General features: G+C 73.0%; 50 protein-coding genes (1 of these 50 running past the window's edge). 14 read left to right on the top strand and 36 right to left on the bottom strand.

What is annotated here, in order from left to right:
- The 9 genes from ACFYNX_RS09405 to hisD all read right to left on the bottom strand — a co-directional run.
- Positions 1-57 carry the beginning of a winged helix-turn-helix domain-containing protein gene (locus tag ACFYNX_RS09405; protein WP_388659331.1) on the bottom strand. 531 nt of this gene lie to the left of the window's left edge, so the window shows 57 of its 588 coding nt (coding positions 1-57); the start codon lies at positions 55-57; its stop codon lies off the left edge, out of view.
- A gap of 118 nt (positions 58-175) precedes the next feature.
- Positions 176-931 carry an imidazole glycerol phosphate synthase subunit HisF gene (gene hisF / locus ACFYNX_RS09400; protein ID WP_365540962.1) on the bottom strand — a complete coding sequence of 252 codons (756 nt, stop codon included), beginning with the start codon at positions 929-931 and terminating at the stop codon, positions 176-178.
- Complete coding sequence (locus ACFYNX_RS09395) at positions 928-1,326, bottom strand: RidA family protein (RefSeq protein WP_365540964.1); 399 nt, start codon at positions 1,324-1,326, stop codon at positions 928-930. Before ACFYNX_RS09395 ends, hisF begins: the two co-directional genes overlap by 4 nt.
- Positions 1,323-2,051, bottom strand: coding sequence for a bifunctional 1-(5-phosphoribosyl)-5-((5-phosphoribosylamino)methylideneamino)imidazole-4-carboxamide isomerase/phosphoribosylanthranilate isomerase PriA (priA, locus tag ACFYNX_RS09390; RefSeq protein WP_365540966.1), 729 nt, complete (start codon positions 2,049-2,051; stop codon positions 1,323-1,325). The genes ACFYNX_RS09395 and priA overlap by 4 nt, the downstream gene beginning before the upstream one ends.
- Positions 2,048-2,713, bottom strand: coding sequence for an imidazole glycerol phosphate synthase subunit HisH (gene hisH / locus ACFYNX_RS09385; protein ID WP_388659326.1), 666 nt, complete (start codon positions 2,711-2,713; stop codon positions 2,048-2,050). The genes priA and hisH overlap by 4 nt, the downstream gene beginning before the upstream one ends.
- Positions 2,710-2,874 (bottom strand): hypothetical protein, encoded by a 165-nt coding sequence (locus ACFYNX_RS09380; RefSeq protein WP_030205444.1) that lies wholly within the window; start codon positions 2,872-2,874, stop codon positions 2,710-2,712. Before ACFYNX_RS09380 ends, hisH begins: the two co-directional genes overlap by 4 nt.
- 2 nt (positions 2,875-2,876) lie before the next feature.
- Complete coding sequence (gene hisB, locus ACFYNX_RS09375; protein ID WP_365540969.1) at positions 2,877-3,470, bottom strand: imidazoleglycerol-phosphate dehydratase HisB; 594 nt, start codon at positions 3,468-3,470, stop codon at positions 2,877-2,879.
- Positions 3,467-4,573, bottom strand: coding sequence for a histidinol-phosphate transaminase (locus tag ACFYNX_RS09370; protein WP_388659323.1), 1,107 nt, complete (start codon positions 4,571-4,573; stop codon positions 3,467-3,469). The genes hisB and ACFYNX_RS09370 overlap by 4 nt, the downstream gene beginning before the upstream one ends.
- A gap of 41 nt (positions 4,574-4,614) precedes the next feature.
- The gene (gene hisD, locus ACFYNX_RS09365) at positions 4,615-5,985 is read right to left on the bottom strand and encodes a histidinol dehydrogenase (RefSeq protein WP_365540972.1); all 1,371 of its coding nucleotides are present in this window, start codon (positions 5,983-5,985) and stop codon (positions 4,615-4,617) included.
- 194 nt (positions 5,986-6,179) lie between these two features.
- Between hisD and ACFYNX_RS09360 the strand changes: the two genes are divergently transcribed.
- From ACFYNX_RS09360 to ybaK, 4 genes are all read left to right on the top strand, one after another.
- The gene (locus ACFYNX_RS09360) at positions 6,180-7,787 is read left to right on the top strand and encodes an oxidoreductase (protein ID WP_388659320.1); all 1,608 of its coding nucleotides are present in this window, start codon (positions 6,180-6,182) and stop codon (positions 7,785-7,787) included.
- A 179-nt stretch (positions 7,788-7,966) separates the two neighbouring features.
- Positions 7,967-9,046: a hypothetical protein gene (locus tag ACFYNX_RS09355; RefSeq protein WP_388659318.1), complete on the top strand. Its 1,080-nt coding sequence runs from the start codon at positions 7,967-7,969 to the stop codon at positions 9,044-9,046.
- A 10-nt stretch (positions 9,047-9,056) separates the two neighbouring features.
- Positions 9,057-9,791 carry an LON peptidase substrate-binding domain-containing protein gene (locus ACFYNX_RS09350; protein ID WP_388659315.1) on the top strand — a complete coding sequence of 245 codons (735 nt, stop codon included), beginning with the start codon at positions 9,057-9,059 and terminating at the stop codon, positions 9,789-9,791.
- A gap of 77 nt (positions 9,792-9,868) precedes the next feature.
- Positions 9,869-10,366 carry a Cys-tRNA(Pro) deacylase gene (gene ybaK / locus ACFYNX_RS09345; protein WP_388659312.1) on the top strand — a complete coding sequence of 166 codons (498 nt, stop codon included), beginning with the start codon at positions 9,869-9,871 and terminating at the stop codon, positions 10,364-10,366.
- A 13-nt stretch (positions 10,367-10,379) separates the two neighbouring features.
- Here ybaK and ACFYNX_RS09340 read toward each other — a convergent pair whose 3' ends face one another.
- The 4 genes from ACFYNX_RS09340 to ACFYNX_RS09325 form a co-directional block, all read right to left on the bottom strand.
- Positions 10,380-10,994, bottom strand: a complete 615-nt coding sequence (locus ACFYNX_RS09340) for a DUF2567 domain-containing protein (protein ID WP_388659310.1) — start codon at positions 10,992-10,994, stop codon at positions 10,380-10,382.
- A gap of 34 nt (positions 10,995-11,028) precedes the next feature.
- On the bottom strand, positions 11,029-11,856 hold the full coding sequence (locus ACFYNX_RS09335; protein WP_388659309.1) for an ABC transporter permease: 828 nt from the start codon (positions 11,854-11,856) through the stop codon (positions 11,029-11,031).
- Between the two features lie 238 nt (positions 11,857-12,094).
- On the bottom strand, positions 12,095-13,075 hold the full coding sequence (locus ACFYNX_RS09330) for an ABC transporter ATP-binding protein (protein ID WP_365541127.1): 981 nt from the start codon (positions 13,073-13,075) through the stop codon (positions 12,095-12,097).
- Positions 13,076-13,095: 20 nt separating this feature from the next.
- Complete coding sequence (locus tag ACFYNX_RS09325) at positions 13,096-14,442, bottom strand: NYN domain-containing protein (protein WP_388659306.1); 1,347 nt, start codon at positions 14,440-14,442, stop codon at positions 13,096-13,098.
- A 225-nt stretch (positions 14,443-14,667) separates the two neighbouring features.
- Between ACFYNX_RS09325 and ACFYNX_RS09320 the strand changes: the two genes are divergently transcribed.
- Complete coding sequence (locus tag ACFYNX_RS09320) at positions 14,668-14,838, top strand: hypothetical protein (protein ID WP_185893632.1); 171 nt, start codon at positions 14,668-14,670, stop codon at positions 14,836-14,838.
- Between the two features lie 70 nt (positions 14,839-14,908).
- Here ACFYNX_RS09320 and dnaE read toward each other — a convergent pair whose 3' ends face one another.
- A complete protein-coding gene (gene dnaE, locus ACFYNX_RS09315) occupies positions 14,909-18,448 on the bottom strand; it encodes a DNA polymerase III subunit alpha (RefSeq protein WP_388659303.1) in 3,540 nt (1,179 codons plus the stop codon).
- Positions 18,449-18,689: 241 nt separating this feature from the next.
- Here dnaE and ACFYNX_RS09310 point away from each other — a divergent pair, with 241 nt between their 5' ends.
- From ACFYNX_RS09310 to ACFYNX_RS09290, 5 genes are all read left to right on the top strand, one after another.
- Entirely contained in the window at positions 18,690-20,048 is a 1,359-nt protein-coding gene (locus ACFYNX_RS09310; protein WP_388659300.1) for a DUF2252 domain-containing protein, read from the top strand.
- Positions 20,049-20,085: 37 nt separating this feature from the next.
- Complete coding sequence (locus tag ACFYNX_RS09305; protein WP_388659297.1) at positions 20,086-20,772, top strand: hypothetical protein; 687 nt, start codon at positions 20,086-20,088, stop codon at positions 20,770-20,772.
- Between the two features lie 55 nt (positions 20,773-20,827).
- The gene (locus ACFYNX_RS09300; RefSeq protein ID WP_388659294.1) at positions 20,828-21,643 is read left to right on the top strand and encodes a DsbA family protein; all 816 of its coding nucleotides are present in this window, start codon (positions 20,828-20,830) and stop codon (positions 21,641-21,643) included.
- A gap of 174 nt (positions 21,644-21,817) precedes the next feature.
- On the top strand, positions 21,818-23,467 hold the full coding sequence (locus ACFYNX_RS09295; protein WP_388659291.1) for an alkaline phosphatase D family protein: 1,650 nt from the start codon (positions 21,818-21,820) through the stop codon (positions 23,465-23,467).
- 296 nt (positions 23,468-23,763) lie between these two features.
- On the top strand, positions 23,764-24,777 hold the full coding sequence (locus ACFYNX_RS09290; protein ID WP_365540994.1) for a zinc metalloprotease: 1,014 nt from the start codon (positions 23,764-23,766) through the stop codon (positions 24,775-24,777).
- A gap of 84 nt (positions 24,778-24,861) precedes the next feature.
- Here the strand turns inward: ACFYNX_RS09290 and ACFYNX_RS09285 are convergent, their stop codons facing one another.
- The 6 genes from ACFYNX_RS09285 to ACFYNX_RS09260 all read right to left on the bottom strand — a co-directional run bounded on the left by ACFYNX_RS09285 (position 24,862) and on the right by ACFYNX_RS09260 (position 30,410).
- The gene (locus ACFYNX_RS09285; RefSeq protein ID WP_365540996.1) at positions 24,862-25,443 is read right to left on the bottom strand and encodes a dienelactone hydrolase family protein; all 582 of its coding nucleotides are present in this window, start codon (positions 25,441-25,443) and stop codon (positions 24,862-24,864) included.
- Positions 25,444-25,519: 76 nt separating this feature from the next.
- Positions 25,520-27,106 carry a Na+/H+ antiporter gene (locus ACFYNX_RS09280; protein ID WP_388659288.1) on the bottom strand — a complete coding sequence of 529 codons (1,587 nt, stop codon included), beginning with the start codon at positions 27,104-27,106 and terminating at the stop codon, positions 25,520-25,522.
- 77 nt (positions 27,107-27,183) lie between these two features.
- Positions 27,184-27,651, bottom strand: coding sequence for a GNAT family N-acetyltransferase (locus ACFYNX_RS09275; RefSeq protein ID WP_388659285.1), 468 nt, complete (start codon positions 27,649-27,651; stop codon positions 27,184-27,186).
- Entirely contained in the window at positions 27,648-28,589 is a 942-nt protein-coding gene (locus tag ACFYNX_RS09270) for an RluA family pseudouridine synthase (protein ID WP_125667297.1), read from the bottom strand. Before ACFYNX_RS09270 ends, ACFYNX_RS09275 begins: the two co-directional genes overlap by 4 nt.
- 17 nt (positions 28,590-28,606) lie before the next feature.
- A complete protein-coding gene (gene lspA / locus ACFYNX_RS09265) occupies positions 28,607-29,191 on the bottom strand; it encodes a signal peptidase II (protein WP_388659282.1) in 585 nt (194 codons plus the stop codon).
- Positions 29,192-29,612: 421 nt separating this feature from the next.
- A complete protein-coding gene (locus ACFYNX_RS09260; RefSeq protein ID WP_365541004.1) occupies positions 29,613-30,410 on the bottom strand; it encodes a TraR/DksA C4-type zinc finger protein in 798 nt (265 codons plus the stop codon).
- Positions 30,411-30,959: 549 nt separating this feature from the next.
- Here ACFYNX_RS09260 and ileS point away from each other — a divergent pair.
- Positions 30,960-34,097, top strand: coding sequence for an isoleucine--tRNA ligase (gene ileS, locus ACFYNX_RS09255; protein WP_388659279.1), 3,138 nt, complete (start codon positions 30,960-30,962; stop codon positions 34,095-34,097).
- A 334-nt stretch (positions 34,098-34,431) separates the two neighbouring features.
- Here ileS and ACFYNX_RS09250 read toward each other — a convergent pair whose 3' ends face one another.
- From ACFYNX_RS09250 to rsmH, 16 genes are all read right to left on the bottom strand, one after another.
- The gene (locus tag ACFYNX_RS09250) at positions 34,432-35,529 is read right to left on the bottom strand and encodes a DivIVA domain-containing protein (protein ID WP_388659276.1); all 1,098 of its coding nucleotides are present in this window, start codon (positions 35,527-35,529) and stop codon (positions 34,432-34,434) included.
- 64 nt (positions 35,530-35,593) lie between these two features.
- Positions 35,594-35,884, bottom strand: a complete 291-nt coding sequence (locus tag ACFYNX_RS09245) for a YggT family protein (protein WP_125664559.1) — start codon at positions 35,882-35,884, stop codon at positions 35,594-35,596.
- Positions 35,885-35,965: 81 nt separating this feature from the next.
- Positions 35,966-36,586: a cell division protein SepF gene (locus tag ACFYNX_RS09240; RefSeq protein ID WP_030205527.1), complete on the bottom strand. Its 621-nt coding sequence runs from the start codon at positions 36,584-36,586 to the stop codon at positions 35,966-35,968.
- Between the two features lie 122 nt (positions 36,587-36,708).
- A complete protein-coding gene (locus ACFYNX_RS09235; RefSeq protein ID WP_388659272.1) occupies positions 36,709-37,428 on the bottom strand; it encodes a YggS family pyridoxal phosphate-dependent enzyme in 720 nt (239 codons plus the stop codon).
- Positions 37,425-38,204 (bottom strand): peptidoglycan editing factor PgeF, encoded by a 780-nt coding sequence (gene pgeF, locus ACFYNX_RS09230; RefSeq protein WP_388659269.1) that lies wholly within the window; start codon positions 38,202-38,204, stop codon positions 37,425-37,427. The genes ACFYNX_RS09235 and pgeF overlap by 4 nt, the downstream gene beginning before the upstream one ends.
- Positions 38,201-39,418, bottom strand: coding sequence for a cell division protein FtsZ (gene ftsZ / locus ACFYNX_RS09225; RefSeq protein WP_365541013.1), 1,218 nt, complete (start codon positions 39,416-39,418; stop codon positions 38,201-38,203). The genes pgeF and ftsZ overlap by 4 nt, the downstream gene beginning before the upstream one ends.
- Positions 39,419-39,696: 278 nt before the next feature.
- Positions 39,697-40,500: a cell division protein FtsQ/DivIB gene (locus tag ACFYNX_RS09220; protein ID WP_388659266.1), complete on the bottom strand. Its 804-nt coding sequence runs from the start codon at positions 40,498-40,500 to the stop codon at positions 39,697-39,699.
- 34 nt (positions 40,501-40,534) lie between these two features.
- Positions 40,535-41,629, bottom strand: a complete 1,095-nt coding sequence (gene murG / locus ACFYNX_RS09215; RefSeq protein ID WP_125664549.1) for an undecaprenyldiphospho-muramoylpentapeptide beta-N-acetylglucosaminyltransferase — start codon at positions 41,627-41,629, stop codon at positions 40,535-40,537.
- Positions 41,630-41,635: 6 nt separating this feature from the next.
- Positions 41,636-42,976: a putative lipid II flippase FtsW gene (ftsW, locus tag ACFYNX_RS09210; protein WP_365541017.1), complete on the bottom strand. Its 1,341-nt coding sequence runs from the start codon at positions 42,974-42,976 to the stop codon at positions 41,636-41,638.
- Between the two features lie 55 nt (positions 42,977-43,031).
- Complete coding sequence (gene murD / locus ACFYNX_RS09205) at positions 43,032-44,471, bottom strand: UDP-N-acetylmuramoyl-L-alanine--D-glutamate ligase (protein WP_388659262.1); 1,440 nt, start codon at positions 44,469-44,471, stop codon at positions 43,032-43,034.
- On the bottom strand, positions 44,453-45,523 hold the full coding sequence (gene mraY, locus ACFYNX_RS09200; protein ID WP_062756489.1) for a phospho-N-acetylmuramoyl-pentapeptide-transferase: 1,071 nt from the start codon (positions 45,521-45,523) through the stop codon (positions 44,453-44,455). The genes murD and mraY overlap by 19 nt, the downstream gene beginning before the upstream one ends.
- A complete protein-coding gene (gene murF / locus ACFYNX_RS09195) occupies positions 45,520-46,944 on the bottom strand; it encodes a UDP-N-acetylmuramoyl-tripeptide--D-alanyl-D-alanine ligase (RefSeq protein ID WP_125664543.1) in 1,425 nt (474 codons plus the stop codon). Before murF ends, mraY begins: the two co-directional genes overlap by 4 nt.
- A gap of 4 nt (positions 46,945-46,948) precedes the next feature.
- A complete protein-coding gene (locus ACFYNX_RS09190; protein ID WP_388659258.1) occupies positions 46,949-48,640 on the bottom strand; it encodes a UDP-N-acetylmuramoyl-L-alanyl-D-glutamate--2,6-diaminopimelate ligase in 1,692 nt (563 codons plus the stop codon).
- 16 nt (positions 48,641-48,656) lie between these two features.
- Positions 48,657-50,654: a peptidoglycan D,D-transpeptidase FtsI family protein gene (locus ACFYNX_RS09185; RefSeq protein WP_388659255.1), complete on the bottom strand. Its 1,998-nt coding sequence runs from the start codon at positions 50,652-50,654 to the stop codon at positions 48,657-48,659.
- A gap of 7 nt (positions 50,655-50,661) precedes the next feature.
- Positions 50,662-51,180, bottom strand: coding sequence for a septum formation initiator family protein (locus ACFYNX_RS09180; RefSeq protein ID WP_388659252.1), 519 nt, complete (start codon positions 51,178-51,180; stop codon positions 50,662-50,664).
- Positions 51,177-52,133 (bottom strand): 16S rRNA (cytosine(1402)-N(4))-methyltransferase RsmH, encoded by a 957-nt coding sequence (gene rsmH, locus ACFYNX_RS09175; protein WP_365541025.1) that lies wholly within the window; start codon positions 52,131-52,133, stop codon positions 51,177-51,179. Before rsmH ends, ACFYNX_RS09180 begins: the two co-directional genes overlap by 4 nt.
- Positions 52,134-52,674: 541 nt before the next feature.
- Between rsmH and ACFYNX_RS09170 the strand changes: the two genes are divergently transcribed.
- The 3 genes from ACFYNX_RS09170 to ACFYNX_RS09160 are packed head-to-tail and all read left to right on the top strand — an operon-like array spanning position 52,675 to position 57,526.
- Positions 52,675-53,691 carry an AAA family ATPase gene (locus ACFYNX_RS09170; protein ID WP_365541027.1) on the top strand — a complete coding sequence of 339 codons (1,017 nt, stop codon included), beginning with the start codon at positions 52,675-52,677 and terminating at the stop codon, positions 53,689-53,691.
- On the top strand, positions 53,691-55,043 hold the full coding sequence (locus ACFYNX_RS09165) for a DUF58 domain-containing protein (RefSeq protein WP_388659249.1): 1,353 nt from the start codon (positions 53,691-53,693) through the stop codon (positions 55,041-55,043). Before ACFYNX_RS09170 ends, ACFYNX_RS09165 begins: the two co-directional genes overlap by 1 nt.
- Complete coding sequence (locus ACFYNX_RS09160) at positions 55,040-57,526, top strand: transglutaminaseTgpA domain-containing protein (protein WP_388659246.1); 2,487 nt, start codon at positions 55,040-55,042, stop codon at positions 57,524-57,526. The genes ACFYNX_RS09165 and ACFYNX_RS09160 overlap by 4 nt, the downstream gene beginning before the upstream one ends.
- Positions 57,527-57,671 lie beyond the last annotated feature (145 nt).

The raw sequence follows: 57,671 nt of genomic DNA, 5'->3' as shown, positions 1-57,671 counted from the left end.
CGAGACGGCCTTGAGGGTGCCGAGGTCGGTGATCCGGCGGTTCTCCGGTGAGGTCATGACCATGACCCTAGATACGAAGGAAAAGTTGCGCAACAGAAATTGCGAAAGGAATGTTGCACGTACTGGTGCGAAGAAGGGCCCCCGGAGGGGCCCTTCCAGGAAGCGGAACCGGGTCTCAGCGGACCGGGTGGCCCGCCTCCCGCAGGGTCTCCTTGACCTGGCCGATCCGCAGGTCGCCGAAGTGGAAGACGGAGGCCGCGAGCACCGCGTCCGCGCCCGCCGCGACGGCCGGCGGGAAGTCGGAGAGCTTCCCCGCGCCGCCGGAGGCGATCACCGGCACGGTCACGTGCTTGCGCACGGCCGCGATCATCTCGGTGTCGTAGCCGTCCTTCGTGCCGTCCGCGTCCATCGAGTTGAGCAGGATCTCGCCCGCGCCGAGCTCGGCGGCGCGGTGCGCCCACTCGACGGCGTCGATGCCGGTGCCCTTGCGGCCGCCGTGCGTGGTGACCTCGAAGGAGCCGGTTTCCGTGCGGCGCGCGTCCACGGACAGGACGAGCACCTGGCGGCCGAAGCGCTCCGCGATCTCCCGGATCAGCTCGGGGCGCGCGATGGCCGCGGTGTTGACGCCGACCTTGTCGGCGCCGGCCCGCAGCAGCCGGTCGACGTCCTCGGCCGACCGCACGCCGCCGCCGACCGTGAGCGGGATGAAGACCTGCTCGGCGGTGCGGCGCACCACGTCGTAGGTGGTCTCGCGGTTGCCGGAGGAGGCGGTGATGTCGAGGAAGGTCAGCTCGTCGGCGCCCTCGGCGTCGTACAGCTTCGCCATCTCGACGGGGTCGCCCGCGTCCCGCAGGTTCTGGAAGTTGACGCCTTTGACGACCCGGCCGTTGTCCACGTCCAGGCAGGGGATCACGCGTACGGCGAGGCTCATGAACCCTCACTCCGGTAGGCCTCGACCTCGACCTCGACGACCAGGCGGGGGTCGACGAAGCCGGAGACGATGATCATGGAGGCGGCGGGGCGGACGGCGTCGAACAGCTCCTTGTGGGCGCGGCCGACCTCCTCCACGTCCCGGGCGTGCGTGAGGTACATCCGGGTGCGGACGACGTGCTCGGCCCCCAGGCCGAGCTGCTCCAGCGCGCCGAAGGCCACCCGGAAGGAGTTGACCGCCTGGTCGTACGGGGCGCCGTCGGCGATCTGGCCGTCGACCACCGAGGTGCAGCCGGAGACCAGGACCGTGCCGTTCGGCAGCTCGACCGCGCGGGAGTAGCCGAACTGCTCCTCCCAGGGTGCCCCGGTGACGACCCTGCGGACGCCGGAGGTCACGACGCCACCGCCGCGAGCGCCTCTTCGAGGGTGAAGGCCTTGGCGTACAGCGCCTTGCCGACGATCGCGCCCTCGACGCCCAGCGGGACCAGGCCGGACAGGGCCCGCAGGTCGTCCAGGGAGGAGACGCCGCCGGAGGCGACGACGGGCTTGTCGGTGGCCGCGCAGACGTTCTTCAGGAGCTCCAGGTTGGGGCCCTGGAGCGTGCCGTCCTTGGCGATGTCGGTGACGACGTAGCGGGCGCAGCCCTCGGAGTCGAGGCGGGCCAGCGTCTCGTACAGGTCGCCGCCGTCGCGGGTCCAGCCCCGGCCGCGCAGGGTCGTGCCGCGCACGTCGAGGCCGACGGCGATCTTGTCGCCGTACTCGGCGATGACCTTGGCGACCCACTCGGGGGTCTCCAGGGCGGCGGTGCCGAGGTTGACGCGGGTGCAGCCGGTGGCGAGGGCGGCGGCGAGCGAGGCGTCGTCGCGGATGCCGCCGGAGAGCTCGACCTTGATGTCCATCGCCTTCGCGACCTCGGCGATCAGCTCGCGGTTGTCGCCGGTGCCGAAGGCCGCGTCGAGGTCGACCAGGTGCAGCCACTCGGCGCCGGAGTTCTGCCAGGCGAGGGCCGCTTCGAGCGGGGAGCCGTAGGAGGTCTCGGTGCCGGACTCGCCGTGGACGAGGCGGACGGCCTGGCCGTCGCGGACGTCGACGGCGGGGAGGAGTTCAAGCGTGCTGCTCACAGGGTTCCGATCCAGTTGGTGAGGAGCTGGGCTCCGGCGTCGCCGGACTTCTCGGGGTGGAACTGGGTGGCCCACAGGGCGCCGTTCTCGACGGCCGCGACGAAGGGCTCACCGTGGGTGGCCCAACTGACCCTGGGGGCGCGGATGTGGGGGTTGCCGATCTCCAGCGTCCACTCGCGCACCCCGTAGGAGTGCACGAAGTAGTAGCGGGCGTCGGCGTCGAGCCCGGCGAACAGCTCGCTGTCCGCGGGGGCGTCGACGGTGTTCCAGCCCATGTGGGGAACGACGGGGGCGTTCAGCGGCTCGACCGTGCCGGGCCACTCGTCGAGGCCCTCGGTCTCCACGCCGTGCTCGATGCCCTGGGCGAAGAGGATCTGCATGCCGACGCAGATGCCCATGACGGGCCGGCCGCCGGCCAGGCGGCGGCCGACGATCCAGTCGCCGCGGGCCTGCTTGAGCCCCTGCATGCAGGCGGAGAAGGCGCCGACGCCGGGGACGAGGAGCCCGTCGGCGTTCATGGCGCGCTCGTAGTCGCGGGTGATCTCGACGTCGGCGCCGACCCGGGCGAGGGCGCGCTCGGCGGAGCGCACGTTGCCGAAGCCGTAGTCGAAGACGACGACCTTCTTGGGGCTCCCCTTCACGGGGCTTCCGGGGGCGCTCATGACCACACGTCCAGACGGAGCACGCCGGCGGCGAGGCACATCGCGGCGCCGATCGAGAGCAGCACGATGACGCCCTTGGGCATCTGCTGCTTGGCGAAGGAGTAGATGCCGCCGAGCAGGAACAGCCCGACGACGATCAGGATGGTGGACAGGCCGTTCACGACTAGAGCGCGCCCTTCGTGGAGGGGAGGATGCCGGCGGCGCGCGGGTCGCGCTCGGAGGCGTAGCGCAGGGCGCGGGCCAGGGCCTTGAACTGGCACTCCACGATGTGGTGGGCGTTGCGCCCGTACGGGACGTGGATGTGCAGCGCGATCTGGGCCTGGGCGACGAAGGACTCGAAGATGTGCCGGGTCATCGTCGTGTCGTACGCGCCGATCATCGGCGCCATGTTCTCGGGCTCGGTGTGCACGAGGTACGGGCGGCCGGAGAGGTCGACGGTGACCTGGGCGAGCGACTCGTCGAGCGGGACGGTGCAGTTGCCGAAGCGGTAGATGCCGACCTTGTCGCCGAGGGCCTGCCTGAAGGCGGCACCGAGGGCGAGGGCGCTGTCCTCGATGGTGTGGTGCGAGTCGATGTGCAGGTCGCCCTCGGTCTTGACCGTGAGGTCGAAGAGCCCGTGGCGGCCGAGCTGGTCGAGCATGTGGTCGTAGAAGCCGACCCCGGTCGACACGTCGACCTTCCCGGTGCCGTCGAGGTCGATCTCGACGACGACGGAGGTCTCCTTGGTGGTGCGCTCAACGCGGCCTACGCGGCTCATCGTTCCTGCTCCTTCATCAATTCACGGACCGCGTCGAGGAACGCGTCGTTCTCTTCGGGGGTGCCGGCGGTGACGCGCAGCCATCCCGGTACGCCGTTGTCCCGGACCAGGACGCCCCGGTCGAGGATCGCCTGCCAGGCGGCGTGGGTGTCGGGGAACTTCCCGAACTGCACGAAGTTGGCGTCGGACTCGGTGACCTCGTAGCCGATCGCCCGCAGCTCGGCGACGAGCCGGTCGCGCTCGGCCTTGAGCTGCTCGACGTACCCGAGGAGGGTGTCGGTGTGCTCCAGGGCGGCGAGCGCGGTGGCCTGGGTGACGGCGGAGAGGTGGTACGGCAGCCGGACGAGCTGCACGGCGTCGACCACGGCGGGGTGGGCGGCGAGGTAGCCGAGGCGGAGTCCGGCGGCGCCGAAGGCCTTGGACATGGTCCGCGAGACCACCAGGTTCGGGCGGCCCTCGATGAGGGGCAGCAGCGAGTCGCGGTGGCTGAACTCGACGTACGCCTCGTCCACGACGACCATCGACGGCCCGGCCGCCCGGGCCGCCTCGTACAGGGCGAGGACGGTGTCGGCGTCGACGGCGGTGCCGGTGGGGTTGTTGGGCGAGGTGACGAAGACGACGTCCGGGCGGTGCTCGGCGATCGCCTCCCCGGCGGCCGCCACGTCGATGGTGAAGTCCTCGTTGCGGGGGCCGGAGAGCCAGCCGGTGCCGGTGCCGCGGGCGATCAGGGCGTGCATCGAGTACGAGGGCTCGAAGCCGATCGCGGTGCGGCCGGGGCCGCCGAAGGTCTGGAGGAGCTGCTGGAGGACCTCGTTGGAGCCGTTGGCCGCCCAGACGTTCTCGACGGCGACCGGGTGCCCGCCGGTGCGGGTGAGGTAGCGGGCGAGCTCGGTGCGCAGCTCGACCGCGTCCCGGTCGGGGTAGCGGTTGAGGCCGCGGGCGGCCTCGGCGACCCGCTCCGCGATCCGGGCCACGAGGGGCTCGGGCAGCGGGTAGGGGTTCTCGTTGGTGTTGAGCTGGACGGGGACGTCGAGCTGGGGCGCGCCGTAGGGGGACTTGCCGCGCAGCTCGTCCCGGACGGGCAGGTCGTCGATTCCGGTCACGCCGGTTCCGGTCGGCCGGTCTGCGGTCACTCGGTCTGCGGTCACTTGCTCTCCGGCACCTTCCACCCGCTGTGCTGATCCGGTTCGCCTCCGGCAAAACGTGCCTTGATCGCGGCGCCGTGGGCCGGCAGGTCCTCGGCCTCCGCGAGGGTCACCACGTGGTGGGCGACGTCCGCGAGGGCGTCGCGGGTGTAGTCCACGATGTGCACCCCGCGCAGGAAGGACTGCACGGAGAGGCCCGAGGAGTGGCAGGCGCAGCCGCCGGTGGGCAGGACGTGGTTGGAGCCGGCGCAGTAGTCGCCGAGCGAGACGGGGGCCCAGGGGCCGACGAAGATCGCTCCGGCGTTGCGGACGCGGTCCGCGACGGCGGCGGCGTCGGCGGTCTGGATCTCCAGGTGCTCGGCGCCGTACGCGTCGACGACCCTGAGGCCGTCGGCGAGGTCGCGGACGAGGACGATCGCGGACTGGCGGCCGGCCAGGGCCGGGACGATCCGGTCGTCGACGTGCTTGGAGGCGGCGACCTGGGTCTTCAGCTCGGCCTCGGTGGCCTCGGCCAGTTCCTCGGAGTCGGTGACGAGGACGGAGGCGGCCATCGGGTCGTGCTCGGCCTGGCTGATGAGGTCGGCGGCGACGTGCACGGGGTCGGCGGTGGAGTCCGCGAGGATCGCGATCTCGGTGGGTCCGGCCTCGGCGTCGATGCCGATGCGGCCCTTGAGGAGGCGCTTGGCGGCGGCCACGTAGATGTTGCCGGGGCCGGTGACCAGGTTGACGGGGGCGCAGCCGGGCTCGTCCCCGCGGTCTTCGGTGCCGTACGCGAACATGGCGATGGCCTGGGCGCCGCCGGCGGCGTAGACCTCGTCCACGCCGAGCAGGGCGCAGGCGGCCAGGATCGTCGGGTGCGGCAGGCCGCCGAACTCCTTCTGCGGGGGCGAGGCGACGGCCACGCCCTCGACGCCGGCCTCCTGGGCCGGGACGACGTTCATCACGACGGAGGACGGGTAGACCGAGCGGCCGCCCGGCACATACAGGCCGACGCGCTCGACGGGGATCCACTTCTCGGTGACGGTCCCGCCGGGCACGACCTGGGTGGTGTGGGTGGTGCGGCGCTGCTCGCGGTGGACGAGCCGGGCGCGCCGGACGGACTCCTCCAGGGCGGCGCGGACGGCCGGGGCGAGCTCGTCGAGGGCGCGGGTGAGCTCCTGGGCGGGGACGCGCAGGCCCGGGACGCGGACGCCGTCGAACTTCTCCCCGTAGTCGATCACCGCGGCCGCGCCATGATGCCGTACGTCCTCGCAGATCGGCCGCACCTTCTCCAGGGCGGCTTCCACGTCGAACTCGGCACGGGGCAGCAGGTCACGCAGGGCGGAACCCTCGGGGAGGGCCTCGCCGCGCAGATCGATTCGAGAGATCACGGGTCAATTCTCTCAGACGCCCCACGGCGCCGGACGCCCGTATCACTGGCTGATACACACCACACTGGCGTCTTGTCGCCACTCCTGACCGTTAGCGTTCAGCCCGTCACACAGCGGGAAGAACGGCTGTACGAATCCATGAATCCCGCAGAGCGGAATCGTGGATGCGGATCGTGGAAAGCGAGGGGGCGGCAGTGACCGAGCCGCACGAGGACGGGATTCCGGACGGCCTCACGGGTCCGGAGCGGGCCCTGTGGCGGGCGTTCCGGGTGGGCAGGACGTGCGACCTGACGGAGGGGGTCGCGGAGCGGGACGACCCGTTCGGGGCGTGGGAGTGGGGGGAGGAGCGGAGCGTCCGCGCCGAGGTGATGGCGCTGCTGCTGCTCTCCGGACCGGCGGCCCGGTCCGGCCGGGTGGCCGCGCTGAAGCTGCGCGGGGCCAGGATCACCGGCGTCCTGGACCTGGCGGGCGGGACGATAGGGCCGTACGTGGAGCTCCAGGGGTGCCGGTTCGACGGCGAGATGGTGGTGCCCGAGGCCCGGTTCGGCACCCTGCGGATGGTCGAGTGCGCGCTGCCGCGTCTGGAGGCGGCCCGGCTGCACACGGAGGGGGACCTGCACCTGCCGCGCTGCCGGGTGCGGTGGGGCATCCGTCTGACGGACGCCCAGATCGGCACGGACCTGCTGATCAACCAGATCCAGGTGTGGCCGGACCGGCGGGGACGGGCGATCGCGGCGGACGGGATGGTGGTGGCGCAGGACCTCCAGGCCGAGCTGATCGAGACGTACGGCGAGCTGAGCCTGCGCGGGGCCCAGGTCGGGGTCTCGCTCAGCCTGCGGGGCAGCGTGCTGCGCGGGGCCCAGGGCCGCCGCGCGCTCAACGCGCCGCAGTTGACGGTGGAGCGCTCGCTCTATCTGAACGCGGCCTGGGTGTACGAGGGGGCGGCGGGGACGGCGGACGGCTCGACGGCCACCCCGCCGTACGGGCTGACGCCCGCCCGGGGCACGCTGCGCAAGCCGGTCGAGTTCCACGGCGGGGTGCGGCTCGACGACGGGCGGTTCGGCGACGCGGTGGACCTGAAGCACGCCCGGTTCCTGCTCGACGGCGCGCGCCGGGAGGAGGTGTCGCTGCGCCGGATCGTCACCCCGGAGCTGCGGTTCAACGGCGAGCGCCCGGAGGAGGGGCGGGTGGTGCTCAACGGCGCCAGGATCGTCACCCTGATCGACCTGTGGAGCAGTTGGCCGGGGCCCGGCGGCCTCGCGATGGGCGGCTTCGTCTACGAGAACCTCGTGCCGTACGAGCGCTTCCCGCTGGCCCTGCGCCTGGAGTGGGTGGCGGCGGCGACCCCGGAGTACGCCCCCGAGCCGTACGAACGCCTCGCGACGGTGCTGCGCAACAGCGGCGAGGACGCGGACGCGCGGGAGGTGCTGCTCGCCAAGCAGCGGCGCCGGCGGGAGACGCTGCCGCTCGCCGGGAAGCTCTGGGGCCACCTCCAGGACTGGACGGTGGCGTACGGCTACCGGCCGGGCCGGGCGGCGCTGTGGATGGCGGTGCTGTGGGCGGCGGGCACGGTGGCCTTCTCGCACTACCGGCCGGTCCCGCTGAAGGCGGACGAGGCGCCCGAGTGGAACGGCCCGCTGTACGCCCTGGACCTGCTGCTGCCGGTGATCAACCTCGGCCAGGACGGCTACTGGCGCCTCGAAGGCGTGTGGCAGTGGGTGGCGGCGGTGCTCGTCCTGCTGGGCTGGATCCTCGCGACGACGGTGGCGGCGGGCGCGACCCGCCTGCTGAGCAGGGGGTGAGGGGGCGGGGAGGGATTCCTCGCGCCGGGACGCGGAGGCGGGAGCGGTAAAGGCGCGGGCAGGACGCGGAGCCGGGCGCGGCAGGCGTGTGGAAGCTGTCACGGCGGGGTGAGGGAGCTGTCACGACCTGCCGGGACGGCTGCGGCGGCAGGGGGTGACGGGGGACAATACGTCATGCCATGTCCTTGTTTCGCGCCCTGGTAGGCGCCGCCCGCTCGGCCCGGCACGCCCCGCGGCTCGCCGCCGGGCTCGTGCCGGACGACGACGTGCTGCTCGACGCCCCGGACGAGCGGCTCGCCCCCGCCCTGGTCGCCGCCGCCCTCGGCGACCCCGAGCCCGCGGCGAAGCTGCTCGCCACCGCCCGGGACGCCGCCGAGTGGGAGGACCGCGACCGGTACGTCGTCCGGCTCGCCACCTTCGCCCAGCACAGGGACGACTGGCTGCTCCAGTGGCTCTCCGGCTCGCCCGAGGACTCGGACGCCCTCCTCGTCACGACGCAGCTCGCCGTCCGCAGGGCGTGGGGGTCGCCGGCGCGGGCCGAGCTCCTGCGCGACATCGAGCCGCTGGTGCGGGGGGTCGCCGAGACGGCCCCGCACGACCCGGTGCCGTGGCGGCTCGCCCTGGACCACGCGCGCGGGGCGCAGGCGGGGCCCGCCGTCTTCGAGTCGCTCTGGGAGCAGGCCGTACGCCGCTCCCCGCGCCACTACGGCTGCCACGTCGCGGCGCTGAAGTACCTGTCCGCCCAGGGACACGGCTCGCGCCGCGCCGCCTTCGACTTCGCCGAGCGGGCGGCCGACGACGCCGCCCCGGACTCGCTCGTGCGGGCGCTGCCGGTCCACGCCGCCCACGAGGCGCTGCGGGTGCCGCCGGGGCAGGACGGGTCCGCGCCGCCGGCCGTGCTCGACCGGGCGGCGGACCGGGCCCTGGCCCTGTCGGCGGCGTTCCCGGCGGGCGACCCGTGGCCTGCCGGGGTCCGCAACCTGCTCGCGCACGTGCTGATGGAGCGGGGGCGGTGGACGGAGGCGCTGGAGGAGTTCGGCCGGATCGGCCCCTGCGCGACCTCGTTCCCCTGGGGGTCCGCGCGGGACGCCGCGCCGGAGGGCCCTCCCCCGGGCTCCCGGCCCCGCCCGGGCAGGGAGGACCCCCTCCTCCGGTTCCTGACGGCGAGGGACCGGACGCGGTGCGAGGTGGCCCGCCGGACGCCCCTGTGGACGCCCGGTCGTGGACGGGCCGGACGGGGCGGGCCCGTCGGCCATTAGGCTGGCGGCTGTGACCGCTCGCCTGCCCCTCTTCCCGCTCAACACGGTGCTGTTCCCGGGCCTCGTGCTGCCTCTGAACGTCTTCGAGGAGCGTTATCGCGCCATGATGCGCGAACTGCTCACGATCGACGAGTCGGAGCCGCGCCGCTTCGCCGTCGTCGCGATCCGCGACGGCCGCGAGGTCGCGCCGACCGCGCCCGGGATGCCGGATCCGACGGCGCTGCCCGAGAAGGGTCCGGCGGCGGGTTTCGGCCCCGACCCGATCCAGTCCTTCCACCGGGTGGGCTGCGTCGCCGACGCGGCGAGCATCCGGGAGCGCGCCGACGGCAGCTTCGAGGTGATGACCACCGGCACGACCCGGGTGAGGCTGCTCTCGGTCGACGCCGGCGGCCCGTTCCTGACGGCCGAGGTCGAGGAGATCCCGGAGGAGCCGGGCGAGGACGCGGGCACGCTCGCCGAGGGGGTGCTGCGGGCCTTCCGGAGCTACCAGAAGCGGCTGGCGGGGGCCCGGGAGCGCTCGCTGACCACGAGCGAGCTGCCGGACGACCCGTCGGTGGTGTCGTACCTGGTCGCGGCGGCGGCGGTGCTCGACACGCCGTCGAAGCAGCGGCTGCTCCAGGCCCCGGACACGGCGACGCGGCTGCGCGAGGAGCTGGCTCTGCTGCGCAGGGAGACGGCGGTCCTGCGGCACCTGCCGTCGCTGCCGGTGGTGGACCTGACGCAGGCCCCGACGTACCCGAACTGAGCCGGACCGGGTCCGGCCGGAGGCGGGGAGAGACGGCCGGGGAAGCAGCGGGCCGCGAAGGAACCCAGGAGGAGCGCGTGGCGAAGAAGCAGAAGAAGAACGGCGGGGGCACTCCGGCGACGGTGGCCCTGACGGAGGCCGGCACGTCCTTCACGGTGCACGCGTACGAGCACGACCCGGCCTCCTCGTCGTACGGCGAGGAGGCGGCGCAGGCCCTGGGCGTCTCCCCCGACCGGGTGTTCAAGACGCTGGTGGCGGACGTCGACGGCGAGCTGACGGTCGCGGTGGTCCCGGTGGCGGGCCAACTGGACCTGAAGGCGCTGGCCTCGGCGGTCGGCGGCAAGCGCGCCACGATGGCCGATCCGGCGGCGGCCGAGCGCACCACGGGTTACGTACGGGGCGGCATCTCCCCGCTGGGGCAGCGCAAGCGGCTCCGTACCGTCCTCGACGCCTCGGCCTCGGACCACGCGACCGTCTGCGTCTCGGCGGGGCGGCGCGGCCTGGAGGTCGAGCTCTCCCCCGCGGACCTCGCCGCGCTCACCTCGGCGGTGGTGGCCCCGATCGGCCGCGCCTGACGGGGCCGGTGCGTCAGAGCGCCTCCGGGTGCTCCCAGGGGTCGGGGTCGCGCGGGCCGAAGGCGGCCGTCAGGGACAGGTGCGCGATCATCGCCGCGAGCGGCCAGGCGAGGAGCGCGGCGGCGCCCAGGTTCAGTTCCAGCGGGGCCTCGAAGGCGACGCGGGGGCCGACCGCCTTCGCGTGGGCGACCACGTCCGAGGTGGGGCCGAAGTGGGTGCCGAGGCCCCAGGCGAGCAGCGAGCCCAGGACGCCGCCGGCGGCCAGGCCGAGGACCAGCGGGATCCCGCCCCGCCGGCGCAGCAGGAAGACGACGACTCCGGCGACCGCCCCGAAGGCCAGGGCGAGGAGGACGAACGTGCCGTCCGCGCCGATCGCCGACTCCCCCTCGGAGTTCTGGAGGTAGACGCCCTTGCCGTCGGAGACGAGCAGGACGCGGGGGGCCAGGTTCAGCCACAGCACTCCGAGCAGCGCTCCCGCGACCGCCGAGACGGCGGTCACCAGGACGCCCTGGATGACCTCGGCCGCCGTGATCGGGTCCCCGTCCTGGCCGGACGTCGGCGGGGGCGGCGGGGGCCAGGCGGGGTCGTGCGGCTGCGGCTGGTGAGGCGGAGTCAGGGGTGCGGTCACCCCGCCATCGTGCCAGGTGTGCCGGTGGCCCGCCTCAGCGGACGGCGGCCCTGCGGTACGCCCGGGTGGCGACGGCGAGCGAGATGACGCCGACCGCGCCGCAGACGGCGAGGTCCAGGGCGACGGCCGCCCAGTCGGGGCGCGGGTCGAAGGCGTGGGCCAGGGCCTCCACGCCGTACGTCGACGGCAGCAGGTCCCGCGCCCAGCCGATGGGCCCGGGCAGCCGCTCCGCCGGGAGCACGCCGAGGAGCAGCGCCGCCGACATGCCGAGCTGGCCCAGGAGGGTGGCCAGTTCCTGTCGGGGCGCGAGGAGCCCGAGGGCCGCGCCGAGCCCCGCGAGGGCGGCGCCGGAGAGCGGGACGACGGCGACCAGGATCCACAGGTGGGTGAGCGGCAGGCCGAAGAGCAGGGAGCCCGCGACGGCGGTGAAGGCGGTGCCGGGGACGGTGAAGGAGGCGTACGCCCCGGCCGCGCCGAGCACGACGGCGGCGGGCGGCACCGGCAGGGTGGCGTAGTGGTCGAGGCCGCCGGTGGCCCGCAACTGTCCGAAGTACTGGGCGAGCAGGTTGAGCGCGACGAAGGCGACGACGAGGACGGTGGAACCGGCCACGACGGCGCGCGCCTCGGAGCCGCCGTCGACGACCCCGCGCATCAGGACCATGATCCCGATGGACTGGAAGGTGGCGACGAAGAGCAGCGGGATGCGGGCGACGCGGGCCCGGGAGAGCTGGGCGCGGTAGACGGCGGCCAGGGACGGCAGCAGCCGGGCGCCCGGGGCGAGGGGTGCGGGGGCGGCCCCCTCGTCGTACGACCGGACGTCCGGCGCGCGGGTCGGCAGGGCCTCGGCGGGCACGGTGCTCACTGCGGACAGCTCCTGACGGTCACGTGCGGGTACGGAACGCGGTGCCCTCCGGGGATGGGGAGGGGAGCGTGCGGGGCGCGGGCGGCGCCCCGGGCGCCGGGAGGCCGGGCGGCACCGGAAGCACCGGAGCGGCGTACCGCGCAGGAGAGGCCACGCGCGCCGGAAGCCCCGGCGGAGCCGGGAAGCGGGGCGGAGCCGGAGGTCCCGGCGGTCCCGGCGGAGCCGGGTGTCGTGGTGGTCACGCCTTCACCAGCCCCTCCGTGCCCTCCGTGGCGCCGCCGAGGGCGAGGTAGACGTCCTCCAGGCTGGGCGTGGCCAGGGTGAAGTCGTCGAGGGCGGCGAAGGCGGCGCCGCCGGTGACGGTGGCGACGGCCGCGCGGGCCGCGTCGGGGGCGAGCCGCAGGACCCAGCGCCGGCCGGTCTCCTGGGCGAGGCCGCGCAGGGCGGCGACCTCGGGCAGGTGGAGGGGGGCGGTCTCGCGCCACACCAGCTCGACGCGGACCTCGCCCGCGACGCGCTCCTTGAGCCCGGCCGGGGTGTCGCAGGCGATGACCCGGCCGTGTTCGAGGACGGCGACCCGGTCGAGGACGGTCTCGGCCTCGATGACGTTGTGGGTGACGAGCAGCACGGTGGTGCCGTGTTCGGCGCGCCGCCGGTCGACGGCGGCCCAGACGGCGCGGCGGGCGACCGGGTCCATGCCGGTGGTGGGCTCGTCGAGGACGAGGACGGGCCGCCGGCCGACGAGGGCGGCGGCGACGCAGGCGAGGCGCCGCTGTCCGCCGGAGAGCTTCTTGAGGGGCCGGGCGGCGAGCGCGGTGAGGCCCAGTTCCTCCAGGACGGCGTCGCCCTCGGCGCGCGCGTCGCGGGCGGTGAGGCCGCGCAGCCGGCCGGTGGTCACGGCGGCGAGGGAGACGGTCAGCTCGTCGAGGGCGGTGGACTCCTGGCCGAGGTGGGCGAGGAGCCGGGAGGCCCGCTCGGGGTGGCGGACCAGGTCGTGGCCGAGGAGCTCGACGGAGCCGGAGTCGGGCCGCATGAGCCCGGTGACCTGGCGGACGAGGGTGGACTTGCCCGCCCCGTTGGGGCCGAGCAGCCCGAAGATCTCCCCGCCGCGCACGTCGAGGCTGATCCCGTCGGTGGCCCGCACCTCGGGGGTCGCCGGCGCACCGCGCCCGCCGCGCGTGGCGGGGTACGTCTTGACCAGATCCCGCACCGCGCACACCGTACTCACGGGGGAAGAGCCTACGGGGTCGCCGGGCCCGCTCCGGGCGCGGGGGCGTGTTCGGCGGCGGCGCGGACGTCGATCTCGCGCCAGAAACCGGCCCGGATCGCGTACCGGTCGTGCTCGTCGATCTGGTCGTCCTTGTGGGCGAGGAGGCCGAAGCGGGCGGCGTAGCGGAGGAGTTCGCCGTCGATGCGGTGCGGGATGCGGGGGTAGAGGGTGGAGAGCTTCTGGACGTGACCCTGCTCCGGGAGGCGTTCCATCCAGCGGCGGGCGAACACCTGCCCGACCTCGAAGGGGTCGCCGCCGACGGTGGTGATGTCCTCCTCGCGGTCGGCCCAGCGCTGCTCGGCGCTGGTGAGCGCGGCGAGGGTGGGCAGGGAGGCGGTCTCGGGCGGTTCGCCGAGGGGGGCGGGGCGCTCGACCCAGCCCCGGTCGGAGGACCAGCGCAGCGCGCTCGCGCTCTGGGGCGCGGAGGCGCCGTGGGAGCCGTGGATCCCGTGGGAGCCGTTGACGGCGGGGGCGCGCAGCCCCGCGAGGTCCTTGGGGGTGGGGACGCCCCGGCCCTGGGCCGGGGCGCGGCCGTTCTCCCCGGCGCGGTCGTGGGCGTGCTCGTGGCCGTCGTCGGAGGGGCCGGAGGAGCCGTTCGTCCCGGCCGGGGCCGCGCTCACGTTCCGTACGGCCGCCGCGGCGGCGGCCTCCGCGGCCCGTTCGGCGGAGGCGGCGAGGGCGGCCTCGGGCAGCGGCGCGGAGAGGATGGCGGCGATCTCGGGGCGCGGGGCGGGCGGGGGCGCGCAGAGTCCGTTGAGGTCCTTGGCGCGGACGGCGCGGGTGATCCAGGTCCGGTCGAGGACCCGCCGCTCGTCGGCCTCGGCGACGAGGTCCTCGGACTGGTTGTAGTCGCCGTCGGCGGCCTGGACGGCCCAGAGGTGGACGGCGACGCCGTGCTCCTTGGCCGACATGAGGCCGGGCAGCAGGTCGCCGTCGCCGGTGACGAGCACGATGTCGGAGCAGGCCCTGTTCCTCGCGAGCTCGGTCAGCTCGGTGTGCATGGCCGCGTCGACGCCCTTCTGCGCCCAGCGCCCCTCGCTCCTGGTCAGGGCGCCGAGCCGGACGGTGACCCGGGGCATCACGCGCAGTCTGCGGTGCTCGGGCTGGGGCACCCGGTCGGGCGCGCCGTCGAACCAGTAGATCCGCAGGAGGGGCAGCGCGGTCTCGGCCTCGGCCCGCTGGCGCAACTGCTGGATCAGCGCGGCGTGGTCGACGGTGATCCGGGAACGGGCCGGTTCCCCGGCGAGGAGACTGGCGGCGGCGCCCAGCAGGTAGCCGGCGTCCACCAGGACGACGCAGCGGTCCACGTGTTCCACCCTCTTTCGGCCCTGGGGGTCGGACTCGGGATCGGAAGTTGCTCCGGGTTTCCTTCGAGTCTGCCCGACCGCCGACGGCTTGACGGCCGGAACTGGATCATCGGCGTGGCGGATGTCCCGCCCGGCGGGCCCTGACCCTCCGTAATGATCCAAAATGCGGCGTTTCACCCCGTATGTGAGTCTGACAGCGGCCCTGGCCCCTAATTCCCTTGAGGAGGCATCACCATGGCCAAGAACCGGAACCAGAACCGCGGTCCGAAGCAGTCCCCGGCCGAGCGCGGCGCCCAGCAGGCCCAGCAGTCGTCGATGGAGTCCGAGGCCGCGCAGCGCGCGTCCCAGGTCCTCCCGAGCGACGTCGCCCGCAAGGGCCGCCAGAAGCGCTTCGGCCACAACTGACGGCTTTCGCGTACGGCAAAGGGGCGCGCCCGTGACGACGGGCGCGCCCCTTGCGCGTGAGCGGGGGAGGTCAGCCCGCCAGGCAGGACGGGCCGAGCAGCACCTTCAGGTCGCCGAAGAGCGCCGGATCGGCCGTCACCCGGTGCCGGTCGAGCCGCAGCACGGTGGTCTTGCGCGGGCCCTGGAGCCTGATCCGCACCTCGGTGTTGCCCTTGTGGTGCTTGAGGATCTCGCCGAGCCTGCTGACCATCGGCGGGGTCACCTTGACGGTGGGGATGGTGAGGATCACCGGCGCGTTGGTCCCGGCGTTCGACAGGTCGGGGACCATCAGCTCCATGGCGACGAGCCGGGGCACGTCCTCGCGCTTGTCGAGCCGGCCCTTGACGAAGACGACCGTGTCCTCGACGAGCTGGGTGGAGACCAACTGGTAGGTGGCCGGGAAGAACATGCACTCCAGGGAGCCGGCCAGGTCCTCGACGGTGGCGATGGCCCAGGCGTTGCCCTGCTTGGTCATCTTGCGCTGGAGGCCGGAGATGATGCCGCCGATGGTGACGACCGCGCCGTCGCTGTGCTCGCCGCCCGTGAGCTGGGAGATCGCCGCGTCCGTCTTGTCGGACAGGACGTGCTCGATGCCGAAGAGCGGGTGGTCGGAGACGTAGAGACCGAGCATCTCGCGCTCCTGGGCGAGCAGGTAGGACTTCTCCCACTCGACGTCGGAGAACTCCACGTCCAGGCCGAAGCCGGGCTCGTCGCTGGTCTCCTCGCCCATGCCGCCGAAGAGGTCGAACTGCCCCTCGGCCTCCTTGCGCTTGACCGCCACCACGTTGTCGATCATGGGCTCGTGGTGGGCGACCAGGCCCTTGCGGGTGTGGCCCATCTCGTCGAAGGCGCCGGCCTTGATCAGCGACTCGACGGTCCGCTTGTTGCAGACGACGGCCTCGACCTTGTCGAGGAAGTCGGGGAAGGAGGAGTACTTCCCCTTGGACTTGCGGGTCTTGATGATCGACTCGACGACGTTGGTGCCGACGTTGCGGACGGCGGTGAGGCCGAAGAGGATCACGTCGTCGCCCTGGGCGGCGAAGTTCGACTGGGACTCGTTGACGTTGGGCGGCAGCACCTTGATGCCCATGCGGCGGCACTCGTTGAGGTAGACCGCGGACTTGTCCTTGTCGTCCTTGACCGAGGTGAGGAGCCCCGCCATGTACTCGGCCGGGTGGTTGGCCTTGAGGTAGGCGGTCCAGTAGGACACCAGGCCGTACGCGGCGGAGTGCGCCTTGTTGAAGGCGTAGCCGGCGAAGGGGACCAGGACGTCCCAGAGGGACTGGATGGCCTCGTCGCTGTAGCCGTTCTTGCGGGCGCCGGCCTGGAAGATGGTGAAGTTCTTCGCCAGTTCCTCGGGCTTCTTCTTGCCCATCACGCGGCGGAGGATGTCGGCCTCGCCGAGCGAGTAGCCGGCGATGATCTGGGCGGCCTTCTGCACCTGCTCCTGGTAGACGATGAGGCCGTAGGTGACCGCGAGCACCTCTTCGAGCGGCTTCTCCAGCTCGGGGTGGATCGGGGTGATCTCCTGCTGCTTGTTCTTGCGCAGGGCGTAGTTCGTGTGCGAGTTCATGCCCATCGGGCCCGGCCGGTACAGGGCGGACACGGCGGAGATGTCTTCGAAGTTGTCGGGCTTCATCAGCCGGAGCAGCGAGCGCATGGGGCCGCCGTCGAACTGGAAGACGCCGAGGGTGTCGCCGCGCTGGAGCAGTTCGAAGGTCTTGGGGTCGTCGAGCGGCAGGGCGAGGAGGTCGAGGTCGATCCCCTTGTTCGCCTTCACCATCTTGACGGCGTCGTCCATGATGGTGAGGTTGCGCAGGCCCAGGAAGTCCATCTTCAGGAGGCCGAGCGACTCGCACTGCGGGTAGTCCCACTGCGTGATGGTGACGCCGTCGGTGTGCCGCACCCAGATCGGGGCGTGGTCGACGATCGGCTCGCTGGACATGATCACGCCGGCGGCGTGCACGCCCATCTGCCGGACCAGGCCCTCGACGCCCCGGGCGGTGTCGATGACCTTCTTCACGTCGGGCTCGTTCTCGTACATCGCCCGGATCTCGCCCGCCTCGCTGTAGCGCGGGTGGGAGGGGTTGGTGATGCCGTCGAGGTCGATGCCCTTGCCGAGGACGTCGGCGGGCATGGCCTTGGTGAGCCGGTCGCCCATGGCGTACGGGTAGCCGAGGACGCGCGCGGAGTCCTTGATGGCGTTCTTGGCCTTGATCTTGCCGTAGGTGCCGATCATGGCGACCTTGTCGGAGCCGTACTTCTCCGTGACGTACCGGATGACCTCGACGCGCCGGCGCTCGTCGAAGTCGATGTCGACGTCGGGCATGGAGATGCGCTCGGGGTTGAGGAAGCGCTCGAAGATCAGGCCGTGCGGGATGGGGTCGAGGTCGGTGATGCCCATGGCGTACGCGACGATCGAGCCGGCCGCGGAGCCACGGCCGGGGCCCACGGCGATGCCCTGGCTCTTGGCCCACATGATGAAGTCGGCGACGACGAGGAAGTAGCCGGGGAAGCCCATCGAGATGATGGTGTCCATCTCGTACTCGACCTGCTTCATGCGGTCCTCGGGGATGCCGCCGGGGAACCGGCGGTGCATGCCCCGCATGGTCTCCTCGCGGAACCAGGTGACCTCGGTGTAGCCCTCGGGGATGTCGAACTTCGGCATGAGGTTCTTGGCCTCGAACATGCCGGTGGTGTCGACCTGCTCGGCGACCAGGAGGGTGTTGCGGCAGCCCTCCTGCCAGGCGTCGGAGGAGTCGACGGCGTACATCTCGTCCGTGGACTTCAGGTAGTAGCCGGTGCCGTCGAACTTGAAGCGGTCCGGGTCGGAGAGGTTCTTGCCGGTCTGGATGCAGAGCAGGGCGTCGTGGGCGGTCGCCTCGTGCGCGTAGGTGTAGTGCGAGTCGTTGGTGACGAGCGGCGGGATGCCGAGCTTCTTGCCGATCTCCAGGAGTCCGTCGCGGACCCGGTGCTCGATCTCGATGCCGTGGTCCATCAGCTCCAGGAAGTACCGGTCCCTGCCGAAGATGTCCTGGTACTCGGAGGCGGACTTCAGGGCCTCGTCGAACTGCCCGAGGCGCAGTCGGGTCTGGAGCTCGCCGGAGGGGCAGCCGGTGGAGGCGATCAGGCCCTCGGACCACTGGGAGATGGTCTCCTTGTCCATCCGGGGCCACTTCTGGAGCCAGCCCTCGGCGTAGGCGTCGGAGGAGAGCTTGAAGAGGTTGTGCAGTCCGGTGGCGTTCGCCGCCCAGATCGTCTTGTGGGTGTAACCGCCGGAACCGGAGACGTCGTCCCGCTTCTGGTGCGGCTGGCCCCACTGGATCTTGCGCTTGTTCCGCCGGGACTCGGGGGCGACGTACGCCTCGATGCCGATGATCGGCGTGACCCCGGCCTTCTTGGCCGTGTGGAAGAAGTCGTACGCCCCGTGCAGGTTGCCGTGGTCGGACATGGCGATGTGCGACATGCCCATCTCGTTGCACGCGTCGAACATGTCCTTCAGCCGCGCGGCACCGTCCAGCAGCGAGTACTGGGTGTGGACGTGGAGGTGCGTGAAGGGCGGCTTGGTCACGGCGGGAGGCCTCCGGGAAATTCTGTGGCGCGAAGCGCCTCGTACAGGGGTGGCGGTCGGGCGACGGGTGGGGGGGGTGACAGGCTGCGGGCAGTCTGCGGGGGACGGTGTCGGAGTCTAGTCGGGCGGGTGGGTCGCGCGGGGCACTCGGGGGCTAGGGTCGCGCGTTGTGAGGCGGGGAACACCTGTCCCATTTGTCGTGAACATTCTTCCCGCACGTCCCGTACCAGGAGGCACCCCGATGCCGGTCCCCCAGCCCACCGCCGCCGAGCGCGGTGAGCACATCCTCGCCGTCTTCGGCACCGCCTTCGGCGAGCTGCTCGCCGCCGACCCGGCGGCCTTCCGCGTCAAGTTCCGGAAGATGGCCGGCTCCGCCTTCGCCTTCTACCGGGGCACCGCGTGCCTGTTCTACGCCGACCTGGAGCGGGAGGCCCGGGGCGGGCCCTACCTGGACGAGCGCACCGGCCGGGTCTGGATCCACGGCGACCTGCACGCCGAGAACTTCGGCACGTACATGAACGCCAACGGGCGCCTGGTCTTCAACGTCAACGACTTCGACGAGGCGTACGTGGGCCCCTTCACCTGGGACCTGAAGCGGCTCGCGGCCTCGCTCGCCCTGATCGGCTACGCCAAGGCGCTCAGCGACGCGCAGATCACCGGGCTGGTGCGGATCTGCGCCGCCGCCTACCGGGAGCGGATCCACTCCCTGGCGACCGGCGCCGGGGCGGACGAGGCGCCCGGCTTCACCCTGGAGACCGCCGACGGGCCGCTGCTCGGCGCCCTGCGCACGGCCCGGTCGCTGACCCGCTTCGGGCTCCTGGACTCGATGACCGAGATCCGGGACTTCGAGCGCCGCTTCTCGGCGGGCCGCGGCACGATCGAGCTGGACGCGGCCACCCGCCGCGAGGTCCTGACGGCCTTCGACGCCTATCTGGGGACCCTGCCGGAGTCCAGCCTGGCCCGCCCCGACTCGTACCGGGTGAAGGACGTGGTCGGGCGGCGCGGGATCGGCATCGGCTCGGCCGGCCTCCCCTCGTACAACGTCCTCCTGGAGGGCAACAGCGACGCCCTGGAGAACGACGTCGTGATCTACCTCAAGCAGGCGCAGACCCCGGCGGTCTCCCGGCACGTGACCGACGCGGCGGTACGGGAGTACTTCCGGCACGAGGGGCACCGGACGGTGATCTCGCAGCGGGCGCTCCAGGCGCACGCGGACCCCTGGCTGGGGTGGACGGAGCTGGGCGGCGCGGGACAGTTGGTGGCGGAGGTCTCGCCGTACGCGGTGGACCTGGACTGGTCGGACATCGACGACCCGGCCGAGATCGCGGCGACCGTGGCGGACCTGGGGCGGGCGACGGCGACCATGCACGCGGCGGCGGACGACTCCAGCGGCCACTCCCTCGTGCCGTTCTCGACGGAGCGGGCCATCGACGCGGCGATCGGCGCCGACGGGGAGGGCTTCGCGGAGCTGCTCGTGGACTTCGCGCACTCCTACGGGGCCCGCGCCCGGGCGGACCACCAGATCTTCGTGGACCTCTTCCGCAACGACCGGATCCCGGGGCTCCAGGGGCCGGCGGGACCGTCCACAGCTTCCCTTTAGCGACCCCTTACGCGCCCGCGTGGGACACTCCTGGGCGATGGACACGGCAGGGACGCAGCTCAGGGCGCTGCGGGCGGCGTTCTTCACGGCACTGGTCGTGACGCTGTCCGTGGCCTCCCACGTGCTGCTCTCGGGGGCGCCGCTGCCGGTGGGCACGGTCGTCCCGGTCGCCGCCGGCGTCTTCGCCGTGGCGTACGCGCTGGCGGGCCGCGAGCGCGGCCTCGGTCCGATCGCCGGGCTCCTCGTCCCGCTGGAGCTGGCGGCCGACACGCTCTTCACCAGCGGTCAGGCCGTCTGTTACGGCCCCGCCGGCGGCCCGGTCGCCGGGTCGCTGCGCGCGGTGGGCGTGGAGGTCTTCTGCGGCGGCGCCGTGGGGGCGCCGCTGCCCGGCGTGGCCGTCCCGGAGGGCGGGGGCGCGACCGCCCTGCTCTCCTCCCCCGACCCGGCGCTGCCGTGGCTGCTGCTCCTGGCCCACGTGGGCGTCGGGTTCTCGGCGGCCTGCTGGCTGCACGGCGGGGAGCGGGCCCTCGCCCGGCTGGTCGGCGCGGTGGAGGCCTTCGCGTTCCGGCCGCTGCTGCTCGTGGCGGCCTTCTTCCGCACGGGTGGTCCGGCGCCCCGGCGCACCGGGCGTCCCGGGGACCGGCCCCGGTCCTCGCGCACCCGGCTCCTCGTGCACTCCGTGGGGCGGCGGGGGCCGCCGCGTCCGGGTCCCGCTCTCGTCTGAGCGGGCCCCGCGGCTCCCTTCCCCCCTTTTCACGGTTCCCACGGAGGAAACGATCATGAGTGCACGCAACAGCCATGCCAACAAGGCGGCCGCCCGCGAGCGGCTGCGCGAGGAGCGCGAGCGGCAGGCGAAGAAGGAGCGGGCGCGCCGGCAGCTCGTCGTGGCCGGCTCGGCGGTGGCCGTCCTGGCCGTCGCGGGCGGCGTCGGCTACGCGGTGGTGCAGGCTGGCAAGCCCTCCCGGTGGGAGGCGGCGGCCGGGGCGACGACCGTCACGGCCCCGAAGAACACCTCGGGGACGAACGGCACGACGGTCGTCGTCGGAAAGGCGTCCGCGAAGAAGACCCTGGAGCTGTACGAGGACTCGCGCTGCCCGGTCTGCGCGACCTTCGAGCAGTCCGTGGGCTCCACGATCGAGAAGGACGTCGAGGCCGGCAAGTACAAGATCCGGTACGTCGGCGCGACCTTCATCGACAACGCCGTGCCGGGCGAGGGCTCGAAGAACGCGCTCTCGGCCCTCGGCGCGGCCCTGGACGTGAGCCCCGAGGCCTTCCTGACGTACAAGTCCGCGCTCTACTCCGCGAAGTTCCACCCGGAGGAGAAGGACGACAAGTTCGCGAAGGACTCCTACCTCCTGGAGGTCGCGGAGTCGGTGCCGGCGCTCAAGGGCAACGCCGCGTTCAAGGAGAACGTCGAGGAGGGCACCTTCGACGCCTGGGCGATGAGGATGTCCCAGGCCTTCGACGACAGCGGGGTGAAGGGCACGCCGACGCTGAAGATGGACGGCAAGCCGGTGACGGTCCAGGGCACCGACAACCCGCCGATGACCCCGGAGGAGTTCACGACGGCGATCACGACGGCCCTCAAGGGCTGACGGACCCGCCCCTCCTTCGCAGCGCCTTCCCGGCCCCGGACCGATCGGTCCGGGGCCGGGGCGCGCCGGAGCCGGGCCCGGCAGGAGGAACCCGGGCGTCCCGGGGACGACCAGTCGGCGAACTTCCGGATTTCGCCTGCCCCCGGGGCATACCCGTCAGTAATCTGACTGCCCGTGACCAGTCGCTCCCTCTCCTCCGCCCCCACCCGCCGCACGGTCGTGAAGGCCGCCGCCGTCACCGCCGTCGCCGCGCCCGCCCTCCTGGGCGCCGCCTCCCCCGCCCTCGCCGGGACCGCGGCCCCCGCCTTCCTCCACGGCGTCGCCTCCGGCGACCCGCTGCCCGACGGCGTCCTGCTCTGGACGCGCCTCACCCCCGTCCCCGAAGCCGTGCCCGGCTCCGGCCTCGGCCCCGACGTGCGGGTCGACTGGGAGGTCGCGGAGGACCGCGCCTTCGCCCGGGTCGTCGCCTCGGGCACGACCACGGCCGCCGCCGCCGCAGACCACACCGTGAAGGCGGACGTCCGGGGCCTGCGTCCGGCCACCGCCTACTGGTTCCGCTTCACCGCGGACGGCGTGGTCTCGCCGGCCGCCCGCACCCGCACCGCCCCGGCCGCCGACGCGGCCGCGCCCGGCGTCCGCTTCGGCGTGGTCTCCTGCGCGAACTGGGAGGCCGGGCACTTCTCCGCCTACCGCCACCTGGCCGCCCGCGCCGACCTGGACGCGGTGCTCCACCTCGGCGACTACCTCTACGAGTACGCCAGCGGGGTCTACCCGGAGGCGAAGTACACCGTCCGGACCCACGAGCCGCGCCACGAGATCGTCTCGCTCGCCGACTACCGCGCCCGGCACGGGAAGTACAAGACGGACCCCGACCTGCGGGCGCTGCACGCGGCGCACCCGGTGATCGCCATCTGGGACGACCACGAGTTCGCCAACGACGCCTGGACGGGCGGGGCCGAGAACCACACCCCCGGCGCCGAGGGCGCGTGGGCGGCCCGGGTCGCGGCCGCCAAGCGGGCGTACTTCGAGTGGATGCCGGTCCGGGCCTCCACCGAGGGCACGGTCTTCCGGCGCCTGCGCTTCGGCAGGCTGGCCGATCTGCACCTGCTCGACCTGCGTTCGTTCCGCTCGGCGCAGGCGAAGACGGGCAGCGGCGCGGTCGACGACCCGGAGCGGAGCATCACCGGCCGCGCCCAGTTGGACTGGCTCAAGGCGGGGCTCGCCGGTTCGGACGCGACCTGGCAGCTCGTCGGCACCTCGGTGATGATCTCGCCGGTCGCCTTCGGCGCCCTGCCCGCCCACCTCCTGGAGCCGCTCGCGGAGCTGATGGGCCTGCCGAAGGAGGGGCTCGCGGTCAACGTGGACCAGTGGGACGGGTACACGGACGACCGCAGGGAGCTGCTCGCGCACCTGACCTCACGGGGTGTCCGGAACACGGTCTTCCTGACCGGTGACATCCACATGGCCTGGGCCAACGACGTACCGGTGAAGGCCGCGACGTATCCGCTCTCGGCCCCGGCGGCGACCGAGTTCGTGGTCACCTCGGTGACCTCGGACAACCTGGACGACCTGCTGCACGTGGCGCCGGGGACGCTCTCGGCGGTGGCCGTGACCGCCGTGAAGGCCGCCAACCGCCACGTGAAGTGGGTGGACATGGACCACCACGGCTACGGCGTGCTCGACGTGACGGCCGCCCGCTCGCAGATGGACTACTACACGGTCTCCGACAAGACGGACCCGGCCGCGACGACGGCCTGGGCGCGCTCGTACCGGACGCAGAGCGGAACGCAGCGTGTCGAGCGGGTGTACCAGCCGGTCCTCTGACTCCTCTCCGAGGGGCGGTTTTCAGCCATGATCTCTTCTGTTAACGGGAGATCACACGGCTACGGCGGGTGGCCAGTTCCAGCGATCGAATCCGGACACACCACCCGCCTCCGTCCCTCCGGTCATGACGTCGACGTCTCAAACTCCGGAAGGCGCGGAAGATTTTCTTCCCGTTGCACCGAATTGCCCCACGGATGATTGGGCCTGATCACTCCTCAACGACGGCTGACATGGACGCGTAATCTCCCCGGCGTGGCGGAGGAAGTTCCCCCGCTCACCCCCCACGAGGAGTCACCATGCGTGCTCTTGCCCGTATATCCCCGCGTACGTCCCGTCGTGTCATCGGTACCGCCGTCATGGCCGGAACCCTGGCCCTCGCACCGCTTTCGGCCCCCGTGGCCACCGGTGCCGCCACCACCACCCTCGCCGGCGCCTCCGCCGAGGAGTGTGCCGACGGCGCCGTCTCCGGCGCCCGCAAGGCGCGCGGCGCCGACCACCACGCCGCCGAGCCGAACGAGCTCTCGGCCGCCCAGGCCAAGGCGATGGACGCCGACCTGAAGAAGAGACTGTCGGCGCTCACCCCGGCCGCCCGCACCGACGCCGGCCGGGCCGCCGCCTCGGGCCGGGCCGCCGCGGCGGTCTCCATCCCCGTCTACTTCCACGTCATCCACTCCGGGACGACGGGCAAGCTCTCCGCCAGTGCCATCAACAGCCAGATCGCGGTCCTCAACGCGGCCTACGGCGGCCAGGGCACCGGCAACGTGAACACCAACTTCCAGTTCACGCTGGCCGGAACGGACTACACGGACAACTCCACCTGGTACAACCTGTCCTCCGGCTCCAGCGCCGAGAAGCAGATGAAGCAGACGCTCCGCAAGGGCGGCGCGGGCGCGCTGAACTTCTACACCGCCAAGCTGGGCGGCGGCCTCCTCGGCTGGGCGACCTTCCCGTCCTCGTACAAGTCCAGCCCGAAGATGGACGGCGTCGTCGTCCTGGACGCCTCGCTCCCGGGCGGCTCGGCGGCCAACTACAACCAGGGCGACACCGGTACGCACGAGGTCGGCCACTGGATGGGGCTCTACCACACCTTCCAGGGCGGCTGCGGCGGCAGCGGCGACTCCGTGTCCGACACCCCGGCCGAGTCGAGCCCGGCGTACGAGTGCCCGACCGGCCGCGACACCTGCACCGCGACGGGTGCGGACCCGATCCACAACTTCATGGACTACACGTACGACTCCTGCATGTACCAGTTCACCGCGGGCCAGGTGTCCCGGATGAGCCAGCACTGGAGCGCGTACCGCGCGGGCTGACCCGGCCCGCCGGCACACCGGAACACGCCGAGGGCGCGACGGGAAGGGCCTCCCGCCGCGCCCTCGGGCACGTCCGGACGGGATCTAAGCCCCGTCCTCCAGGTCCTCCAGGAACGCGAGCGCCACCGACCAGGTCCGCCCGGCCGCCTCCTCGTCCCAGTCCGGCAGCTCCGGGTCCGTGTAGAGGTGCCCGGCGCCCCGGTAGCGGTGGATCTCCACGTCCGCCCCGGCCCGGCCCATCTGGAGGTACCAGGCGGACAGCCAGTCGTCCGTCTCGAAGGGGTCGGGCTCGGCCACGTGCAGTTGTACGGGGAGTTCGTCCACCGACGCGTTCGGCGCCAGGTCCGAGGTGCCGTGCAGCAGCAGGAGGCCGCGGGCCTTCTCGTCGCCGAGGGCCAGGGTCTGCGCGACCGACGCGCCCAGCGAGAAGCCGGCGTAGACGAGGCCGCGCTCCGAGTACGGGGCGGCGGCCAGGATCGCGCGCCTGAGCAGCTCGTCCTTGCCGATCTCGTCCCGCTTCGCCATGCCCTCCTCGACCGACTCGGTGGTCCAGCCGTCGAAGAGGTCCGGTGTCCACACCCGGTGCCCGGCGGCCCGGAGCCGCTCGGCCGCGGCCTCCACGGCCGGGCGCGGACCGTATACCGAGTGGAAAAGCATGATGTCCATGCGCGCCATCCTGCCACCCGGCACGGACCCGCCCCGCAAGCCGGGCCCGCTCCCCCGCCGGATCGTGCCGCCCGCGTCACCGCATGCTGCGCACGTCCAACTGGCGGAGCACCCGGTCCACCACCTCGGGGTCGGCGCCCGGTTCGCTGCGCGCCGCCAGGACCTCGTGCCGGGCGGCCGACATCAGCTCCTTCTGGATCCGCTGGACCGCCTTGAAGCGGTTCACCCGCTCCGCGAAGGCGGCCCGCCGCTCGTCGTCCACCATGTCGGGGCTGATCCGCGCCCCGATGTCGAAGGCGCCGCGCTGGAGCCGCTCCTGCACCTCCTCCGGCAGGTCCTCGACCTCCTCGATCTCCTTGAGCCGCCGCTTGGCCGCCTTCGCGGCCCGGACCGCGAGCTCGCGCTCCAGGGCCCGCTCGGCCTCGGCGTCCGCCTTCACCCCGAGCCGCCGGACCAGGGCGGGCAGGGTGAGCCCCTGAAGGACGAGGGTGGTGAGGATCACGCAGAAGGCGATGAAGACGATCTCCGCGCGGCCGGGGAAGGGCTTCCCGTCATCGGTGGTGAGCGGAATGGCGAGCGCCAGCGCCACCGAGGCCACGCCGCGCATCCCCGCCCACCACATGACGACGGTCTCCCGCCAGCTCACCGGGATCTCCTCGTCCACGTCCCGGAGCGTGTGCAGCTTCTGCGCCAGCCAGGTGGCGGGCAGCAGCCACAGCAGCCGGACGACGACGACCGTCCCCGCCACGGCGGCGCCCCAGCCGAGCATCTCCAGGACGTGCCCGTCCGCGTACCCGAAGACGTGGACGACCTCCAGGCCGATGAGGCCGAAGGCGATGCCGGTCACGAGGGTGTCGACGATCTCCCAGAAGGTCTGCCCGGCGAGCCGGCCCATGACGTCGTCGGCGTCGGCCGCGTGCTCGGCCAGGAAGAGCGCGGTGACCAGGACGGAGAGGACGCCGGAGCCGTGCAGCTCCTCGGCGAGCACGTAGCTCACGAAGGGGACGAGGAGGGTGAGGCCGGTCTGGAGGGTGGCGTCGCCCAGGACCCCGATGAGCTTGTTGGAGAGCCAGCCGAGGCCCAGGCCGACGACCAGGGCGACGACGGCCGAGAGGATCAGCTCCCCGACCGCCCCGGGCCAGGAGAAGGAGCCGCTGACGGCGGCGCCGATCGCCACGTGGTAGAGCACGATCGCGGTGACGTCGTTGAAGAGCCCCTCGCCCTCCAGGATCGACACGAGCCGGCGGGGCAGCCCGAGCGAGCCCGCGACGGCGGTCGCGGCGACCGGGTCCGGCGGCGCGACGAGGGCGCCGAGCGCGATCGCGGCGGCCAGCGGGATGCCGGGCACGAGCGCGTTCGCGACGGCGCCGACGGCGGCCGTGGTGACGAAGACCAGGGCCACCGCGAGCAGGAAGATGGGCCGCTTGTTGGCCGCGAACTGGCGCCAGGAGGTCCGCTGCACGGCCGCGTACAAGAGGGGCGGCAGCACCAGCGGGAGGATGTACTCCGGCGGGATCTCGACGTTCGGCACGAAGGGCAGGAAGGCCAGCACGATCCCGACGAGGGTCATCAGGACGGGCGCGGGCAGCCCGAGCCGCTCGCCGAGGGGGACGGTGAGCAGCGCGCCGAGGAGCAGCAGGAACAGCAGGGCCAATTGATCCACGGGCTCAGCCTGCCACGTGGGCCTCTTTTCACACGTGTTGTCCCCGGGGCGCCGCGGCGGGCGGCCCGGGGAGGGTGCTACAGGGCCTTCCGCATGGCCCGGTGCGGGATGCCCGCGTCCGGGAACTCGGGGCCGTACGCCTCGTAGCCGAGCCGCTCGTAGAAGCCGAGGGCGTGGGTCTGCGCGTGCAGGTCGACGGCGGCCAGACCGCGCTCGCGCGCCGCGTCCTCGATGCCCCGGACCAGGGCCGCGCCGACCCCGAGGCCGCGCGCGGCCTTGGCGACCGCGAGCCGGCCGAGCGAGCCCACCGAGGCGTCGCCGCCGGTCTTGCCGGCCGCGTCGGCGTCGTGCAGCAGGCGCCCGGTGCCCAGCGGGAGGCCGTCCGCGCGGACCGCGAGCACGTGCACGGCGGTCGCGTCGTACGCGTCGTACTCCAGCTCCTTGGGGACGCCCTGCTCCTCGACGAAGACCTCGCGGCGGACCGCGAAGCAGGCCTCCCGGTCCGCGTCGCCCAGGACCTCGCGGACGTCGTACGCGGCGGTCACCGGCTCTCCGCCTCGATCCGGTCCAGGGCCTTCCGGAGGTCCTCGGGGTAGGTGCTGGCGAACTCGACCCACGAGCCGTCGCCCGGGTGCTCGAAGCCGAGGCGGACGGCGTGCAGCCACTGCCGGGTCAGGCCGAGGCGCTTGGCGAGGGTCGGGTCGGCGCCGTAGGTGAGGTCGCCGACGCAGGGGTGGCGGTGGGCGGACATGTGCACCCGGATCTGGTGGGTGCGGCCCGTCTCCAGCTTGATGTCGAGCAGCGAGGCCGAGCGGTAGGCCTCGATGAGGTCGTAGTGCGTGACGGAGGGCTTGCCGTCGGCGGTGACCGCCCACTTGTAGTCGTGGTTCGGGTGCCGGCCGATGGGGGCGTCGATGGTGCCGCTCATCGGATCGGGGTGGCCCTGGACGAGCGCGTGGTAGCGCTTGTCGACCGTGCGCTCCTTGAACTGGCGCTTGAGCGAGGTGTACGCGTACTCGGACTTGGCGACCACCATCAGGCCGGAGGTGCCGACGTCGAGGCGGTGCACGATGCCCTGGCGCTCGGCGGCGCCGGAGGTGGAGATGCGGTAGCCGGCGGCGGCGAGACCGCCGATGACCGTGGTGCCGGTCCAGCCGGGGCTGGGGTGGGCGGCGACGCCGATCGGCTTCGTGATCACGACGATGTCGTCGTCGTCGTGGACGATCTCCATGCCCTCGACGGGCTCCGCGACGATCTGCACGGGCGCGGCCGCGCCCGGCATCTCGACCTCGAGCCACGCGCCGCCGCTGACCCGCTCGGACTTGCCGACGACGGAGCCGTCGACCTGGACCTTGCCTGCGGCGGCCAGTTCGGCCGCCTTCGTGCGGGAAAACCCGAACATGCGGGCGATGGCGGCGTCGACGCGCTCGCCCTCCAGGCCGTCGGGAACGGGCAGCGTGCGGATCTCGGGACTCGTACTCACCCGTCGAGTATGCCTTGTCAGTCCTTGTGGACGGTCCCGTCCGGGTCCAGGCCCCGGAACGACAGGATCACGATGAGGATGCCGCCGCAGACGATCGCCGAGTCGGCGAGGTTGAAGACGGCGAAGTGCGCGGGGGCGATGAAGTCGACGACCGCGCCCTCGAAGACGCCCGGCGAGCGGAAGATCCGGTCCGTGAGGTTGCCGAGCGCGCCGCCGAGCAGCAGGCCGAGCGCGATGGCCCAGGGCAGGCTGTAGAGCTTGCGCGCGAGCCGGACGATCACGACGATCACGGCGGCGGCGATGCAGGTGAAGATGATCGTGAAGGCCTCGCCCATGCCGAAGGCGGCGCCGGGGTTCCGGACGGCGTCGAAGCGGAGCAGGTCGCCGATCACCGGGATCGGGTCGCGGCCCTCCAGCTTCTCGACCACGAGGATCTTGCTGCCGAGGTCGAGCAGGTAGGCCAGGACGGCCACCACGAACAGGGCGACGATCCTGCGCCTGCCGCGGGGACGCTCCGCGGGGACCTCCGTGCCGTCGGAGGCGGCCGGCTCGTCCGCCCCTGCTGAATCCGGCGTACCGATGATGCGCTCCGCCTCTGCCACGTGAGTGAGTCCCTCGACCTCGATGCCTGACCGTGCACCGAGGGTACGGCACAGGCGTACGACACCGTCAGCCGAGACCGCCGACCGCGCGGCGCCCGGATCCCGGCCCGTGACCGCCGCCGGCCCGCACCGCCGGGAGACCCGCACCGCGGCCGCCCCGCTCCGGCCGCACCGCCGGAAGGCCCGCACCGTCGCCGCCCCGCCCGCCTCGCTCCGGACCCCGGACGCGGCCCCGCCGGGACGCCCGCCGCCGCGACCGGAGGGCCCGGACAGCACCGCCGCCACCCCGGCCGCACCACCGGGAAGCCCGTCCCGGCGCCACCCGGCCCCGCCGGGACGCCCGCCGCGGCCGGGTGTCCGGCCCCCACCGTCGCCGCCCCGCGCCGGGGCCGGGCCGCCCCGGCGCCCCGCGCCGCCCGGCTCAGCCGCGTCGTTCCTGGCGCTGCTTGTCCTCGACGCAGAGGGTGGCCCTCGGGAAGGCCTGCATCCGGGCCTTGCCGATCGGCTTGCCGCACACCTCGCACAGGCCGTACGTGCCGGCGTCCAGCCGCTCCAGGGCGTGCTCGGTCTGCTCCAGCATCTCCCGGGCGTTGGCCGCGAGGGCCAGCTCGTGCTCGCGGGTGATGTTCTTGGTGCCGGTGTCGGCCTGGTCGTCCCCGGCGCCGTCGCCCGAGTCCCGCATGAGGCCGGTCAGCTCCTCCTGGGAGTGCGCGAGCTCGCTGCGCAGCCGCAGCACCTCCGCCTGGAGCCCGTCGCGGGCCTCGGCGGCCTCCTCGGGCGTCCACGGGTCCTCGCCCGGCCGGACCGCGAGCTCGCCGGTACGGGCCGGGGGCACCGCGACCCCGTCGTCGACGGTCGTGACGCCACCCGCGGTCTTCTTCGCTGCCACCGTCCTGGCTCCTGTCTGCTTCCGCGCGGGCGCCCTGCCCGCGGCCGCCCTCTTCGCCCCGGCCTTCTCGGCGGGCGCGCCCGGGGCGGCGGGGTCGGCGGGGGCCGCCGCTCCCGTCTTCTCCACGACGGCCTTCTTGGCCGCCGCGGCCTTCTTCGCGACCGTCTTCTTCGCGGCCGCCACCTTCTTCGCGACCGCCTTCTTGGCGTCCGCCCCGCCGGTCCCCTTCCTCCCGGGGGCCGGCGGTTCCTCCGCGACCGCGGGGCGCCCGGCGACCGCCGTCCGTTTCCCGGCCGTGGTCTTCTTCGCGGCGGTCTTCTTCGCCACCATGTCGCGGCCCCTTCACATTTTGTGATCTTGCTCGCGAATCGTGCTGGGACGATAAATCGGCCCGGGGCCCGCGGCAACGGGGCACGCCGCCGTTCCCACCCGCCCCCGCTCCCCGCCGGGGCTGCCTGCATCCGTTGTGCCCGGCTCCCCGCCCGGTTATCCGCCCCGCCCCTCCCCCACATGGCCCCACCCCGGGTCGGGCGCCCGCCGTGTGGCCATTCGGGTCACGGGAAAACCGGTCCGCCCTCCTTCCCCGGGGCCCGTACACTGGGCTCAGCGAAAGGCTTGGATGGGGACGAGTAGCGTCGTACGCAGCCATGAGCGACCCGGGGACGGTGAGAGCCCGGGGGCGAGCCCGATGTGAAGCATCACCCCGGAGCCGCCGGAAGAAAGCCGCCCCACGGGCGCGGTGACTAGACCCGGCGTCGCGACCCCAATGAGGGGGCTCGGGGCGGTCACGTCCGGAGCCAAGGAGGGTGGTACCGCGGGAGCAGCGCTCTCGTCCCTCCGACGGAAGCAGAACCGTCCGTCCGGAGGAGAGTCCGCCGCATGACACCGCCGCAGTACCGCCAGGTGCCCGCCCAGGTCGACCTGCCCGCCCTCGAGCACGCCGTGCTCGACTTCTGGCAGGAGAACAAGGTCTTCGCGAAGACCCTGGAGCAGTCCGGGGGACGCCCCGAGTGGGTCTTCTACGAGGGCCCGCCCACCGCCAACGGCATGCCGGGCGCCCACCACATCGAGGCCCGCGTCTTCAAGGACGTCTTCCCCCGCTTCCGGACCATGCGCGGCTACCACGTGGCCCGCAAGGCCGGCTGGGACTGCCACGGCCTGCCGGTCGAGCTCGCCGTCGAGAAGGAGCTCGGCTTCTCCGGCAAGAAGGACATCGAGGACTACGGCATCGCGGAGTTCAACGCGAAGTGCCGCGAGTCGGTGACCCGCCACACCGACGCCTTCGCCGAGCTGACGACCCGGATGGGCTACTGGGTCGACCTCGACGACGCGTACCGGACCATGGACCCCTCGTACATCGAGTCGGTCTGGTGGTCGCTGAAGCAGATCTTCGAGAAGGACCTGCTGGTCCAGGACCACCGGGTCGCCCCCTGGTGTCCCCGCTGCGGCACCGGCCTCTCCGACCACGAGCTGGCGCAGGGCTACGAGACGGTCGTCGACCCCTCGGTCTACGTCCGCTTCCCGCTGACCTCCGGCCCGCTGGCCGGCCGCGCGGCGCTCCTGGTCTGGACGACGACCCCGTGGACCCTGGTGTCCAACACGGCCGTCGCCGCCCACCCCGAGGTCACCTACGTGGTCGCCACCGACGGCGACGAGCAGGTCGTCGTCGCCGAGCCGCTGGTCGACAAGGCGCTCGGCGAGGGCTGGGTGACCACCGGCGAGACCTTCACCGGCAAGGACATGGAGCGCTGGACGTACGAGCGCCCGTTCGAGCTGATCGAGTTCCCGGAGCCGGCGCACTACGTCGTCAACGCCGAGTACGTGACGACCGAGGACGGCACGGGTCTGGTCCACCAGTCCCCCGCCTTCGGCGAGGACGACCTCAAGGTCTGCAAGGCGTACGGCCTGCCGGTCGTGAACCCGGTCCGCCCCGACGGCACCTTCGAGGAGGACGTGCCGCTGGTCGGCGGCGTCTTCTTCAAGAAGGCCGACGAGAAGCTGACCGCCGACCTGGACGCGCGCGGCCTGCTCTTCCGGCACATCGCGTACGAGCACAGCTACCCGCACTGCTGGCGCTGCCACACGGCCCTGCTCTACTACGCGCAGCCGTCCTGGTACATCCGCACGACCGCGGTCAAGGACCGCATGCTCGCGGAGAACGAGAAGACCAACTGGTTCCCGGAGTCGGTCAAGCACGGGCGCTTCGGCGACTGGCTGACCAACAACGTCGACTGGGCGCTCTCCCGCAACCGCTACTGGGGCACCCCGCTGCCGATCTGGCGCTGCGAGGACGGGCACCTCACCTGCGTGGGCTCGCGCGCCGAGCTGACGGAGCTGACCGGCGCCGACCAGTCGGGCCTGGACCCGCACCGCCCGTACATCGACGCGGTCACGTTCCCGTGCCCGGACTGCTCGAAGACGGCGGCCCGCGTCCCCGAGGTCATCGACGCCTGGTACGACTCGGGCTCGATGCCGTTCGCGCAGTACGGCTACCCGTACGAGAACAAGGAGCTGTTCGAGAGCCGCTACCCGGCGCAGTTCATCTCCGAGGCGATCGACCAGACCCGCGGCTGGTTCTACACGCTGATGGCCGTCGGCACCCTGGTCTTCGACAAGTCGTCGTACGAGAACGTGGTCTGCCTGGGCCACATCCTCGCCGAGGACGGCCGCAAGATGTCCAAGCACCTGGGGAACATCCTCCAGCCGATCCCGCTGATGGACCAGCACGGCGCCGACGCGGTCCGCTGGTTCATGGCGGCCGGCGGCTCGCCGTGGGCGGCCCGCCGGGTGGGCCACGGCACGATCCAGGAGGTCGTCCGCAAGACCCTCCTGACGTACTGGAACACGGTCGCCTTCCAGGCCCTGTACGCCCGCACGGCCGGTTGGGCGCCGAGCGCGGCGGACCCGGCCCCGGCCGACCGCACGGTCCTCGACAAGTGGCTGCTCTCCGAGCTGAACACGCTGGTGGCCGAGGCGACCGAGGCGATGGAGTCGTACGACACCCAGCGCACCGGCAAGCTCCTGTCGGCGTTCGTCGACGACCTGTCCAACTGGTACGTGCGCCGCTCCCGCCGCCGCTTCTGGCAGGGCGACAAGGCGGCCCTGCGGACCCTGCACGAGGTCGTGGAGACGGTCACGCGCCTGATGGCCCCGCTGACCCCGTTCATCACCGAGCGGGTCTGGCAGGACCTGGTGGTCCCGGTGACCCCGGACGCCCCGGAGTCGGTCCACCTGGCCACCTGGCCGGAGGCGGACGCCACGCTGATCGACGGCACGCTCTCCGAGCAGATGCTGCTCGTCCGGCGCCTGGTCGAGCTGGGCCGGGCGACGCGCGCCGAGTCCGGTGTGAAGACCCGCCAGCCGCTCTCCCGCGCCCTGGTCGCGGCCAACGGCTTCGCGGCGCTCTCCCCCGAGCTCCGGGCCCAGATCACGGAGGAGCTGAACGTCTCCTCGCTCGCCTCCCTCTCGGAGGTCGGCGGCTCGCTGGTCGACACGACGGCGAAGGCCAACTTCCGGGCCCTGGGCAAGCGCTTCGGCAAGGGCGTCCAGGACGTGGCCAAGGCGGTGGCGGCGGCGGACGCGGCGGCCCTCTCCCTGGCACTGCGCTCCGGCGGGGCGAGCCTGGAGGTGAACGGCGAGACGATCACCGTCACCCCCGAGGAGATCATCATCACGGAGACCCCCCGCGAGGGCTGGTCGGTCGCCTCGGACGCGGGCGCGACGGTCGCCCTGGACCTGGAGATCACCCCGGAGCTGCGCCGGGCGGGCCTGGCCCGTGACGCGATCCGGCTGATCCAGGAGGCCCGCAAGAACAGCGGCCTGGACGTCGCCGACCGGATCGCCCTGCGCTGGACCGCGGCCTCCGAGGAGACCACGGACGCCCTGGCGGCCCACGCGGCCCTCATCGCGGACGAGGTCCTGGCGACGGACCACGCGAACGGCGAGGCCGACGACACCTACGGCGCCCCGTTCACGGACGATTCCCTCGGCCTGACGTTCCGCCTCCGCAAGGCGTAACCGGCACGGCGAAAGGCCCGGCCCCCTGCTCCGGGGGCCGGGCCTTTCGCTTTCCCCCGCCCCGTCTTTTCCCGAAACCCCGCCGGGGGGGGCGACGCGCGCCTTCGCGGCGCGAAGCTGCCGCGTTCAGGGGCCGGGGCTCCGCCCCGTGTCTCCTCCGGGGCCCGGGGCGGAGCCCCGGTTTCGGGAAGGGGCGGGGTGGGGGAAGGGCCCGCCGCAGGCGCTCCCGAGCCCGCACGTCTCCACACACGACGAAGGGCCGGCCCCCGGTTTCCCGGGAGCCGGCCCTCGTAGCCTGCCGACGGCTACGCGCTCGTCGCGCGATCGCCCGCCGTCAGTTGTCGTCCTCGTCGATCAGGAAGCCCCGCATCGGCGCCGGAGCCTGCTGCATCGGCTGCGGTGCCTGCGGACGGACCGGAGCCATCGGCTGGGTCATCGCCGGGGACATCTGCTGCTGACCGCCGCCGTAGGACGGGGCGCCGCCCATGGACGGGCCGCCACCCATCGTGCCGCCGCCGTAGGACGGGGCACCGGCGCCGGCCGAGGCCATCGACGGAGCCGGCGGCAGCGAGGCCGCGGCCGGGGCCCGCGGCGGAGCCAGCGAGTCGTCGGCCTGGGTCTCGAGCTGGCGGAGCTGGGACTCCAGGTACGACTTCAGGCGCGTGCGGTACTCGCGCTCGAAGCCCCGCAGGTCCTCGACCTTGCGCTCGAGGGTGGCGCGGGCGGACTCCAGGGAGCCCATCGCGACGCGGTGCTTCTCCTGCGCGTCCCGCTCCAGGGCGTCGGCCTTGGCGCGGGCGTCCCGCTCCAGGCCCTCGGCGCGCGAGCGCGCCTCGCCGACGATCTTGTTGGCCTCGGAACGGGCCTCCGCGATCGCCTGGTCGGCGGTCTGCTGGGCCAGCGAGAGGACACGCGCGGCGCTGTCGCCGCCCGGAGCCTGCGCGGGCTGCTGCTGCATCTGCTGCGGGTGGCCCATCGGACCGCCCTGCATCGGGCCGGGACCCATCGGTCCACCCTGCATGGGGCCGCCCTGCATCGGGCCGGGACCCATGGGCCCGCCCTGCATGGGGCCGCCCTGCATGGGGCCGGCGGGAAGCTGAGGAGCACCGGAAGGCAACTGCGGCGGGCCCATCTGCGGCGGCTGCTGCTGGACCGGCGGTCCGGATATGGCGGCGGGGACCGGGGCCCCGGGACCGACGGGACGATCCTGCTGCTCCGGGGGCTTGCGCATGCCCTGCTGCTGCTGGTTCTGCGCGGCGGCGCGCGTCGCGGCGGCCAGCTTGGCGCGCAGGTCCTCGTTCTCGCGAAGCAGGCGGGTCAGCTCGGCCTCGACCTCGTCGAGGAAGGCATCGACCTCGTCCTCGTCATAGCCTTCTCGAAGGCGGACGGTCGTGAACTGCTTGTTCCGCACGTCCTCGGGAGTCAGCGGCATCTCTTCTTCACCTCTACGTAGTCGTCGGCAGTCGGCAAGACCGTATCGTCCACACGCACCTCACTCACCTCGCGAAGCTGCTGACGAGGGAGATCAGGATCCAGACGATGATCATCAGAACGAAGAAGGACAGGTCGAGTGCCACGCCCCCGAGACGCAGCGGCGGGATCAGCCGCCGCAGAAGCTTGAGCGGTGGGTCGGTGACAGTGTAAGTGGCCTCAAGGACGACCACCATCGCCTTACCGGGTTCCCATGAACGGGCGAACTGGAAGACGTAGTCCATGACAAGCCGGACGATCAGGAGGACGAGGAAGCACATCAGCACGATGTAGACCACCTGTAGTGCGACGCCCATCCCGCGTTTCCCTCTCCCCTGGCTTGCGTGCTCTCGCTCGTCCGGCCGCCCTCGCGACCGGTCCGTCCGGTTCCTGTGTTCTCAGCTCTGGTTGAAGAATCCGCCCTCTGCGATCCGGGCCTTGTCCTCCGCCGTGACATCGACGTTAGCAGGAGACAACAGGAACACCTTCTGCGTCACGCGCTCAATGCTGCCATGGAGCCCGAAGACGAGTCCGGCGGCAAAGTCGACAAGTCGCTTCGCGTCCGTGTCGTCCATCTCCGTGAGGTTCATGATCACGGGGGTGCCCTCACGGAAGTGTTCCCCGATGGTACGGGCCTCGTTGTAGGTCCGGGGGTGCAGCGTGGTGATGCGGTAGGGCTCCCGCTCGGACACGACCTTGGGCATGATCACCGGTGCGTTCTTCTCCAGGCTCGGGCGTTCGGGTGTGATGGATGCCACGGGGGCAATTCGGGCCGGACGTCCGCTTTCGGCGAGTACCGGGACGGAATGGGCGACGGGCTCCCGGGGCGCCGGGGGCTTCACCACGCGTACCGGTTCCTCGTGCTCCACCTGTCGCGGGGGAACGTGACGCCGGTCGCGCTCGGGCTCCGGCTCCAGCTCGGGTTCGAAGTCGTCGTCGGGGTCGAAGCCCCGGCCGTCGTACCCATCGTCCTCCACGAGGCCGAGGTAGACCGCCATCTTGCGCATCGCGCCGGCCATTCTCCGATTCCTCCGCTCTGTGGTGGATCGGCCTTGTCACCAAGTGCCGGCGATCCACGGGCCGTCCCGCCGTTCTGCGGAATGACCATATTTTCTGCTGTGGTCCGACTTGCTTCGCGACGTTACCCGAGCTTCGGGCGGACTCCGAGTACCGCCGTACCGACGCGTACGTGTGTCGCCCCGGCGGCGACGGCCTCTTCGAGGTCTCCGCTCATCCCTGCCGACACCATGTTCGCAGTCGGACGGGTCGCGCGCAGGGCAGTCGACAAATCCATCAGCCGGTCGAAGGCCGCGCGGGGTTCGCCGGCGTACGGGCCGGCGAGCGGGGCGACCGTCATCAGGCCGTCGAGCCGCAGCCCGGGGGCGGCGTCCACGGCCGCCGCCAACTCCTCGATCCCGTCCGGCGCCACGCCGCCGCGGTCGCCGCGCTCGCCGGCCTCCGCGTCGAGCGCGACCTGGATCAGGCAGCCGAGTTCGGTCCCCTTCCCCTCCGCGGCGGCGGAGAGGGCGGAGACGAGCTTCGGGCGGTCGACGGACTGCACCACATCGGCATAACCGGCCACGGACCTGACCTTGTTGGTCTGCAACTGGCCCACGAAGTGCCAGGTGAGGTCGAGATCGGCACAGGCGGCCGCCTTGGGCGCGGCGTCCTGGTCCCGGTTCTCGGCGACGTGCCGAACGCCCAGGCCGTGGAGGATTCTCACGTCGCTCGCGGGGTAGGTCTTGGTCACCACGATCAGGGTGACCTCCTCGCGCGCGCGCCCTGCGGCGGTGCAGGCGGCGGCGATGCGCGCCTCCACCCGGGCCAGGTTCTCGGCGAGTTCCGCCGTGCGGTCCGTCATGAGCTCTTTCCTGCCGGGGATCCGGGGGCCGCGCCCCGGGAGGAATCGGCGTCCAACCAGACATATCCCGCGAGTCGCCCCGTGGTGCGGTCGCGGCGGTACGAGTAGTGGTCGCGGGACTCCAGGGTGCAGATCCCGGCGTCCTCGACGTCCCGGACCCCGAGCCGGGCGAGCTGCGCGCGCACTCCGGCGGCGACGTCGACGGCGGGGGTCCCCCAGGAGGTCTCCGCGGCGGCGTCCGGCTCGACGGCCGCGACCTCGGCGCGCATCGCCTCCGGCACCTCGTAGCACCGTCCGCAGACGGACGGTCCGGTGCGGGCGACGATCCGGGCGGGGTCGGCGCCCAGGCCGGTCATGGCCCTCACGGCGGCCGGGACGACCCCGGCGACCATGCCGGGCCGTCCGGCGTGGGCGGCGGCCGCGACCCCGGCGACGGGGTCGGCGAGCAGGACCGGGACGCAGTCGGCGGTGAGGACGGCGAGGGCGAGCCCGCGCCGGGCGGTGACGAGGGCGTCGACGGAGGGGATCTCCGCGTCGCCCCAGGGGCCTTCGACCTCGGCCACGTCGGCGCCGTGCACCTGGTTCATCCAGACCACCCGGGCCGGGTCGAGCCCGAGGCTCCCGGCGGCGAGCGACCGGTTGGCGAGCACGGCCCCGGGGTCGTCGCCCACCGCGCCGCCGAGGTTGAGCTCCTCGTACGGAACGGCGCTCACCCCGCCCCACCGGTCGGTGAAGGCGAAGTGCGCGCCGTTCGCGTCGAAGCGACATCCTATCACTTCAGGAAGTCCGGGACGTCCAGCTCCTCGGCCTGGCTGTCCGCGTACGGACGGGCCGGGGGGACCACCGGCGGTGCCGGGGTCAGCGGGGCCTCGTTGACGGCCGGGGCCGGGGGCTCGACCGGCGCGGGGGCCGGGTCCTCGCGCGGGGTCACCGTGCCGAGGCCGCCCAGCGGGCGGGAGGTCTCGGTGGCGCGGGGCGCCGGGGCGGGCTCCTCGCGCTTGGCGGAGACCGAGCCGATGATGTTGTCCCGGCGGGCCGGCGGCTGGCCGCCGTCGAAGCCGGCCGCGATGACGGTGACCCGGACCTCGTCGCCCAGGGCGTCGTCGATGACGGCGCCGAAGATGATGTTGGCCTCGGGGTGGGCCGCCTCGCTGACCAACTGCGCCGCCTCGTTGATCTCGAAGAGGCCGAGGTCGCTGCCGCCGGAGATGGAGAGCAGCACGCCGCGGGCGCCGTCGATGGAGGCCTCCAGGAGCGGCGAGGAGATCGCCATCTCCGCGGCGGCCACCGCGCGGTCGTCGCCGCGGGCGGAGCCGATGCCCATGAGGGCCGAACCGGCCTCGGACATGACCGACTTGACGTCGGCGAAGTCGAGGTTGATCAGACCCGGGGTGGTGATGAGGTCGGTGATGCCCTGGACACCGCTCAGGAGGACCTGGTCGGCCGACTTGAAGGCGTCGAGCACGGAGACCTGGCGGTCCGAGATCGAGAGCAGCCGGTCGTTGGGGATGACGATGAGGGTGTCGACCTCTTCGCGGAGCTCGGCGATGCCGTCCTCCGCCTGGTTGGCGCGGCGACGGCCCTCGAAGGTGAACGGGCGGGTGACCACGCCGATCGTGAGGGCGCCGAGCGAGCGCGCGATGTTGGCGACGACGGGGGCGCCGCCGGTGCCGGTGCCGCCGCCTTCGCCGGCGGTGACGAAGACCATGTCGGCCCCCTTGAGGACCTCCTCGATCTCCTCACGGTGGTCCTCTGCCGCCTTGCGACCGACGGCCGGGTTCGCCCCGGCCCCGAGGCCGCGGGTGAGTTCACGGCCGACGTCGAGCTTGACGTCGGCGTCGCTCATCAACAGCGCTTGCGCGTCGGTGTTGATCGCGATGAACTCGACGCCCTTGAGACCGACCTCGATCATTCGGTTGATGGCATTGACACCACCGCCGCCGACACCGATGACCTTGATGACTGCGAGGTAGTTCTGCGGTGCTGCCACGTCGAAGGCCTCTCGCCTCGAGTTACGTGTCGCCACCGCGCGGTTGACCGCGCTGCGACGACGGATGCCGATTGGGACGGTCCGAAACGCCGACCCAAACCCTAACGTTGAAGTTTAGGGTTACCAGTGTCTCTGTTCGCTGGACTCTTCCGAACAGGACACTAAGTCGACAAGTGGCGCACGTTCAACGAACACGCCGAACCTCCCGTTTTTCTTTTCACCCTATGTGATCACCCGTAGCGCTGGCCAACCAGGGTGCTGGCCAGCGCTGATGCCCGTCAACTCCCCGACGCGGCGGGGGCCGTGGGGGCACTTACGTCGAAGTGCCCCGCTTTGGGAACGGCCTTCATGAGGGCGGTGAGGACCCGGGCCTTGGCGGTGCCGTGTTCGCCGCTGCCCCAGAGGACGGTGCGCCCGCCGGTCAGTTCGAGCGTGACGGAGTCGTACGAGGTGACGCGGACGGCCCGGGTGTCCCGGGCGACCTCCGCCGGGAGTTCGCCCCGGACGCGGACCGCCTCCCCGAGCAGCCGGTCCGTGCCGAAGCGGCGGAGGCTCGGGGAGGACGAGGCGTCGAGGACCAGCAGGGGAACGCCCCGGGGGGCGGTGGCGACGGTGGCGAACCGCACGCCGCTCCTGTCCACTTCGGTGAACTTTCCGCCCTTTTCGATGAGCAGGGCCGGCTGCCGTTCCGTCACCCGGAGGTCGATTCCGTGCGGCCAGGACCGCACGACCTCGATCGACTCGATCCGGGGCAGCAGTTGCCGGGTCCTGGCCACGATGGCGTCGGTGTCGACGGAGGCGAGCGGGGCGCCGGCCGGGACGGCCGCGGCCTTCTCGACCTGGGCCGCGGTCAGGACCCGCGTGCCGGAAGTCTTCACACGTTCCACACGGAACCAGTCCGACCCGTAGAGCGCCCAGAGGACGCCGACGGCGACCGCCGCGAGGCCGAGCGCGGAGAGCAGGAGCCGGGGCGCGGGCACCCGGAACCTTCGATTCCGGGCGCCCTGCCGGGACGGACCGTCCGACGGCCCCTTCGACCCGCGTGCGCCGCCCCTCTCGGCGGTCGTCGGTGCGGTTGCCACCCGGCGCCTCCTGCCTTCCGTCCGGAGCGCCGCGCTACGCCTGGCGGCGGGCGGCGATCGCCTCGTACACCATGCCGACGAGCAGGTCGTCGGCGTCCCGGCGACCGAACTCGGCGGCGGCGCGGGACATCTCGTACAACCGGTGCGGATCGGCCAGTACGGGCAGGACGTTGCCCTGCACCCACTGCGGCGTCAGCTCCGCGTCGTCGACGAGGAGCCCGCCGCCGGCCTTGACCACCGGCTGGGCGTTGAGCCGCTGTTCGCCGTTGCCGATGGGCAGCGGGACGTAGGCGGCGGGCAGCCCGACGGCGGAGAGCTCGGCGACGGTCATCGCGCCCGCGCGGCAGAGCATCATGTCGGCCGCGGCGTACGCGAGATCCATCCGGTCCACGTACGGTACCGGTACGTACGGCGGCATACCGGGCATGTTGTCGACGCGCGGCATTTCGTTCTTCGGGCCGACCGCGTGCAGGATCTGGATCCCGGAGCGCTGGAGCACCGGGGCGACCTGCTGGACGACCTCGTTGAGGCGCCGGGCGCCCTGCGAGCCGCCCGAGACGAGCAGCGTCGGCAGGTTCGGGTCGAGCCCGAACGCGGCGCGCGCCTCGGGGCGCACCCGGGCCCGGTCGAGGGTGGCGATGGTGTGCCGCAGCGGGATGCCGATGTAGCGGGCGTTGCGGAGCTTGCTGTCCGGGGTGGCGACGGCGACCCCGGCCGCGTACCGCGAACCGATCTTGTTGGCCAGGCCGGGCCGGGCGTTGGCCTCGTGGACCACGATCGGCACCCCGAGCCGCTTGGCGGCCAGATAGCCGGGCAGGGCCACGTAGCCGCCGAAGCCGACCACGCAGTCCGCCTTGGTGCGCTCCAGGACCTGCTCGGCCGCCTTGATCGTGCCGCGCAGCCGCCCGGGGACGGTGATCAGCTCGGGGGTGGGCTTGCGGGGCAGCGGTACGGCGGGGATGAGCGCCAACTCGTAGCCCCGCTCGGGCACGAGGCGGGTCTCCAGACCCTTCTCCGTGCCGAGCGCCGTGATCCCCACGCTGGGGTCCTGCCTGCGCAGGGCGTCCGCGAGGGCGAGCGCGGGCTCGATGTGGCCGGCGGTCCCCCCACCGGCGAGTACGACATGCACCGAAATTCACCGCTCTCCGGACGGACGCTTCTTCACGCGCCGTCGCATCGACTTCCATCTCTTCCCGACCCGCTTGCCCCAACCGGGGCGGCGCATGGCCAGGGCCGCTTTCGCGGCGGGTTCCTGTCGCGCGAAGGCGATGAGGAGCCCGACGGCGAACATGGTCGGCAGCAGGGCCGACCCTCCGTAGGAGAACAGCGGGAGCGGGACACCGGCGATCGGCAGCAGGCCGAGCACCGCACCGATGTTGATCACGGCCTGCGCCGTGATCCAGGTGGTCACACCTCCCGCGGCGAACCTCACGAAGGGGTCCTCCGTGCCTCCGGCCACGCGGATACCCGCATAGCCTAGAGCCGCGAACAGGGCGAGTACCGACAGCGTCCCCGCGAGGCCCAGTTCCTCACCGGTGACCGCGAAGATGAAGTCGGTGTGCGCCTCGGGCAGTTGGCCCCATTTCTCCACGCTCGCACCGAGCCCGGATCCGAACCATCCGCCCGACGCCAGAGCATAGATTCCGTGCGCGGCCTGGAGGCAGGGGGCTCCGTCGCCGCCGGGGTCGGACGCGCCGATGCACTGGAAGCGCTTCATGCGGTTGGCGCTCGTCTTGATGAGCAGCACGCCGATCGCGCCGGCGACGGTGAGCACCCCGACGAAGAGCCGGGTGGGCGCGCCGGCCGTCCAGAGCAGGCCGAAGAGGATCGCGGCGAGGACGATCGAGGTGCCCATGTCGCCGCCGAGCATGATCAGTCCGAGCAGCATGAAGGCGCCCGGGACCAGCGGCACCAGCATGTGCTTCCACTGGGTCAGGAGCCGCATGTCCTGCTTGCGGGCGAGCAGGTCGGCGCCCCACAGGATCAGCGCCAGCTTGCCGAACTCGCTGGGCTGGAGCTGGAAGGGGCCGCCGAGGGAGATCCAGTTCTGGTTGCCGTTGACCGCGTGCCCTATCCCGGGGATCTGCACGAGGGCCATCAGGAAGACCGCGCCGACCAGGATCGGGTAGGCGAGCGCCCGGTGCAGCCTCACCGGCATCCGGGAGGCCAGGAAGAGCAGTCCGGTGCCGAGGAGCGCGGCGAAGAACTGCTTCCGGAAGAAGTAGGAGGGCACCAGCTCGTAGCGGAGCGCGGTGATCATCGAGGCGGAGTAGACCATCACGAGCCCGAGGCCGGTGATGAGCATCCCGGCGCCGATGATCACGTAGTACGCCGTGAGAGGGCGGTCCCAGGCCTTCCTGGCCCGCTCGTGGAGTCCCCGGATCCCTCCGCCGCGCGCCCGCCGCGGGGGCGCGGGAGCCCGCCCCCCGCCGCGTGCGGCGGAGGGCCGGCGCGTCCCGGCGGTCTTGCTCGGCATGGTCGCCGTCCCCTCCGGTCGTGTCCGGTGCGGCCGGACCCTCCCACTGGTCGGGTCAGGCGTCCCCGGCGGCGGCGAGGGCGCGGACCGCGTCCGCGAAGGCCTCGCCGCGCTCGTTGTAGTTGGTGAACATGTCCATCGAGGCACAGGCCGGGGCGAGCAGGACCGTGTCCCCCGGGCGGGCGAGCCGGGCCGCCTCGCGGACCGCCTCGGACATCGCCCCAGTGTCGGTCCGGTCGAGGTCGACCACCGGGACCTCCGGGGCGTGTCGCGCCAGGGCTTCGCGGATCAGGGCCCGGTCGGCGCCGATCAGGACGGCCCCGCGCAGCCGCTGCGCGGACTTCTGGACGAGCTCGTCGAAGGTCGCGCCCTTGGCGAGGCCGCCGGCGATCCAGACGATCGGGTCGTAGGCCGCCAACGAGGCTTCCGCCGCGTGGGTGTTGGTGGCCTTGGAGTCGTCGACGTAGGTGACTTCCCCGACCTCCTCGACCCGTTCGATGCGGTGCGGGTCGGGCCGGAAGGCCTTCAGGCCGTCCCGTACGGCCTTGGCGTCGACGCCGAAGGCGCGGGCCAGGGCGGCGGCCGCGAGGGCGTTGGCGATGTTGTGCGGAGCCGGGGGCTGCACGTCGGCGACCTCGGCCAGCTCCTGGGCGTTCTCCCGCCGGTTCTCGACGAAGGCCCGGTCGACGAGGAGGCCCTCGACGACGCCCAGTTCGGAGGGGCCGGGGGTGCCGAGGGTGAAGCCGATCGCGCGGCAGCCCTCCTCGACGTCGGCCTCGCGGACCAGGTCCTCGGTCACCTTGTCGGCCGTGTTGTAGACGCAGGCGATCCGGTTGCCCTCGTAGATCCGGCCCTTGTCGGCGGCGTACGCCTCCATGGAGCCGTGCCAGTCGAGGTGGTCGGGCGCCAGGTTGAGGACGGCGGCCGAGTGGGCGCGGACCGAGGGCGCCCAGTGGAGCTGGTAGCTGGAGAGTTCGACGGCGAGCACGTCGTACTCCCGCTCGCCGAGGACGGCGTCGAGGAGCGAGACGCCGATGTTGCCGACGGCGGCGGTCCGCAGTCCGGCCGCCTCCAGGATCGAGGCGAGCATCCGCACGGTCGTGGTCTTGCCGTTGGTGCCGGTGACGGCGAGCCAGGGGGCGGCTCCGGGGCCCCTGAGCCGCCAGGCCAGTTCGACGTCGCCCCAGACCTCCACGCCCGCCTCGGCGGCGGCCGTGAAGAGGGGCTTGTCGGGGCGCCAGCCGGGGGCGGTGACGATCAGCTCGGTGCCGGTCGGCAGGGTGTCGCCGTCGCCGAGGCGGACGGTGATCCCCTCGGCCTCCAGTGCGGCCGCCTGGGCCCGGGAGCGCTCGTCGTCGCCGTCGTTGACGACGGTCACGCGCGCGCCGAGGGCGCCCAGGACGCGGGCGGCCGGGATGCCGGAGACGCCGAGTCCCGCGACGGTGACGTTCTTGCCGTTCCAGTCGAGCCGTTCTGTCACTTGTCCGCTGCCCATCCCGCGTAGAAGAGGCCCAGGCCCACGATCACGCACATGCCCTGGATGATCCAGAACCGGACGACGACCAGGACCTCGGACCACCCCTTGAGTTCGAAGTGGTGCTGGAGGGGGGCCATCCGGAAGACGCGCTTGCCGGTCATCTTGAACGAGCCGACCTGGATGACCACGGACATCGTGATCAGCACGAACAGGCCGCCGAGCAGCGCGAGGAGGAGCTCCGTGCGGGAGCAGATGGCGAGGCCGGCGAGGGCGCCGCCGAGGGCGAGCGAGCCGGTGTCGCCCATGAAGATCTTGGCGGGCGAGGTGTTCCACCACAGGAAGCCGAAGCAGGCTCCCATGAGGGCGGAGGCCACGACCGCGAGGTCCAGCGGGTCGCGGACCTCGAAGCAGGCGTTGGGGTTGGTGAGGGTCAGCGCGTTGGCACAGGACTCCTGGAACTGCCAGAGCCCGATGAAGGTGTACGCGCCGAAGACCATCACGGAGGCGCCGGTGGCCAGGCCGTCCAGACCGTCCGTCAGGTTCACGCCGTTGGACATGGCCAGGATCATGAAGAGCGCCCAGACCACGAAGAGCACCGGGCCGATGGTCCAGCCGAAGTCCGTGATGAAGGAGAGCTTCTCGGAGGCCGGGGTGAGTCCGCGCGAGTCGGAGAACTGGAGCGCGAGCACCGCGAAGGCGATGCCCACGATGAGCTGTCCGGCCATCTTCGCCTTGGCCCGCAGACCGAGCGACCGCTGCTTGACGATCTTGATGTAGTCGTCGAGGAAGCCGACCAGGCCCATGCCCGCCATCAGGAAGAGGACGAGCACGCCGGAGTACGAGACGGGTTCACCGGTGATGACCTTGGCCAGCGCGTACGCGATGAGCGTGGCCAGGATGAAGGAGATGCCGCCCATGGTGGGCGTGCCCTTCTTCCCGGCGTGGCCGCGCGGGCCGTCGTCCCGGATGAACTGCCCGTACCCCTTGCGCGCGAGCAGCTTGATGAGCAGCGGGGTGCCGATCAGGGTCAGGAAGAGCCCGATGGCCCCCGCGAAGAGGATCTGCCTCATCGGCCGGTGACCTCGCCCTCGGTGTCGAGGAGAGCCAGGGCGACCTGTTCGAGACCGACCGACCTGGAAGCCTTCACAAGGACGACGTCCCCCGGGCGCAGCTCACTGCGCAACAGGTCGACCGCCGCCTGCGCGTCGGACACGTGCACCGACTCCTCACCCCACGAACCCTCGTTATATGCGCCCAGTTGCAGCCAGGACGCTTCCCTGTCCCCGACCGCCACGAGCTTGCTGACGTTGAGCCGGACGGCGAGCCGTCCGACCGCGTCGTGCTCGACGAGCGATGCGTCCCCGAGCTCGGCCATCTTGCCGAGCACCGCCCACGTACGGGCCCCCCGGGCCTGTGCGGCCCGGCCCATGGCCGCGAGCGCGCGCAGGGCGGCCCGCATGGACTCGGGGTTCGCGTTGTAGGCGTCGTTGACGATCGTCACGCCGTCCGGACGCTCGGTGACCTCCATGCGCCAGCGCGACAGGGAGCCGGCCTCGGAGAGCGCGGTGGCGATCTCTTCGACAGGCATGCCCAGCTCGTGCGCGACGGCGGCCGCGGCGAGCGCGTTCGACACGTGGTGCTCACCGTACAGGCGCAAGGTCACGTCGCTGCACCCGGTGGGTGTGTGAAGGCGGAAAGAGGGCCTCCCGGTCTCGGTGAGGTGGACGTTCTCGGCACGTACGGCCGCTTCGTCCGCTTCTCCGAACAGGGTCACGCGGGCCTTGGTGCGGTCGGCCATCGCGCGCACGAGGGGGTCGTCGGCGTTGAGGACCGCCACGCCCCCCTCGGCCTCGGTCGGGAGCGACTCGACCATCTCGCCCTTCGCCAGGGCGATCTGCTCCCGGCCGCCGAACTCGCCGATGTGGGCGGAGCCCACGTTGAGGACGAGGCCGATGCGGGGCGGGGTGAGGGTGGTGAGGTAGCGGATGTGGCCGATTCCGCGCGCGCCCATCTCCAGGACCAGGTGCCGGGTCTCGTCGGTCGCGCGGAGCGCCGTGAGGGGCAGGCCGATCTCGTTGTTGAGCGAACCGGGCGTCCACACGGTGGGGGCGTGCTTCTCCAGGACCTGGGCGATCAGGTCCTTGGTGGAGGTCTTGCCCGCCGATCCGGTGAGGGCGACGACATCGGTGCCGAGGCGTTCGACGACCGTTCGGGCGAGGGCCCCGAGGGCGGTCTGGACGTCGTCCACGACGATCGCGGGCACGCCGACGGGGCGGGCGGCGAGCACGGCCGTGGCACCCGCCTCGACGGCGCGCGCCGCGTAGTCGTGGCCGTCGACGCGCTCACCGGCGAAGGCGGCGAAGAGGCTGCCGGCCCGCACCTCGCGGGAGTCGATGACGACGGGCCCGGTGATCCGGGCGGCCGGATCCGGTATGTCGTGCGCCTGCCCGCCGACGATTTCGGCGATCTCGGCGAGGGAGAGGGCGATCACTGCTTCATCCCTGACTGTTCTGGTGGCTGGCTTCGGCACTGCTGGTCGGCGGGGCGGCCGGGGTCTTCCGGCCGAGGATCGCGGCGCGCAGGACCTCGCGGTCGTCGAAGGGGCGGACGGCCCCGGCGATCTCCTGGCCCTGTTCGTGTCCCTTGCCCGCGACCAGGACGGTGTCGCCCGGCCGGGCGCGGGCGACGGCCGCGGCGATGGCGGCGGCGCGGTCGGCGAGGACGAGCACCTCGCCGCGCTCCTCCGCGGGGACCCCGGCGGCGCCCGTGAACATGGCGGTGAGGATGGCGAGGGGGTCCTCGGAGCGGGGGTTGTCCGAGGTCAGGACGGCGGTGTCGGCGAGCCGGGCGGCGGCGGCGCCCATCGGGCCGCGCTTGGTGACGTCCCGGTCGCCGCCGCAGCCGATGACCACGTGCAGCCGGCCCTCGGTGACCTCGCGCAGGGAGCGCAGGACCGATTCGACGGCGTCCGTCTTGTGCGCGTAGTCGACGACCGCGAGGTACGGCTGGCCGGCGTCGACGCGCTCCAGGCGGCCGGGGACGCCGGGGACGGCCGCGACGCCCTCGGCCGCGGCCTTCGGGTCGAGGCCGGCGGCGGCGAGGACGGCGATGGCGGCGAGGGTGTTGGCGACGTTGAACGGGCCGGGCAGCGGGGCGGTGGCGGGGATCCGCTCGCCCCGGGGGCCGACGGCGGTGAACGTCGAGTCGTGGGAGCCCAGGACGAGGTCCTCGGCGCGCCAGTCGGCGTCGGCGCGGCCCTCGGCGGAGAAGGTGAGGACCGGGACGCCGGCCTCCTTCACGAGCCTGCGGCCGTACGCGTCGTCGAGGTTGACCACGCCCAGGCGGCTGCGCTCGGGCGTGAAGAGCCCGGCCTTGGCCTGGAAGTAGTCCTCCATGTCGGAGTGGAACTCCATGTGCTCCGGGCTGAGGTTGTTGAAGACGGCGACGTCGAAGACGCAGCCGTCGACCCGGCCGAGCACGAGGGCGTGGCTGGAGACCTCCATGGCGACGGCCTCGACGCCCCGTTCGCGCATGACGGCGAAGAGGGCCTGGAGGTCGGTGGCCTCGGGGGTGGTGCGCTCGGACTTGATGCGCTCGTCGCCGATCCGCATCTCGACGGTGCCGACGAGTCCGGTGCGCCGTCCGGCGCCGCGCAGGCCGCCCTCGACCAGGTAGGCCGTGGTGGTCTTGCCGGAGGTGCCGGTGATGCCGATCCGCAGGAGGTCGGCGCCGGGCCGTCCGTAGATCTCGGCGGCGAGTTCGCCCATCCGGGCGCGCGGGTCCTCGACGACCAGGACCGGCAGTCCGGTGGCGGCGGCGCGTTCGGCGCCCGCCGGGTCGGTGAGGATCGCGGCGGCTCCGAGTCCGGCGGCCTGGGCGACGAAGTCGGCGCCGTGGAGGCGGGCGCCGGGCAGGGCGGCGTAGACGTCCCCCGGGCGCACGGCCCGGGAGTCGTGGGTGATGCCCGAGATCTCGGCGTCGCCCGGGGTGTCGGTCCCCAGGTGCGCGGCCAGGTCGCCCAGGGGTGTCGGGCGGACCCGCTCCGGCCGTGGCGGGGTGGTTCGGTACTGATCAGCGTGTGGCACGGCGGTGAGCGTACCGGGCCCACCCTGTGGGGGGCCAAAAGAGGCCGGGGCCTCGCCGGAGTTCGATTTCCGGTTCCCGGAATGGGGGGTGATCGTTGTCACTGGTGCTCCCGGAGTGTCACGGGGTGGGATCGAAGACGACCGGCAGTCGGGCGGGGCCGCTGCCCGTGGGGGCGATGTGGAGGGTCTTGAGGGCGAACTCCATGACCTTCTTGTAGATGGGTCCGCAGATCTGGCCGCCGAAGTAGCTTCCCTTGGTGGGGTTCTGGATGGCGCAGTAGACGGTGACGCGCGGCGCGTCGGCGGGGGCGAAGCCGGCGAAGGAGGCGGTGTAGCCCTTGTAGCGGCCGAGTTCGGGGTCGACGCGGTTGGCGGTGCCGGTCTTGCCGGCGACGCGGTAGCCGGGGATCGCGGCGCGGGTGCCGGTGCCCTCCCGGTCGTCGACGACGGACTCCAGCATGGCGGCGAGGGTCTTGGCGGTCTTCTCGCTGACCACCCGGGACTCCTCGGGCCGGGGGGCCGGGGCGAAGCGTCCGTCGGGGCCCTTGGTGCCGCGCACGAGGGTGGGGGCGACCCGTACGCCTCCGTTGGCGATGGTCGAGTACACGGAGGCGGCCTGCATGGCGTTGAGGGAGAGGCCCTGGCCGAAGGGGATCGTGTACTGCTGCGAGGTGGACCAGTCCCCGGGCCCGGCGAGGATGCCGGGGGTCTCCCCGGGGTAGCCGAGGCCGGTGGGGCTGCCGATGCCGAACCTGCGCAGGTAGGAGTGGAGCACCTTGTTCGACTCGGCCTGGGTGGCGCCGAGGCGGCCGGTGGCGAGGATGGTGCCGATGTTGCTGGACTTGGCGAGGACGCCGTTGAGCGTCAGGTACCAGGTCGGGTGGTCGATGTCGTCCTTGAAGAGCCGGTCGCCGCGGTGGAGCCGGTTGGGGACGGTGACGTGGGTGTCGGGGGCGGCCTTGCCCTCCTCCAGGACGGCGGCCATGGACATGACCTTGCTGGTGGAGCCGGGCTCGTAGGCGTCCTGGAGGGCGGCGTTGCCCATGGAGGCGGCGTTGGCGGCGGAGAGGTCGTTGGGGTCGAAGCCGGGGGCGTTGGCCATGGCGAGGACCTCGCCGGTGCGGGTGTCCTGCACGATGACGTAGCCGCGGTCGGCCCTGGACTTCTTCACCTGCTCGGTGATGGCCTGCTGGGCGGCCCACTGGATGTCCCGGTCGATGGTCAGCTCGATGTTCGAGCCGGGGACGGCGGGGGTGCCCTGGGAGCCCGCGGTGGGCACCTGGCGGCCGCCGGACTGGGTGAAGCGGATCTTGCCGTCCTTGCCGGCGAGCCGCGGGTCGAGCATGGACTCCAGGCCGCCGGCGCCCCGGCCCTCGGCGTTGACGTAGCCCAGTATCCCGGCGGCGAGTTCGCCGTTCGGGTAGACGCGCTTGGTGCTGGGCTCGCTGAGGACGCCGCCGAGGAGGTTGATCCCGTTGCCCCCGGCGGCGGGCTGGGACTTCTGTCCGTAGACCTTCTTGAGGTCCTTGATCTGGTTCCAGACCTGGGGGGTCTGCTTGCGGGCGAGCAGGGTGTAGCGGGACTTGGGGGTGCGGAGCTTCTTGGCGAGCTCGGCGGGCGGCTTGCCGAGGATCGGGGCGAGGAGGGCGGCCGCCTGTTCGGGGGCGTCCGCGACCTTGCTCTCCTCGGGGGTGAAGAGCTTGGGGTCGGCGGTGATGTCGTACGCGTCGACGCTGGCGGCGAGCGCGATGCCGTTGCGGTCGGTGATCTCGCCGCGCTCGGCGGAGAGCGTGTACTCCTGGAAGCGGTACTTGTCGGCCTTGGCCGCGTACGCGTCGGCGTCCACGGCCTGGACCTGGAGCAGCCGGACGACGAAGACCAGCATGACGAGGGTCAGGCCGAGGGAGACCAGGCGCAGCCGGGGCCGGGGGCTGCCGAGCTTGATGGTGCGGGGCCTGCGGGCCGGGGGCCGGGGCGCGGGCCGCCCGGCCCCGGCCGCCGGGCGCGGCGCGGGGCGGGCCGTGCGGGTGCCGACGGAGGCCGCCCGGCCCGGCCGGGGCCGGGCGGGCCGGGCGGGACCGGGGACGCGGCGGCGCGGGGGCTCCTGGGGGGGCACTGCTCGGTCACCTGCCGGAGGTCGTGGGAGCGGTTGCGGGGGACGCGGGCGCGGTCGGCGCCGGGCCGGTGCCGGTGGGGTCCGTGCCGGTGCCGGCCGTGCCCGTCGGCGGCTCCGGGGAGGTGGCGGAGGCCGTCGGCACCGGGTTCGCCGTCGGGAAGGGGGCGGCGGAGGGGCGGCCGAGGACCCTGCCGTCCGGGCCGAGGAAGGCGGGGCTGCCGCCCGGGACCATGCCGAGCTCGCGGGCCCGCCGCTCCAGGGCGTCGGGGGCCGCGTAGTCGTCCACGTCCCGCTGGAGCGCCTGCTCCTCGTCGGTGAGCTCGGTGGTCTCGTTCTTCAGCTCGTTCAGCTTGAAGGAGCCCTGGTTGAGCGCCGAGTTCAGCAGGAGCAGGCTGATCAGGCCGCCGCCGAGCAGCACGACGACGAGCAGGACGAAGGGTGTGCGGGCGGCCGTGCTGGGACCGGACGGCATGAGCCGTCCGAGCCGCGCGGCCCGCCCTTTGAGGGGCCCCTTCGCCGTGCTCACAGGACGTCTTCCCGGATGCGCTCGACGCCCCGCAGCCGGGCCGGGGCGGCGCGCCGGTTCTCGGCGACCTCCTCCTCGGTGGGCAGCTCGGCGCCGCGCGTGAGCAGCTTCAGCCGGGGCTGGTACTTCTCGGGGACGACCGGCAGGCCGGGCGGGGCGGTGGTGGCCGCGCCGGCCGCGAAGACCTGCTTGACGATCCGGTCCTCCAGGGACTGGTACGAGAGGACGGCGATCCGGCCGCCGACGGCGAGGGCCTTCACGGCCGCCGGGATCGCCCTCTCGACGCTGTCGAGCTCGTGGTTGACCTCGATGCGCAGGGCCTGGAAGGTGCGCTTGGCCGGGTTGCCGCCGGTGCGCTTGGCGGCCTGGGGCAGGGCGTCGCGGATGAGCTCGACGAGCCGGGCGCTGGTGGTGAACGGCTCCTTCTCGCGCTCGCGCACGATCGCGGAGACGATCCGCTTGGCCTGCTTCTCCTCGCCGTACGCGCGCAGGATGCGGACCAGTTCGCCGGGCGGGTAGGTGTTGAGCACCTCGGCCGCGCCGATGCCGGTCGACTGGTCCATGCGCATGTCGAGCGGGGCGTCCTGGGCGTAGGCGAAGCCGCGGTCGGCCTCGTCGAGCTGCATGGAGGAGACGCCCAGGTCGAACAGGACGCCGTCCACCCGCGGGATGCCGAGCCGGTCGAGGACCTCGGGCAGCTCGTCGTACACCGCGTGGACGAGGGTGGCCCGCTCGCCGTAGGGGGCGAGCCGTTCGCCGGAGAGCCGCAGGGCCTCCTTGTCCCGGTCGAGGGCGACGAGCCGCACCTCGGGGAACCGCTTCAGCAGGGCCTCGCTGTGGCCGCCGAGCCCCAGGGTGCAGTCGACGACGACCGCGCCGGGGCGCTCCAGGGCGGGGGCCAACATGTCCAGGCACCGCTGGAGCATCACCGGGACGTGTCGGTCGTTGCTCAATGCGCCTTCTCAATTCGGGCACGGGGGCACGTACCGCCGGGTCCCCGCCCGCTCGCTGGGGAGAAGCGGTCGTCCGGCGCCGGAAGGGCGCGTCGGCCGACCGGCGAGCGGGAGGAGGCCGAGCCGTGGGTACCGCCGCGCACATGGGGGAGAAACCGCGGAAATCGCTCGTTGTCTCCGTGAACTTCGCGTCACTTTAGTCCACGGGACCCGCCGGTCAATCAACCCGCTGGCGCGTCGCACGGCCCCGGCGGTTCCGTCGGACATTCCGGGCGGCTCACTCGTTCGGGGCGCGTCTCTCCCTCCTGTGGGTCACCTCACACAGCGGCCCGTTGACGCTCCCCGCCCCGTCCCGCGCCGGGCCGCGCGGACCCGCGCCGCCGACCGGGTTTAACGGTCGAAACTCCGGCATTTCCTCCGTACTTGCCGGCGGCCGAGTGACACGACCCGGCCGCGCCAACAAGAATGCCCGGGTGGACACCTCACGAAGATCCCACCGGGGGCGGGTGTCCATGTGTTTCGGAAGGCCGAGGAGGGCCGGGTGACGACCTATGACGATCGAGCGAGCCTCACTGATCTGACCGCCACTGTGGAGCGCGTCCGCAGGTCGGTGGAGAGCGTGATCGAGGGCAAGCCCGAGGTCGTACGGCTTTCGCTGACCGTGCTGCTCGCCGAGGGGCACCTCCTCATCGAGGACGTGCCCGGCGTCGGCAAGACCATGCTGGCCAAGACCCTGGCCCGGTCCATCGACTGCTCGGTGCGCCGCATCCAGTTCACGCCGGACCTGCTGCCCTCGGACGTCACGGGCGTGTCGATCTTCGACCAGCAGCGCCGGGAGTTCGAGTTCAAGCCGGGCGCGATCTTCGCCCAGATCGTGATCGGCGACGAGATCAACCGCGCCTCGCCGAAGACCCAGTCCGCGCTCCTGGAGTCCATGGAGGAGCGGCAGGTCACCATCGACGGGCAGACGTACGAGCTGCCCAGCCCGTTCATGGTCGTGGCCACCCAGAACCCGGTCGAGATGGAGGGCACCTACCCGCTGCCCGAGGCCCAGCGCGACCGCTTCATGGCCCGGGTCTCCATCGGCTATCCGAGCGCCGAGGCCGAGTTCCAGATGCTCGACGTGCACGGCGCGGTCAACCCGCTGGACGACCTCCAGCCGGTCGCGCACGCCCACGACGTCCTGAAGCTGATCGAGGCGGTGCGCGCGGTGCACGTCGCCGACGCCGTGCGCCGGTACGCGGTCGACCTCGTCGCCGCCACCCGCACCCACCCCGACCTGCGGCTCGGCGCCTCCCCGCGGGCCACCCTCCACCTGCTGCGGGCCGCGCGGGCCTCCGCCGCGCTCAGCGGCCGCGCGTACGTGCTGCCCGACGACCTCCAGGAGCTCGCCGCGCCCGTCCTCGCCCACCGGCTGCTGCCGACGGCGCAGGCCCAGCTCAACCGCCGCACCGCCGAGCAGGTCGTCCAGGACATCCTGCAGCGCACCCCCGTACCGGCCGCGGCCCCGCCCGCCGGGCCGCTCTACGGCCAGCAGCCCGGCGCCCGGCGGCTGTGATGACGAGCGCCGCCGTGCCGGACGGGCAGCGGGGCGACGACGACCGGGGCGGGCTGCGGGCCGCCCTGAGCGGCCTGACCACCCGCGGCCGTTCCTTCCTCGCCGCCGGGGTGGCCGCCGCCGTCTGCGCGTACGTCCTCGGCCAGGCCGACCTGCTGCGCGTCGGGCTGCTGCTCGCCGTCCTGCCGCTGATCTGCGTCCTGGTGCTGCACCGGACCCGCTACCGGGTCGCGACCTCGCGCCTGCTCACCCCGCAGCGGGTGGAGACGGGCACCGAGGCCCGGGTCAGGCTGCGGATGGAGAACGTCTCCAAGCTGCCCACCGGGCTGCTCATGCTCCAGGACCACGTGCCGTACATGCTGGGGTCCCGCCCGCGTTTCGTCCTCGACCGGGTCGAGGCGGGCGGGCGGCGCGAGGTGTCCTACCGGGTCCGCTCGGACCTGCGCGGACGCTTCCCGCTCGGGCCGCTCCAGTTGCGGCTGAGCGACCCCTTCGGGATGTGCGAGCTGACCCGCTCCTTCAGCGCGTACGACACCCTCACCGTCGTGCCCAGGACCGAGGCCCTGCCGCCGGTCGGGCCCTTCGGCGAGTCCGCCGGGTACGGCGAGGGGCAGCGGCGGGCGCTCGCCCTCGCCGGCGACGACGACGTCATCCCCCGCGCCTACCGCCACGGCGACGACCTGCGCCGGGTGCACTGGCGCTCCACCGCCCGCTACGGCGAGCTGATGGTCCGCCGCGAGGAGCAGCCGCAGCGCGCCCGCTGCACCGTCCTCCTCGACACCCGCGAGGTCGCCTACCGGGGCGCGGGGCCCGACTCCGCCTTCGAGTGGGCGGTCTCCGGCGCCGCCTCCGCGCTCGTCCACATGCTGGAGCGCGGCTACACGGTCCGGCTGCTCACCGACACCGGCAGCGCGGTCCCCGGCGAGGGCGCCGAGGGCTTCGGCGGCTCGGTGCAGGACCCGGCGGACTCGGCCGGTCTGATGATGGACACCCTCGCGGTCGTCGACCACTCCGAGGGGGCCGGGCTCTCGCGCGCCTCCGACGTGCTGCGGACCGGCGGCGACGGGCTGCTCGTCGCCTTCTTCGGCGACCTCGACGAGGAGCAGGCCGCGCTCGTGGCCCGGATGCACGGGCGCACCGGCGCGGCCGTCGCCTTCGTCCTGGACTCCGGCGCCTGGCTGACCGGCGGTTCGGTCTCCGGGGCGGTCGAGAAGCGTCTGCGGCAGTTGCGCGAGGCGGGCTGGACGGCGATCGCCGCCCCGCCCGGGGCGCGGCTCGCCGATCTGTGGCAGCAGGCGGCCGGCGTCCGCGCGGAGGCCGCCGCCGACACCCCCTACGGAGGATGGGCATGAGCGGGCGCGCACGGCTGACGCTGGCCTCCTGGGCCGCCACCCTGATGGCGGCCGGGGCCCTGCTCCCGCTGGTGAAGCCGGCGACCTGGATCTTCACGGCGGCCTTCGTGCTCGCCCTGGTGAGCGGAACGGGCACGCTGGTCCGGCGGGCGGCGCCGGCCCGGTCCCTGACCCCGGCCGCCCAGGCCGTGGTCGCGCTGCTCGCACTGACCGCGCTCTTCGCCCGCGAGCAGGCGGTCCTCTGGCTCTTCCCGGGGCCGCGGGCGGTGACGTACGCCGCCGAGCTGTTCCGGACGGGCGCCGAGGACGTGGGCCGGTACGCGGTCCCCGCGCCGGACACCGAGGGCATCCGGCTCATGCTGGTCGGCGGCGTGGTCGTGATCGGGATCCTGGTGGACGCCCTCGCGGTCACCTTCCGCAGGGCGGCCCCGGCCGGTCTGCCGCTGCTCGCCCTGTACTCGGTGGCGGCGGGCCTCTCCGGCGGCGGCGCGGGCGGGCTCTGGTTCCTCCTGGCGGGGGCGGGCTATCTGCTGCTGCTCCTCGCCGAGGGCCGGGACCGGCTCTCGCAGTGGGGGCGGGTCTTCGGCGGCGCCCAGCGCACCGGCCGGCCCGGCACCACCGTCGGCAGCGGCGGTCCGTCCTTCGCGCCGGTCCGCACCGGGCGCCGGATCGGGGCCGTGGCCATGGGGGTCGCGCTCGTGGTGCCGTTCGCGCTGCCCGGTCTGAACGGCGGCCTCCTCCTGAACGGCGGGGGCGGCGAGGGGTCCGGGGGCAGCGGCGGGGGCGGCACGATCTCCACCGTGAACCCCCTGGTCTCCCTCCAGGACGACCTGCGCCAGCAGGAGGACCGGGAGGTCCTGCGCTACCGGACCAACGCCACCGACACCAGCGGCATGTACCTGCGCCTCGTCGCGCTCGACCAGTTCGACGGCCTGTCGTGGAAGTCCTCGGTCCGTCCGATCGTGGACGTGCCGGAGCGGCTCCCGTGGCCGGAGGGGCTCGCGCAGGACGTCCGGGTCACCGAGGTGACCGGCAACTTCGTCGCCTCCGGGAACTACGAGCAGAAGTGGCTGCCCATGCCGTACCCGGCCGCCCGGGTCGACGTCGAGGGGAACTGGCGGTACGAGCCGGCCGGCCGGATGCTGGTCGGCGACGGCAAGCAGACCACCCGGGGCGCCCGCTACCAGGTGGCCAGTCTGGACGTGCGGCCGACGGCGGAGCAGCTCGCCGCCGCCGGACCCGCCCCGCAGGAGCTGCGCGCCGAGTACACCAAGGTGCCCCCGTCGCTGCCGGCCGACGTGAGGGCGACGGCCCTGAAGGTCACCGAGGGCGCGCGCAACGACTACGAGCGGGCGGTGCGGCTCCAGGACTGGTTCGCCCGGGACGGCGGCTTCCGCTACGACGTGGACGTGAAGTCCGGCACGGGGGTGCAGGCGGTCTCCCGCTTCCTGAAGGACAAGGAGGGCTTCTGCGTCCACTTCTCCTTCTCGATGGCGGCGATGGCCCGCTCGCTCGGCATCCCGGCCCGGGTGGCCGTGGGCTTCATGCCGGGCACGCCGCAGACCGACGGATCGGTGTCGGTCGGCATCCGGGACGCGCACGCGTGGCCGGAGCTGTACTTCGAGGGGGCGGGCTGGACGCGGTTCGAGCCGACCCCGGCGCGGGGCTCCACCCCGGCGTACGCCCGGGCGACCACGCCCTCGGGCTCGGCCACCGCGCCCGCGCAGCCGCAGCAGAGCGCCTCGGCGCAGCCGTCCGCCGCGCCGAGCGCCTCGGACGGCTGCACGCCGCAGATGCGCAAGCTCGGCGACTGCGGCCCGGATCCGGCGGTGGCCGGGGCGGCCCCGGAGGACTCCGGTCCCGACCCGCTGAACACGGCCCTGGTCGTCCTGGGCGTGGTCGCGCTCCTGGTCCTGCCGCTGCTTCCGCTGTTCTGGCGGATCCGGACCCGCTCCCGGCGGCTCGGGCCGGCCGGGTCGTGGGACCCGGAGGAGACGGCGCCGTCCGGAGCGGCACCCGCCGGGGGACGGCCCGGCCGGGTCGCGGCGCGGGGCGCCGGAGGGACGGCGGCGCGGACGCTCGCGGTCTGGCGGGAGGTCAACGACACGGCCTGGGACTACGGGGTCGAGCCGGACGAGTCGCAGACGCCCCGGCGCGCGGCGGCGCGGATCGTGCGCCTGGGCGAGCTGCGGGGCGAGTCCACCGACGCGGTGCACCGGGTGGCGCGGGCGGTGGAGGAGGTGCTGTACGCGCCCCGGCCGCAGCCGGTCGCGGACCTGGCCGAGGAGGCCGGGCGGGTCCGGGCGGGCTTCCACGCGGGCGCGGACCGTCGCACCCGGTTGCGCGCCCTGCTCGCCCCCCGCTCGGCGGTCCGGGTCCGCTGGGCGGCCTCGGCCCGCTGGGCGGAGACGACGGCCCGCTGGTCGGAGCGCCGCGGCGCCCTGACGGCCCGCTTCCGCCGGGCCCCGCACGGGGCGGGCTGAGGGAGCCGCTCGGGGGGGGGGAGGGGGTGTGGGGCGTGCGGACCGCCCCCCCACCCCCCGGGGCCCGGGGGCCCGAACAACCACAACCCCCCCCGGGCCGCCCCCCGAGGGCGGCCGGCCCCGGCGGGGGCCGGTGGTAGGAGGG

Origin of the sequence: Streptomyces sp. NPDC007872 (assembly GCF_042868165.1) — a bacterium.
GTDB lineage: Bacteria > Actinomycetota > Actinomycetes > Streptomycetales > Streptomycetaceae > Streptomyces.
The sequence above is the reverse complement of the archived record's forward strand: the minus strand, read 5'-3'. Positions and strand labels throughout refer to the sequence as shown.

Coding starts and splice junctions, on each gene's coding strand:
- hisF (WP_365540962.1), bottom strand. CDS start 931: ATGAGCCTCGCCGTACGCGTGATCCCCTGCCTGGACGTGGACAACGGC.
- hisH (WP_388659326.1), bottom strand. CDS start 2,713: ATGAGCGCCCCCGGAAGCCCCGTGAAGGGGAGCCCCAAGAAGGTCGTC.
- hisB (WP_365540969.1), bottom strand. CDS start 3,470: ATGAGCCGCGTAGGCCGCGTTGAGCGCACCACCAAGGAGACCTCCGTC.
- ACFYNX_RS09355 (WP_388659318.1), top strand. CDS start 7,967: ATGTCCTTGTTTCGCGCCCTGGTAGGCGCCGCCCGCTCGGCCCGGCAC.
- ACFYNX_RS09320 (WP_185893632.1), top strand. CDS start 14,668: ATGGCCAAGAACCGGAACCAGAACCGCGGTCCGAAGCAGTCCCCGGCC.
- ACFYNX_RS09310 (WP_388659300.1), top strand. CDS start 18,690: ATGCCGGTCCCCCAGCCCACCGCCGCCGAGCGCGGTGAGCACATCCTC.
- ACFYNX_RS09305 (WP_388659297.1), top strand. CDS start 20,086: ATGGACACGGCAGGGACGCAGCTCAGGGCGCTGCGGGCGGCGTTCTTC.
- ACFYNX_RS09300 (WP_388659294.1), top strand. CDS start 20,828: ATGAGTGCACGCAACAGCCATGCCAACAAGGCGGCCGCCCGCGAGCGG.
- ACFYNX_RS09290 (WP_365540994.1), top strand. CDS start 23,764: ATGCGTGCTCTTGCCCGTATATCCCCGCGTACGTCCCGTCGTGTCATC.
- ACFYNX_RS09285 (WP_365540996.1), bottom strand. CDS start 25,443: ATGGACATCATGCTTTTCCACTCGGTATACGGTCCGCGCCCGGCCGTG.
- ACFYNX_RS09260 (WP_365541004.1), bottom strand. CDS start 30,410: ATGGTGGCGAAGAAGACCGCCGCGAAGAAGACCACGGCCGGGAAACGG.
- ileS (WP_388659279.1), top strand. CDS start 30,960: ATGACACCGCCGCAGTACCGCCAGGTGCCCGCCCAGGTCGACCTGCCC.
- ACFYNX_RS09250 (WP_388659276.1), bottom strand. CDS start 35,529: ATGCCGCTGACTCCCGAGGACGTGCGGAACAAGCAGTTCACGACCGTC.
- ACFYNX_RS09245 (WP_125664559.1), bottom strand. CDS start 35,884: ATGGGCGTCGCACTACAGGTGGTCTACATCGTGCTGATGTGCTTCCTC.
- ACFYNX_RS09240 (WP_030205527.1), bottom strand. CDS start 36,586: ATGGCCGGCGCGATGCGCAAGATGGCGGTCTACCTCGGCCTCGTGGAG.
- ACFYNX_RS09235 (WP_388659272.1), bottom strand. CDS start 37,428: ATGACGGACCGCACGGCGGAACTCGCCGAGAACCTGGCCCGGGTGGAG.
- ftsW (WP_365541017.1), bottom strand. CDS start 42,976: ATGCCGAGCAAGACCGCCGGGACGCGCCGGCCCTCCGCCGCACGCGGC.
- murD (WP_388659262.1), bottom strand. CDS start 44,471: ATGGGCAGCGGACAAGTGACAGAACGGCTCGACTGGAACGGCAAGAAC.
- mraY (WP_062756489.1), bottom strand. CDS start 45,523: ATGAGGCAGATCCTCTTCGCGGGGGCCATCGGGCTCTTCCTGACCCTG.
- ACFYNX_RS09165 (WP_388659249.1), top strand. CDS start 53,691: ATGACGAGCGCCGCCGTGCCGGACGGGCAGCGGGGCGACGACGACCGG.
- ACFYNX_RS09160 (WP_388659246.1), top strand. CDS start 55,040: ATGAGCGGGCGCGCACGGCTGACGCTGGCCTCCTGGGCCGCCACCCTG.